Source organism: Rhizobium sp. YAF28, from assembly GCF_052113285.1.
GTDB lineage: Bacteria > Pseudomonadota > Alphaproteobacteria > Rhizobiales > Rhizobiaceae > Rhizobium.
In genome coordinates this window covers 167,254-221,346 of sequence record NZ_JBFRCX010000001.1, presented here as the reverse complement: position 1 = coordinate 221,346, position 54,093 = coordinate 167,254, and the positions used below count along the sequence as shown (strand labels likewise).

57 protein-coding genes and 6 pseudogenes (2 of these 63 cut by a window edge) are annotated in these 54,093 nt (G+C 61.0%); 30 read left to right on the top strand and 33 right to left on the bottom strand.

Features of this window, described 5'->3' with window-relative positions:
* Both AB4Z13_RS01175 and AB4Z13_RS01170 read right to left on the bottom strand, forming a co-directional pair.
* On the bottom strand, positions 1–1,441 hold the 5' portion of the coding sequence (locus tag AB4Z13_RS01175; protein ID WP_442205541.1) for an arylsulfatase. 1,019 nt of this gene lie to the left of the window's left edge; only the first 1,441 of its 2,460 coding nucleotides appear in the window; it begins with the start codon at positions 1,439–1,441; the stop codon falls past the left edge of the window.
* A 374-nt stretch (positions 1,442–1,815) separates the two neighbouring features.
* Positions 1,816–2,211, bottom strand: coding sequence for a nuclear transport factor 2 family protein (locus AB4Z13_RS01170; protein ID WP_442205540.1), 396 nt, complete (start codon positions 2,209–2,211; stop codon positions 1,816–1,818).
* Positions 2,212–2,323: 112 nt separating this feature from the next.
* Here AB4Z13_RS01170 and AB4Z13_RS01165 point away from each other — a divergent pair, with 112 nt between their 5' ends.
* From AB4Z13_RS01165 to AB4Z13_RS01155, 3 genes and pseudogenes are all read left to right on the top strand, one after another.
* Positions 2,324–3,301 carry a LysR family transcriptional regulator gene (locus tag AB4Z13_RS01165; protein ID WP_442205539.1) on the top strand — a complete coding sequence of 326 codons (978 nt, stop codon included), beginning with the start codon at positions 2,324–2,326 and terminating at the stop codon, positions 3,299–3,301.
* Between the two features lie 533 nt (positions 3,302–3,834).
* Positions 3,835–5,301 carry a DUF1254 domain-containing protein gene (locus AB4Z13_RS01160; RefSeq protein WP_442205538.1) on the top strand — a complete coding sequence of 489 codons (1,467 nt, stop codon included), beginning with the start codon at positions 3,835–3,837 and terminating at the stop codon, positions 5,299–5,301.
* 38 nt (positions 5,302–5,339) lie between these two features.
* Positions 5,340–6,877 (top strand): annotated as a pseudogene (locus tag AB4Z13_RS01155) (DUF1254 domain-containing protein).
* Between the two features lie 295 nt (positions 6,878–7,172).
* On the opposite strand, the gene AB4Z13_RS01150 reads toward AB4Z13_RS01155, so the two are convergent.
* A complete protein-coding gene (locus AB4Z13_RS01150; protein ID WP_442205898.1) occupies positions 7,173–7,748 on the bottom strand; it encodes a TetR/AcrR family transcriptional regulator in 576 nt (191 codons plus the stop codon).
* A gap of 247 nt (positions 7,749–7,995) precedes the next feature.
* On the opposite strand from AB4Z13_RS01150, the gene AB4Z13_RS01145 reads away from it, so the two are divergent.
* The 4 genes and pseudogenes from AB4Z13_RS01145 to AB4Z13_RS01130 form a co-directional block, all read left to right on the top strand.
* Entirely contained in the window at positions 7,996–8,922 is a 927-nt protein-coding gene (locus AB4Z13_RS01145) for a zinc-binding dehydrogenase (protein ID WP_442205537.1), read from the top strand.
* Positions 8,923–9,050: 128 nt separating this feature from the next.
* Complete coding sequence (locus AB4Z13_RS01140; protein WP_442205536.1) at positions 9,051–9,785, top strand: phosphotransferase enzyme family protein; 735 nt, start codon at positions 9,051–9,053, stop codon at positions 9,783–9,785.
* 195 nt (positions 9,786–9,980) lie between these two features.
* Positions 9,981–10,556 carry an AAA family ATPase gene (locus tag AB4Z13_RS01135; RefSeq protein ID WP_442205535.1) on the top strand — a complete coding sequence of 192 codons (576 nt, stop codon included), beginning with the start codon at positions 9,981–9,983 and terminating at the stop codon, positions 10,554–10,556.
* A gap of 31 nt (positions 10,557–10,587) precedes the next feature.
* Positions 10,588–11,166, top strand: a pseudogene (locus AB4Z13_RS01130) (LysR substrate-binding domain-containing protein); the annotation flags it as partial.
* 9 nt (positions 11,167–11,175) lie between these two features.
* On the opposite strand, the gene AB4Z13_RS01125 reads toward AB4Z13_RS01130, so the two are convergent.
* A complete protein-coding gene (locus tag AB4Z13_RS01125; protein WP_442205534.1) occupies positions 11,176–11,985 on the bottom strand; it encodes an AraC family transcriptional regulator in 810 nt (269 codons plus the stop codon).
* A 73-nt stretch (positions 11,986–12,058) separates the two neighbouring features.
* Here AB4Z13_RS01125 and AB4Z13_RS01120 point away from each other — a divergent pair, with 73 nt between their 5' ends.
* Together AB4Z13_RS01120 and AB4Z13_RS01115 are read left to right on the top strand one after the other, a co-directional pair.
* Positions 12,059–13,000: an NmrA family NAD(P)-binding protein gene (locus AB4Z13_RS01120; protein WP_442205897.1), complete on the top strand. Its 942-nt coding sequence runs from the start codon at positions 12,059–12,061 to the stop codon at positions 12,998–13,000.
* 692 nt (positions 13,001–13,692) lie between these two features.
* Positions 13,693–14,337, top strand: a complete 645-nt coding sequence (locus AB4Z13_RS01115; RefSeq protein WP_442205533.1) for a VOC family protein — start codon at positions 13,693–13,695, stop codon at positions 14,335–14,337.
* Between the two features lie 332 nt (positions 14,338–14,669).
* Here AB4Z13_RS01115 and AB4Z13_RS01110 read toward each other — a convergent pair whose 3' ends face one another.
* A complete protein-coding gene (locus AB4Z13_RS01110; RefSeq protein ID WP_442205532.1) occupies positions 14,670–15,074 on the bottom strand; it encodes a PAS domain-containing protein in 405 nt (134 codons plus the stop codon).
* 242 nt (positions 15,075–15,316) lie between these two features.
* Complete coding sequence (locus AB4Z13_RS01105; RefSeq protein WP_442205531.1) at positions 15,317–16,036, bottom strand: helix-turn-helix transcriptional regulator; 720 nt, start codon at positions 16,034–16,036, stop codon at positions 15,317–15,319.
* Between the two features lie 84 nt (positions 16,037–16,120).
* On the opposite strand from AB4Z13_RS01105, the gene AB4Z13_RS01100 reads away from it, so the two are divergent.
* Entirely contained in the window at positions 16,121–16,552 is a 432-nt protein-coding gene (locus AB4Z13_RS01100) for a RidA family protein (RefSeq protein ID WP_442205530.1), read from the top strand.
* Between the two features lie 200 nt (positions 16,553–16,752).
* Here AB4Z13_RS01100 and AB4Z13_RS01095 read toward each other — a convergent pair.
* The 3 genes and pseudogenes from AB4Z13_RS01095 to AB4Z13_RS01085 form a co-directional block, all read right to left on the bottom strand.
* Positions 16,753–17,037, bottom strand: a pseudogene (locus AB4Z13_RS01095) (helix-turn-helix domain-containing protein); the annotation flags it as partial.
* A 91-nt stretch (positions 17,038–17,128) separates the two neighbouring features.
* A complete protein-coding gene (locus tag AB4Z13_RS01090) occupies positions 17,129–17,992 on the bottom strand; it encodes a class I SAM-dependent methyltransferase (RefSeq protein WP_439015464.1) in 864 nt (287 codons plus the stop codon).
* A gap of 35 nt (positions 17,993–18,027) precedes the next feature.
* Entirely contained in the window at positions 18,028–18,675 is a 648-nt protein-coding gene (locus AB4Z13_RS01085) for a TetR/AcrR family transcriptional regulator (protein ID WP_113325720.1), read from the bottom strand.
* A 73-nt stretch (positions 18,676–18,748) separates the two neighbouring features.
* Here AB4Z13_RS01085 and AB4Z13_RS01080 point away from each other — a divergent pair, with 73 nt between their 5' ends.
* The 3 genes and pseudogenes from AB4Z13_RS01080 to AB4Z13_RS01070 all read left to right on the top strand — a co-directional run bounded on the left by AB4Z13_RS01080 (position 18,749) and on the right by AB4Z13_RS01070 (position 20,297).
* Positions 18,749–18,964, top strand: coding sequence for a hypothetical protein (locus AB4Z13_RS01080; RefSeq protein ID WP_442205529.1), 216 nt, complete (start codon positions 18,749–18,751; stop codon positions 18,962–18,964).
* On the top strand, positions 18,957–19,850 hold the full coding sequence (locus AB4Z13_RS01075; RefSeq protein WP_442205528.1) for an NAD(P)/FAD-dependent oxidoreductase: 894 nt from the start codon (positions 18,957–18,959) through the stop codon (positions 19,848–19,850). The genes AB4Z13_RS01080 and AB4Z13_RS01075 overlap by 8 nt, the downstream gene beginning before the upstream one ends.
* A gap of 61 nt (positions 19,851–19,911) precedes the next feature.
* Positions 19,912–20,297 (top strand): annotated as a pseudogene (locus AB4Z13_RS01070) (RidA family protein).
* 87 nt (positions 20,298–20,384) lie between these two features.
* Here AB4Z13_RS01070 and AB4Z13_RS01065 read toward each other — a convergent pair.
* Entirely contained in the window at positions 20,385–20,969 is a 585-nt protein-coding gene (locus AB4Z13_RS01065; RefSeq protein WP_442205527.1) for a glutathione binding-like protein, read from the bottom strand.
* Between the two features lie 125 nt (positions 20,970–21,094).
* On the opposite strand from AB4Z13_RS01065, the gene AB4Z13_RS01060 reads away from it, so the two are divergent.
* A complete protein-coding gene (locus AB4Z13_RS01060; protein ID WP_310388622.1) occupies positions 21,095–21,472 on the top strand; it encodes a winged helix-turn-helix transcriptional regulator in 378 nt (125 codons plus the stop codon).
* On the opposite strand, the gene AB4Z13_RS01055 is transcribed toward AB4Z13_RS01060, so the two are convergent.
* Positions 21,469–22,674, bottom strand: coding sequence for an MFS transporter (locus tag AB4Z13_RS01055; protein ID WP_442205526.1), 1,206 nt, complete (start codon positions 22,672–22,674; stop codon positions 21,469–21,471). The two genes, AB4Z13_RS01060 and AB4Z13_RS01055, sit on opposite strands and share 4 nt — an antisense overlap.
* A 189-nt stretch (positions 22,675–22,863) precedes the next feature.
* Here AB4Z13_RS01055 and AB4Z13_RS01050 point away from each other — a divergent pair, with 189 nt between their 5' ends.
* Entirely contained in the window at positions 22,864–23,250 is a 387-nt protein-coding gene (locus AB4Z13_RS01050) for a hypothetical protein (RefSeq protein ID WP_442205525.1), read from the top strand.
* 149 nt (positions 23,251–23,399) lie between these two features.
* A complete protein-coding gene (locus tag AB4Z13_RS01045) occupies positions 23,400–23,591 on the top strand; it encodes a DUF6494 family protein (protein ID WP_113321300.1) in 192 nt (63 codons plus the stop codon).
* A gap of 61 nt (positions 23,592–23,652) precedes the next feature.
* Here AB4Z13_RS01045 and AB4Z13_RS01040 read toward each other — a convergent pair whose 3' ends face one another.
* A complete protein-coding gene (locus AB4Z13_RS01040) occupies positions 23,653–24,147 on the bottom strand; it encodes a BA14K family protein (RefSeq protein WP_442205524.1) in 495 nt (164 codons plus the stop codon).
* A gap of 428 nt (positions 24,148–24,575) precedes the next feature.
* Between AB4Z13_RS01040 and AB4Z13_RS01035 the strand changes: the two genes are divergently transcribed.
* Positions 24,576–25,637, top strand: coding sequence for a class I SAM-dependent methyltransferase (locus tag AB4Z13_RS01035; RefSeq protein WP_442205896.1), 1,062 nt, complete (start codon positions 24,576–24,578; stop codon positions 25,635–25,637).
* A gap of 219 nt (positions 25,638–25,856) precedes the next feature.
* On the opposite strand, the gene AB4Z13_RS01030 is transcribed toward AB4Z13_RS01035, so the two are convergent.
* Complete coding sequence (locus AB4Z13_RS01030) at positions 25,857–26,252, bottom strand: hypothetical protein (RefSeq protein WP_442205523.1); 396 nt, start codon at positions 26,250–26,252, stop codon at positions 25,857–25,859.
* Positions 26,253–26,661: 409 nt separating this feature from the next.
* On the opposite strand from AB4Z13_RS01030, the gene AB4Z13_RS01025 reads away from it, so the two are divergent.
* A complete protein-coding gene (locus AB4Z13_RS01025; protein ID WP_442205522.1) occupies positions 26,662–27,183 on the top strand; it encodes a hypothetical protein in 522 nt (173 codons plus the stop codon).
* Positions 27,184–27,314: 131 nt separating this feature from the next.
* Here the strand turns inward: AB4Z13_RS01025 and AB4Z13_RS01020 are convergent, their stop codons facing one another.
* From AB4Z13_RS01020 to AB4Z13_RS01005, 4 genes are all read right to left on the bottom strand, one after another.
* Positions 27,315–27,521: a hypothetical protein gene (locus AB4Z13_RS01020; RefSeq protein ID WP_113321299.1), complete on the bottom strand. Its 207-nt coding sequence runs from the start codon at positions 27,519–27,521 to the stop codon at positions 27,315–27,317.
* 39 nt (positions 27,522–27,560) lie between these two features.
* Positions 27,561–27,809, bottom strand: coding sequence for a 30S ribosomal protein S21 (gene rpsU / locus AB4Z13_RS01015; protein WP_007819039.1), 249 nt, complete (start codon positions 27,807–27,809; stop codon positions 27,561–27,563).
* A gap of 28 nt (positions 27,810–27,837) precedes the next feature.
* Entirely contained in the window at positions 27,838–28,128 is a 291-nt protein-coding gene (locus tag AB4Z13_RS01010) for a cold-shock protein (RefSeq protein ID WP_113321298.1), read from the bottom strand.
* Between the two features lie 128 nt (positions 28,129–28,256).
* Positions 28,257–28,466, bottom strand: coding sequence for a cold-shock protein (locus tag AB4Z13_RS01005; protein WP_007819041.1), 210 nt, complete (start codon positions 28,464–28,466; stop codon positions 28,257–28,259).
* A gap of 420 nt (positions 28,467–28,886) precedes the next feature.
* On the opposite strand from AB4Z13_RS01005, the gene AB4Z13_RS01000 reads away from it, so the two are divergent.
* Together AB4Z13_RS01000 and AB4Z13_RS00995 are read left to right on the top strand one after the other, a co-directional pair.
* Positions 28,887–29,372 carry a GNAT family N-acetyltransferase gene (locus AB4Z13_RS01000; RefSeq protein ID WP_442205521.1) on the top strand — a complete coding sequence of 162 codons (486 nt, stop codon included), beginning with the start codon at positions 28,887–28,889 and terminating at the stop codon, positions 29,370–29,372.
* Between the two features lie 122 nt (positions 29,373–29,494).
* Positions 29,495–30,007 (top strand): GNAT family N-acetyltransferase, encoded by a 513-nt coding sequence (locus AB4Z13_RS00995; protein WP_442205520.1) that lies wholly within the window; start codon positions 29,495–29,497, stop codon positions 30,005–30,007.
* A 13-nt stretch (positions 30,008–30,020) separates the two neighbouring features.
* Here the strand turns inward: AB4Z13_RS00995 and AB4Z13_RS00990 are convergent, their stop codons facing one another.
* Positions 30,021–30,434 carry a hypothetical protein gene (locus AB4Z13_RS00990; RefSeq protein WP_442205519.1) on the bottom strand — a complete coding sequence of 138 codons (414 nt, stop codon included), beginning with the start codon at positions 30,432–30,434 and terminating at the stop codon, positions 30,021–30,023.
* Between the two features lie 357 nt (positions 30,435–30,791).
* On the opposite strand from AB4Z13_RS00990, the gene AB4Z13_RS00985 reads away from it, so the two are divergent.
* The gene (locus AB4Z13_RS00985) at positions 30,792–31,160 is read left to right on the top strand and encodes a hypothetical protein (RefSeq protein WP_442205518.1); all 369 of its coding nucleotides are present in this window, start codon (positions 30,792–30,794) and stop codon (positions 31,158–31,160) included.
* 194 nt (positions 31,161–31,354) lie between these two features.
* Entirely contained in the window at positions 31,355–31,729 is a 375-nt protein-coding gene (locus tag AB4Z13_RS00980; RefSeq protein WP_113321294.1) for a hypothetical protein, read from the top strand.
* A gap of 355 nt (positions 31,730–32,084) precedes the next feature.
* On the opposite strand, the gene AB4Z13_RS00975 is transcribed toward AB4Z13_RS00980, so the two are convergent.
* Positions 32,085–32,702, bottom strand: a complete 618-nt coding sequence (locus tag AB4Z13_RS00975) for a TetR/AcrR family transcriptional regulator (RefSeq protein ID WP_442205517.1) — start codon at positions 32,700–32,702, stop codon at positions 32,085–32,087.
* A 62-nt stretch (positions 32,703–32,764) separates the two neighbouring features.
* On the opposite strand from AB4Z13_RS00975, the gene AB4Z13_RS00970 reads away from it, so the two are divergent.
* Positions 32,765–33,949, top strand: coding sequence for a serine hydrolase domain-containing protein (locus AB4Z13_RS00970; protein ID WP_442205516.1), 1,185 nt, complete (start codon positions 32,765–32,767; stop codon positions 33,947–33,949).
* A 107-nt stretch (positions 33,950–34,056) separates the two neighbouring features.
* On the opposite strand, the gene AB4Z13_RS00965 is transcribed toward AB4Z13_RS00970, so the two are convergent.
* The gene (locus AB4Z13_RS00965) at positions 34,057–34,479 is read right to left on the bottom strand and encodes a cupin domain-containing protein (RefSeq protein ID WP_442205515.1); all 423 of its coding nucleotides are present in this window, start codon (positions 34,477–34,479) and stop codon (positions 34,057–34,059) included.
* 127 nt (positions 34,480–34,606) lie between these two features.
* Positions 34,607–34,963 carry a hypothetical protein gene (locus AB4Z13_RS00960; protein ID WP_113321290.1) on the bottom strand — a complete coding sequence of 119 codons (357 nt, stop codon included), beginning with the start codon at positions 34,961–34,963 and terminating at the stop codon, positions 34,607–34,609.
* A gap of 97 nt (positions 34,964–35,060) precedes the next feature.
* Between AB4Z13_RS00960 and AB4Z13_RS00955 the strand changes: the two genes are divergently transcribed.
* Entirely contained in the window at positions 35,061–35,864 is an 804-nt protein-coding gene (locus tag AB4Z13_RS00955) for a phosphodiester glycosidase family protein (protein WP_442205514.1), read from the top strand.
* A 200-nt stretch (positions 35,865–36,064) separates the two neighbouring features.
* Here AB4Z13_RS00955 and AB4Z13_RS00950 read toward each other — a convergent pair whose 3' ends face one another.
* A complete protein-coding gene (locus tag AB4Z13_RS00950; RefSeq protein WP_024324002.1) occupies positions 36,065–36,526 on the bottom strand; it encodes an Lrp/AsnC family transcriptional regulator in 462 nt (153 codons plus the stop codon).
* Between the two features lie 137 nt (positions 36,527–36,663).
* Here AB4Z13_RS00950 and AB4Z13_RS00945 point away from each other — a divergent pair, with 137 nt between their 5' ends.
* A complete protein-coding gene (locus tag AB4Z13_RS00945; RefSeq protein ID WP_442205513.1) occupies positions 36,664–37,656 on the top strand; it encodes an ornithine cyclodeaminase family protein in 993 nt (330 codons plus the stop codon).
* Positions 37,657–37,685: 29 nt separating this feature from the next.
* Here the strand turns inward: AB4Z13_RS00945 and AB4Z13_RS00940 are convergent.
* Positions 37,686–37,805: pseudogene (locus tag AB4Z13_RS00940) on the bottom strand (IS5/IS1182 family transposase); the annotation flags it as partial.
* 94 nt (positions 37,806–37,899) lie between these two features.
* Positions 37,900–38,448 carry an isochorismatase family protein gene (locus tag AB4Z13_RS00935; RefSeq protein ID WP_442205512.1) on the bottom strand — a complete coding sequence of 183 codons (549 nt, stop codon included), beginning with the start codon at positions 38,446–38,448 and terminating at the stop codon, positions 37,900–37,902.
* 399 nt (positions 38,449–38,847) lie between these two features.
* Between AB4Z13_RS00935 and AB4Z13_RS00930 the strand changes: the two genes are divergently transcribed.
* Entirely contained in the window at positions 38,848–40,446 is a 1,599-nt protein-coding gene (locus AB4Z13_RS00930) for a GMC oxidoreductase (RefSeq protein WP_442205511.1), read from the top strand.
* Positions 40,447–40,480: 34 nt separating this feature from the next.
* Here AB4Z13_RS00930 and AB4Z13_RS00925 read toward each other — a convergent pair whose 3' ends face one another.
* Positions 40,481–41,092 (bottom strand): TetR/AcrR family transcriptional regulator, encoded by a 612-nt coding sequence (locus AB4Z13_RS00925; protein ID WP_442205510.1) that lies wholly within the window; start codon positions 41,090–41,092, stop codon positions 40,481–40,483.
* Between the two features lie 119 nt (positions 41,093–41,211).
* Here AB4Z13_RS00925 and AB4Z13_RS00920 point away from each other — a divergent pair, with 119 nt between their 5' ends.
* From AB4Z13_RS00920 to AB4Z13_RS00910, 3 genes are all read left to right on the top strand, one after another.
* Positions 41,212–41,592: a DUF4267 domain-containing protein gene (locus AB4Z13_RS00920; RefSeq protein WP_442205509.1), complete on the top strand. Its 381-nt coding sequence runs from the start codon at positions 41,212–41,214 to the stop codon at positions 41,590–41,592.
* Between the two features lies 1 nt (position 41,593).
* Positions 41,594–41,914, top strand: coding sequence for a DoxX family protein (locus tag AB4Z13_RS00915; RefSeq protein WP_442205508.1), 321 nt, complete (start codon positions 41,594–41,596; stop codon positions 41,912–41,914).
* A 211-nt stretch (positions 41,915–42,125) separates the two neighbouring features.
* Positions 42,126–42,503 (top strand): hypothetical protein, encoded by a 378-nt coding sequence (locus AB4Z13_RS00910; protein WP_442205507.1) that lies wholly within the window; start codon positions 42,126–42,128, stop codon positions 42,501–42,503.
* A gap of 12 nt (positions 42,504–42,515) precedes the next feature.
* On the opposite strand, the gene AB4Z13_RS00905 is transcribed toward AB4Z13_RS00910, so the two are convergent.
* Together AB4Z13_RS00905 and AB4Z13_RS00900 are read right to left on the bottom strand one after the other, a co-directional pair.
* Positions 42,516–43,433: a DUF1003 domain-containing protein gene (locus tag AB4Z13_RS00905; protein WP_113321279.1), complete on the bottom strand. Its 918-nt coding sequence runs from the start codon at positions 43,431–43,433 to the stop codon at positions 42,516–42,518.
* Between the two features lie 292 nt (positions 43,434–43,725).
* A pseudogene (locus AB4Z13_RS00900) lies at positions 43,726–44,004 on the bottom strand (TetR-like C-terminal domain-containing protein); the annotation flags it as partial.
* Between the two features lie 192 nt (positions 44,005–44,196).
* Between AB4Z13_RS00900 and AB4Z13_RS00895 the strand changes: the two are divergent.
* Complete coding sequence (locus tag AB4Z13_RS00895; RefSeq protein WP_442205506.1) at positions 44,197–44,889, top strand: hypothetical protein; 693 nt, start codon at positions 44,197–44,199, stop codon at positions 44,887–44,889.
* A gap of 179 nt (positions 44,890–45,068) precedes the next feature.
* Here the strand turns inward: AB4Z13_RS00895 and AB4Z13_RS00890 are convergent, their stop codons facing one another.
* The 6 genes from AB4Z13_RS00890 to AB4Z13_RS00865 all read right to left on the bottom strand — a co-directional run.
* Positions 45,069–45,428: a hypothetical protein gene (locus AB4Z13_RS00890; protein WP_442205505.1), complete on the bottom strand. Its 360-nt coding sequence runs from the start codon at positions 45,426–45,428 to the stop codon at positions 45,069–45,071.
* Between the two features lie 228 nt (positions 45,429–45,656).
* Positions 45,657–47,099: an HlyD family type I secretion periplasmic adaptor subunit gene (locus AB4Z13_RS00885; protein WP_442205504.1), complete on the bottom strand. Its 1,443-nt coding sequence runs from the start codon at positions 47,097–47,099 to the stop codon at positions 45,657–45,659.
* Positions 47,096–49,240, bottom strand: a complete 2,145-nt coding sequence (locus AB4Z13_RS00880; RefSeq protein WP_310386245.1) for a peptidase domain-containing ABC transporter — start codon at positions 49,238–49,240, stop codon at positions 47,096–47,098. Before AB4Z13_RS00880 ends, AB4Z13_RS00885 begins: the two co-directional genes overlap by 4 nt.
* Positions 49,241–49,337: 97 nt before the next feature.
* On the bottom strand, positions 49,338–49,646 hold the full coding sequence (locus AB4Z13_RS00875) for a hypothetical protein (RefSeq protein ID WP_220336956.1): 309 nt from the start codon (positions 49,644–49,646) through the stop codon (positions 49,338–49,340).
* Between the two features lie 67 nt (positions 49,647–49,713).
* Positions 49,714–50,946, bottom strand: coding sequence for a GTP-binding protein (locus tag AB4Z13_RS00870; RefSeq protein ID WP_442205503.1), 1,233 nt, complete (start codon positions 50,944–50,946; stop codon positions 49,714–49,716).
* Between the two features lie 47 nt (positions 50,947–50,993).
* On the bottom strand, positions 50,994–54,093 hold the 3' portion of the coding sequence (locus AB4Z13_RS00865) for a DUF4082 domain-containing protein (protein WP_442205502.1). 2,240 nt of this gene lie beyond the right edge of the window; only the last 3,100 of its 5,340 coding nucleotides appear in the window; the start codon falls outside the window, past its right edge; the stop codon is at positions 50,994–50,996.

Genomic DNA, 54,093 nt, shown 5'->3' with positions numbered 1-54,093 from the left:
CATCAGTGATGTGGCCGGGCCAGGACATCGCCACCCCTTGCGAGGTTCCGCCGAAATGCGACGGCACCTGCTTCACCCACTTGAACGGCGTGTCCATCGCCCAGGCCCAGGCCGCGGCGAAGTGCGGGAATGTCCGTTCCGATCCCCAGAACGGATACCAGAGCAACTGGTCCTTCACCGGCACCGGGATGCCGTTGAAGGTGGTGAACTCGTTCGGCGTGCCGTTGAGCATGCCTTCGGCGCTCGCGCCGTTGTCGCCGCCGATATAGATGATCAGCGTATTGTCGAGTTCGCCGAGATCGTCGACGGCCTGAATGACCCGGCCGATCTCATTGTCAGCGTAAGCAAGGTAGGCGCCGTAGATATCCGCCTGCTTGATGAAGAGTTTTCTCTCTTCCAGGCTCAGCGTATCCCATTGCGGCAGTTCCTTCGGCCACGGCGTCAGTTGCGCATTCTCGGGCATGATGCCGAGCCGTTTCTGGTTGGCGAAGATCGTCTCGCGCAGCTTGTTCCAGCCGTCGTCGAAGAGATGCATGTCGCTGATCTTCTTGATCCATTCCGGTGTGGGATGATGCGGCGCATGCGTGGCGCCCGGCACGTAATAGACGAGCCAGGGCTTGTCCGGCGCGATCTCCTTCAACTGCTTCATATATTGGATGGCCTCGTCGGCCATCGCCGTTTCCATGTTCCATCCGGGATTGCCTTCGAACGGGTAGATGGCCGTCGTGTTGCGGTAGAGGTTCGGCTGCCACTGGCTGGCGTCGCCGCCGACGAAGCCGTAGAAATATTCAAAGCCCATTCCCGTCGGCCATTGATTGAACGGCCCTGCCTGGCTCGACTGATAAGACGGGGTATTGTGGTTCTTGCCGAACCACGATGTCGCATAGCCGTTCTCCTTGAGGATCGTGCCTATGGTGCCTTTCTCGACCGGGATGATCGAATCGTAGCCCGGATAGCCCGTCGCAATTTCGCCGACCACCCCGGAACCGACCGAATGATGGTTTCGGCCGGTAATCAACGCGGCCCGCGTCGGCGAACAGAGCGACGTCGAGTGGAAATTGGTAAAGCGCAGCCCCTGGTTTGCAATGCGATCCATGGCCGGGGTGGGAATGACGCCGCCGAAGGTGCTTGGGGCACCAAATCCCTGGTCATCGGTCATGATCAGCAGCACGTTCGGCGCACCCTTTGGCGGCGTGACACGCGGAGCCCACCAGGGCTGTGATTCAGACGCTTTTTCCTTGATCACCCCGCCGAAATTCGGCGTGGGTGGCGGAAGCTGCTTGCCGTCGAGGGTAATTGTGGCCCCCGGAGCCCCCGTTGCCGCCTGTGCGCCCGATGCCGCCTGTGCGAATGCCGCCGGACAGCCAAACCCGGTCAACGCTGTAAAACCCAGCGCTGCGAGCACGCCGCGAGAGATGTGCAGTACACTGTAGCGACGCATGGAACCCCTCCTCTTGGCTAAGCGGAGCAGCGTCTACCAAGAAGTACAGAACCAATATTCGCTCGTAGGAGCACAGAGGTCGGAACCTGGATCGGTCTGGCCAGAATCAACAGGAGCAATCGTTGGCAGCGCTTCCATCCCAAGACGCATGCAACCCTAGATAAGAATGCATGATTGCCGGCCCAGTGTACAGCAAAAACACCGGTTGACGCCGCGTGCCCCGCAGGAGCACTAAGTCCGCTTCGAACCGAACCCGGACGAACATGTCGGCCGACTGTGGTCTTTGGGCCCGCGCTATGTCACCGCACAATTCCACGGTAAGAGTTTCCCAATCTGGCTCTGCTTGTGACCGTTGAGGATCGATGGCAGATCCTTCAGGCCAGGATCTCGGCGGCGAACACCTTCTGGACGATCTGCCAGCGCCCGTTGAGGTAAAAGCACGACAGCAGGTCGGTCACCTCGCGGGGCGGGATCCGCAGGCGGAGCTTGAGCAGCGCCATGTCACGGGCAATGGCGATGGAGAGGATCTGGTCGGCGCGCACGCTGCCGGCATCCTGCGGTGAGGTCTGGCTCCGGACCGCATCGAGCCAGGCGGCAACAGGCGTAACCACCACGCTGTCGCCATCGCCGCGCCTGGTGACCAAGGCCGCTGGGTCGAAGATGGTCGCGAACGTGTCGGCGTCCATCGCGTAGGCGGCATCGAAGTAGGTTTTCGCCAAGGCGACCAATTCATCTATGTTTCCCGTCGGGGGCGTGTTCTGCAACGTCATGGTGGTTCCCTTCAACTCTCGTGTCCAGCTGAGTATAAGGACGGGCGCGGCAAGGTTTAGTCCGCGCGCACTAATCAGCCTTGTAAGCTGAGCTAAGCAATTGAGGGCGATCATGAAACCTTCCCTTCCGTCCGCCGGAGACTTCAACCAGCTCCGCGCCTTCGTGGCCGTTGCCGGTTCGCTGAACTTCAGCCGGGCGGCCGAGAACCTCGGCGTGTCATCCTCGGCGCTCAGCCAGATGGTCCGAGGGCTCGAGGAGCAGCTCGGGGTCAGCTTGTTCAACCGCACCACCCGCAGCGTCTCCCTGACCGAGGCGGGGGCCAAGCTGTTCGAGCGGGTACAGCCCGCCGTCGAGGAGTTGGCGGAGGCGCTGGGCGAGACCCGCGAGCGCCGCGCCCATCCCGCCGGGACCGTGCGGGTGCACTGCTTCCGGGCAGCCGCGGACCTCTACCTGACACCGATCCTCCGTGACTTCAGCGATGCCTATCCGCAGGTCGTGCTCGACGTCACGCTCGACGACGCCGTCGTCAACATCGTGGCCGAAGGCTATGACGTCGCCATCCGTCTCGGGGAGGTGATCGACAAGGACCTGATTGCGGTGAAACTCGGCCCGGACCTGCGCCAGACCGTGGTCGCCTCGCCCGACTATCTCGCCCGGCACGGAACGCCGGCTCATCCGCGCGACCTTCTTGCCCATCGCTGCATCGCCTGGCGATGGCCGGGGCAGAAGACGCCCTACAAATGGGAGTTCATGGAAAACGGCAAGTGGTTCGAAGTCGCAATCGACGGCCCGCTGATCTCCAACATGAAGGACTTCGGGGTGCAGGCGGCGGTCGACGGAGTGGGTGTTGCATTCGCCAGCCAGCAGCTGATCGCGCACCACATCGCTGAAGGCCGCCTTGTCGCGCTGCTCGAGACCTGGTCCGCCCCCTTCCCCGGCTACTACCTCTGCTATCCGGCCCAACGGCAAATGGCGCCGCCGCTTCGCGCCGTGATCGACGCCATCCGCGCCGGCCCGCGCCAGAGTAACGGCGTCGAGGCGGCGGCGATCGGCGCGGCTGTTCCTCGAGGTCTGCGTCTGCACCAGTGACGCCGGGCCTCCCGACGCCAAGCGCATCAACAAGAGTTTTCCGAAACCGCGCCGGGACGAATATCTTTTCCCGGTAGCGTGACCGCCGGGGGGTGTCATGCCGCTGACGGTTGGAGCGCCTTTCCGAGAAGGCTTGTGGTGGTTAACCGCTACATCCGCTTAGGGGCCGCAAGCCGACCGTCAGCTTCGGGCTGCGAATCTTCATCAGCGGGCGTTCAGGTTGACGTGCGCATCGTCGCGGTGTGACCCAACTGAGATGTTGCCGGCATCGCACCTCGACGTCCTCAGATGACGCGCAAAACGGTCATCGGCGTTGGTCAGATTTTCTACCTCCCATCCGGGCTCAACCCTTCCTCGCAACGACATTTACTGCGCTGGAACTGGCTAACGGCGTAGGCGTCTTCTAACTTCCACGTGTGGCTGGCGTCTGGGTCAAGATCACCGTTCCCCAAAGGGCAATATCGCCAGGGTCCAGTTGGGACTACCATCACGGGCTAGGAGAGACCATCACGAGCCCGCTGGGAGAGACCATCATGAGCCGCATGAAATCATCCGTCGTCGCTTCCGCGCTCGCATTGAGCTTTTCGATGGTGCCAATCTTGGCCTATGCGCAGCAGGTCCCGATCCCCACTACAGCCGCCGAAGTGCCCGGTCCGCCGAGCGGCACAGCCATGACCACGGCCTACGTGCAATCGGTGGGGCGGATGGCCTACCTGTGGGGCTGGCCACTGGTCAATTCGGTCAACCGCTCCATCGCCTTTTCCAAGGCGCCCGAACCAGGCTTGATAGGCGGAGTGGTTCCGATCGCGTTCAACGGGAACTCAATGCTGACCGGGTACATCAGCCCGGACCAGACGATCATCGCCTGTCCAAACCAGGATGTCGCGTATGGTGCCGGCTGGATGACACTGGACAAGGAGCCCATCGTCTTCCAGGTACCGGATTTTGGCGATCGTTTCTGGGTCTATGCGCACTATGACGCGCGCACCGACGAGTTTTCCGAGATCGGCAAGCAATACGGCACCAAGCCCGGCTTCTACCTGATGGTCGGCCCAGAATGGAGGGGCGAAACGCCAGCCGGCATCACGGCGGTGGTGCGCTCCTCCACGTCGCTTGCCTTTGTCATTCCGCGCATCTTCATTGATGACAGCGCGGAGGATCAAAAAGCCGTCCAGCCATTGCTCAGCCAGGTCGTCTACTACCCGTTGTCGGAGTTCGACGGGAAGATGAAGATCAAGGATTGGAGCAAGCTTCCGCATTTCCCGGCACCGAAATCCACCGGCAAAGGTGAGACCAAGTGGGTAAACCCGAACACCTTCTTCGACGAGTTACCTGAGGTGATGAAACAAGTGCCGCCGATGCCGGGCGAGGAAGCCCTCTACACCTGGATCGGTAGCGTGCTGGACGCAGCCGCCAAGGATCCTGCGATAAAGAAGACGCTTGTGGAAACTGCTGTCGCCGCCGAGGGTGAACTGATCTCACCGTTCTTTAAGTGGGCCAATAACGGCCGCCCTGCCGGCAATGGTTGGAATTCGCCGGTGAACAACGCGGAGTGGGGGACCGACTACGTCAATCGCACGGGCACCTCCAAGTCGAACATGTACGACAACCGGCCTGAGGAAACCAAATACATCTACACGGACAACGACAACAAGGGTGCACAACTCAACGGACAGAACAATTATACGATCACATTTGCCAAGGGTCAGACGCCACCGGTCAAGGGGTTCTGGTCGTTGACCTTGTACAACGATGTCCACTTCTTCAACCCAAATCCACTAAGGCGCTATTCATTGGGCACGAAGAACAAGACCATCAGATACAACGCGGACGGCTCGCTGACGCTTTACGCCAGCGCCAAGTCGCCGGGCGCGGACAAGGAAAGCAACTGGCTGCCCGCGCCCGAAGGGACGTTCTCGCTCTACATCCGCGCCTATTGGGCCGAGCAGGCGATTCTCGACGGCACCTGGCAGCCCCCGACCGTCACGGTGGCGAACTGAAACCCCAAACAACGCGGAGGGTCATGACAGTGACAAAGATTCGCCCACTCAACCTTCTCGTCGCCGCGCTGGTTGGCGGTATGGCGATGAACGGCCTCGCTACGCAGGCTTTCGCCCAGGAGACCTCCTTCGATAAGTTGGCCAACCTCCCGTTCGCGGAAGGCCGGCCCACAAAAGAGACAGCGCAGACCTTGCGCGACGAACTGCTCTTCCAACGGGCGACGCAGACCTATCTCTGGGCGCTCCCGTTGATCAACACCCTCGGCATGCAGGTCGGGTCGGAAAAGACATTCGGCGCCGGCTACAACGTCCTGCCGATCTGGAAAAAGCGGCTCGACGCCAAGACCCTGGTGACTACCCCCAACTCCGACGTCCTCTACGCCATGAGCTACGTTGACCTGGGCAAGGATGGTCCGCTGGTGATGGAAGCGCCGTCTGAGTTGCAAGGCATCCTGCTGGATTACTGGCAGCGCCCCATTCCGGTGGATGGCGGCAAGTTCTTTGGTGACGTCGGTCTGTTTGGACCGGATGGCGGCAAGGGGGCAAGTTCCTCCTGTTGCCACCCGGCTACACGGGAGCGGTGCCGGACGGTTATTACGCTTACCGGTCAGGCACCAACAGCGTCTTTATCTTCCTGCGTGGGTTCTACAAGGATCCGAAGGATCTGACACCCGCCGTCGCGCACCTGGAGAAGACAAGGATCTATCCGCTTAACGGCGAGGCTGGCGCCAAGCCGATGGAATTCCCCGATGGCTCCGGCGTCCCGGTCAACATGCTGCCGATCAGCGACGGCAGCGCCTTCGATCAACTCAAGCTGCTGGTGGACAGGGAGGGTGACAATCTCGCCGGCCCTGATTGGCTCGGCATGCTGGCGGCCATCGGCATCGCCAAGGGCCAGCCGTTCGATCCTGATGCGCACACACGCGAGATCCTCGATCGGGCCGCGAAGACCGGCTACAAAATGAGCCGTGTCATCGGCTTTGCCGACAAGGTAGGTGGTCTCTCGTTGCTCGTCTATCCAGACCGCCGCTGGCTTAATCCTTTCGCCGACGGGACTCCTGCGAATCCGGGTGGGTCGATGAACCCGGCCTGGGAGAATGTCGCCGGAGCGTATCCATATCTGGCCCTCGATGCCCGAATCTGGATGTTCACCGACTACTACACGATTAGCCCGGGGATGATGTCCCAAACCCCGGGCAAGGGTGCGAAGTACATGATAGGCTTCACCGATAGCGAAGGCGTGCCCTTGTCGGGCGATAGCAACTACCGCCTGAACCTGCCCGCCAACATCCCCGCCGCCAACTTCTGGTCGGTGACGCTCTACGAGGCTGAGAATGCTTCAGGTCTCGCCAATGGGCAGCCTTTCCCATCGTTGGGTTCAAAGGACAAGACGGCGCAAAACGCTGACGGCAGCACGGAGCTTTACCTCGCCCCCAAAGCACCCGAGGGCAAGGCCGGCAACTGGCTCGCGACCGTGCCGGGCAAGGGGTACTTCGCCATCCTCAGGCTCTACGGCCCGACCGAAGCGGCCATCAACAAGAGCTGGGTCCCGGGGGACATCGAGAAGGTGGAGTGACCCCGCTGCGCTCAGCGGCTTAAGGCCCGGAAAGGGGTCCGAGATGCAACCTTCGTCGCATCGTGAGCAAGGTCCGGATATGGCGCGACCATGACCTCCAGCATTGTCACCCCCGATGTCCGCTTCCGGGCGGAGGCAAAGGTCGCCTCTATGGCGGAGATGAGGCGCAAAGCAGCCGAATCTTTCGACGATGAGCTATGACCGCTTAGGGCCGACACCAGACGAATATATCGGCCAGGAACGCGCCAAAAGCGGGCCTGTCTACCCTCCCCGGTGCCCTTGCTGTGCCCGCGGCCTAATTCGGTTGTTGACGTTCCAGAGCATCCGTCGCCAGCGTCTTCCAGGCGGCCATTGCCATGGTGATGACTGTCTCAAGTTCGGCACGGCTTGCGCCGTCGCGCGCCTGCACCGAGAGACCGTGCATCACGGTGGTATAGTAGCGAGCGATGGCCGTCAGGCTGTCAGTCGAGACAGCGAGGTCGCCATCGTGGACCCCTCTGACCAGCCGCTCCCTGATCTCCTCGAATTGCGCCCTGCGAATGTCGGCGAGGAATTCGCGTACCGGGTGGTTTTCTATCGCGCCGGTCGGCGCCGCAAGGACCAGCATGCATCCACGCGGCGAGCCGGGAATGGTGATTGTATCGGCCACGGCGCGCAGCATCGCGTGTATCGCCTTGTAGGCCGTGGTCTGCTCGCGAAGCGCTACCCTCGGGGGCTGCCCCTGGGTCGCGGCATTGAGGGCCACGGCTTCGCGGAACAAGGCTTCCTTGCTTCCGAAGGACGCATAGATGCTGGCCGAAGCAATTCCCATGGCCTCGCTCAGGTCCTTCATGGAGGTTCCTTCGTAGCCGCGCTCCCAAAACAGATCCATTGCGCTGCGCAAAGCGACGTCCCGGTCAAATGTCAGTGGCCTGCCACGCGTCGCCATCTCTTCTCCGATTTGTTTGTCGATCGACAAACTATAACTTGACGGATGTCGAACCGCCATGCATTTTATTTATTTGTCGATCGACAAAAAATTCTCGCTATAGCCTTGAACAAGGACCAGTCCCATGACCGTCCCCGCCTTCATGCGTGCGTTACAGCAGACATCCCTAAATGGCCCGCGGGATCTGCGGATGATCACCGATGCGCCGGTGCCGGTTGCCGGTCGAGGCGAAATCCTCATCCGCGTCGCCGCCGGTGGTGTCAACATGGCCGACATCTCCCAGGCCTACGGCAAGTTTCGCGCAGGCCCGCAGCCTCCATACATTGCGGGTTTCGAGGGGGTGGGTGAAGTCGTGGCTCTGGGTGAAGGCGTGACGACAGTGGCGCCTGGCGCTCATGTCATCGGGGTCGGATATGGTGCCTTTGCCGACTACATGGTGCTTCCGGCGATTGCCGCAGTACCAGTACCCAAGGGATGGTCGGACGAGCAGGCGCTTGGCCTGGTCGTGAACTTGCCAACGGCAGTGGCAGCGCTAAAGCTGCTCGGGCAGATCGAGAAGGGTGAGACCGTGCTGATCCATGCAGCGGCAGGCGCTACCGGCCAAGCTGCAGTCAAGATCGCCAAGCACTACGGCGCAACGGTGATTGCGGCGGCCTCATCGGAGAAGCACGAGATCGTGCAATCCCTAGGTGCCGATCACATCCTCGACTCCCGTACCGCCGATATCGCCGCCGAAGTGCTTCGTCTGACCGGCAACGCCGGCGCCGATCTGGTCATCGAGTCGGTCGGCGGTAAGACCTTCGAGGCCAGCCTGGCATCCGCGCGACGCGTCACCGGCCGCGTCGTGGTGACAGGGCTGCCCGCCGGCGAAGCACCGCTCACCAATTGGGACCTCGTCTATAAACATCAGGTCCACATTATCGGCTTTAACATGGGGGTGCTGATCCGGGCCGCGCCGCAGATGTTCGGTGCAGTCATGGGCGAACTGTTCGCGCTTATCGGCGCAGGCGTATTGGCCCCCGTCCAGCCAACCGTCTACGAACTTACCGACGGGCCAAAGGCGCTCGCGGCATTGGAGAGCCGCTCCAGCGTCGGCAAGTTGGCGCTGCGGCTCTGAACCCACTAACGTGGGCCATAGTGGTCCCTCAAGCCTCGACCGCATTGCGCCACCAGAGGACATCGTGGCGTCGCAAACCTTCCCTATTTCTTCCGTCAATTTCATTGTGGCCGCCAAGGATACCGCCAATGGGATGGGAAGCACTCGGGCAATGGGGTGAAGATGCGGTTCGCATCGAACCACTTACGGGTGGAGTTGCCAACGACGTGTGGAGCGTTCGTGTCCACGGGCAGATCGCTGTCGGTCGCCTCGGCTCCAGGACCGATGCTGATCTCGCGTGGGAAACCGAGCTACTCCGACACCTCGACCGTGAAGGCATGACCGTTCCAGTGCCGATCCCGACGGCTGACGGCCGGCTGTTCGTGAACGGTCTGGTGGTGATGAAATACATGGAGGGCGGACCGCCCGAGACGCAGTCCGACTGGCGTCGCGTGGCCGACACGCTCCGCGAGCTGCATCGCTTGACGCGGGGCTGGCCACAGCGCCCAGGCTGGCGATCGTCGACTGACCTCCTGCATGCCGAAACCGGAACGAGGATCAACCTTTCCGCGATGCCGCCCGAGGGCGTCATTCGATGCCGAGCAGCGTGGGCGCGGCTAATCGGGCGTCAGACATGCGTCGTCCACGGCAACCCCAACAACCCTGGCAACGTCCGCATGACCGCGGATCGGGTCGCGTTGATCGACTGGGATGAGTCACATGTCGACGTCCCTGACCTTGACCTGGTACTGCCCGGCAACGCTGCCGATCTCGACGACGGCGCGCATGACATCGCCGCGCAAGCGTCAGCCGCATGGGAAGCCGCCATCTGCTGGCAGGACGAGTACGCAGTCAAGCGGCTTGCCGAAGTTCGACCGGTCTGAGCAGTTTCGGCGGATCGACGGGTCGTATCCATGCCGGAACCTCGCGGGCTACGGCATTGCACCACAAGCAGCCTTTACGCCGGGCTCAGCGGAGTGCAACCTTTGCGCTTGCACCACTGCGATTCTGCGGGTTTACGTCGCTGGGATACTGGCATCCCCAACATATTGGTCCAAGTTCGACAAGATGACGCTTCGATGCCTCGATATGTTTCTCTGATGAATGCGGCCAGCCTTTTGGCGACAGTCGAGCGTGTTCTCGTTATTGGATGTTCGGGAGGCGGCAAGACAACCTTCTCTGCAAAGATCGCGGATTTGCACCGCCTGGAATTCCAGTCACTCGACCGGGATGTGCGCTGGCTTCCAGGCTGGGTGGAGCGTGATCGTACCGAGCAAAGAGCAATCATATCGGATATGGTCCAACGTGACCGATGGGTCATGGACGGCAGTGGAGCGTCTTCCTTCGACCTGAGATTGCCGCGAACTGATCTGGTTCTGTGGGTTCGAGTGCCGAGATGGGTTGCACTGATTGGTCTGTTGAAGCGCGTATCTCGTTTCTATGGTTCAGTTCGCCCGGCGATGGCTGAGGGGTGCCCTGAGCCACTGCCGGATCGAGAGTTCCTGTCATACATCTGGAATTTCGAGAAAAAATACGCCCCGCTTTTTGTGAAGCAAATCGAGCGTTATGGGCCGGACGTTCCGGTAGCCGTGCTCAACTCTCATCGCGAGATGGACCGGCTCCTTCAACTCTCGGGCAGACCTATCGCTCGATAACGCAATGCCCGCGATGGGCCGAGAGCTGTCGTTTCTGGCACCTCGGCTGGCGCGCTATCCTTCGGCAGGCGGATCGCCGATCGAGGTCGACGTCTCCGCCGATATTCGCGACCCCAGCGCGTTTGACGTCGCCATCAGGACGGGTCGTGGCGGTTGGGAAGGACTTGACGAATACCGGCTCGCGCCGGTCGAAGTGACGCCCATGCTGGCGCCCTCTCTGCTCGGAACGCGGACCCTGGACAGGCCGGAGGCGCTCGCCGATTTCGAGCTGTTGCCGCATCCGGATTGGCAGGCATGGTTCGGGGCCGCTCAATGCGAGATGCCGCAGGCTCTGCGGTTTGTGGCAGTCGATTACCCCACGCATGAGTTGGACGCCAATGCAGCGGTGGCAGGCGCAGGTGTCGCGCTTCTGTCGCCCTTGTTGTTTCGCCCGCTCCTGGAAAAGGGCCTCCTCATCGCCCCTTTCCCCTATGTCCTGAGCGGGCCGGCCTGGCATTTTGCGTTGATGCGTGCCGACGACCCCCGTCTCGCGCCTCGCCAGCTCTGCGCCTGGCTTCACGAGCAGGCTCGCGAGCCGCTCCTGAGCCAGACTGACCGCCTGCCGAGCTAGGCCCGTCGGTCACGTCGAGAAATAGCGCGTTGGTGTTGTCCCGAGTGCCTTCTTGAACATCACGATGAAGGCGGTGACGGACTCGTAGCCGAGGTCGCTCGACACCCTCTGGACCGTCGCGCCGCTGGCGAGTTCGCGCAGCGCGATGACCAGGTGCAGCTGCCGCCGCCACCGGCCGAAGGTCAGCCCCGTTTCCTGAACCATCAGCCGCTTCAGGGATCGCTCGCTCATGGCGACATGGGCGGCCCATTCCCCGAGGGTGCGGCGGTCGCTTGGCTCCGCCGTCAGGGCAGCGGCGATCACGGCGATCTTGGGGTGGCTGGACACGGGCAGCTCCAGCCCCTCTTTCGGCATCAGCGCCAGTTCCTCCAGCAAGACCCGCACGAGACGGCCGACATGGTCATCAGGAGCATAGCTGCCCTGTACATCCGCCAGGCGCAGGATCATCTCGCGCAGCATCGGCGAAACGGACAGCGTGCAGCATTCCTGCGGCAGGGCCGCAGCATCCGGTTCGACAAACAGGTAGGACAGGCGAGCGTTGGACGTGACCTGATTGCTGTGCGGCACGCCGCCCGGGATCCAGATCCCGCAGTCCGGCGGGACAATCCAAAGGCCGTTTGCGGCCCTGCAGGTGACGGCCCCGTGCAAGGCAAGGATGAGCTGCCCCTGCCGGTGCTGGTGCTGCGGCACCTCGGCTTGGTAGTCGCTGAAGTCGACATGCAGGGCGACCGCCGGGCGACCCAACCGGTCGGGGTCGGGATCGAAGTCCACGCTGCAGGGGCGCAGCGTCCTAGCGGATTGGCCTGATTTGGAGATCATATGGCATTATCTCCAAATTCGCGTGCAGTGCAATTCGCTACAAGCGGACATCAACAACGCGATGGAGACTATCATGCGAATTGCTGTCGTCGGCGCAACCGGCAGAGTCGGCGCCCAACTCACCCGAAAGCTGCTGAGCGCAGGACATCAGGTAAAGGCCCTGTCGAGGGGCGGTTCAGCCCTAGAGGCACTGGCCGAAATAGGCGCGGAGCCATTCCTCGGAAGTTTTGACACGGGTGCGGGAGAGCTCGACAAATTCTTTCAGGATGCCGATGCCGCCTTCCTGATGGTCAAGACCGACTGGAACAAGCTGCAAGGCCACTATCCCGTGGTTGCCCAACGCTTCGTCGATGCGCTTGGCAATTCCCCCGTCAAACTGGCGGTGAGCCTGTCGGCCATGGGATCGGACGTGAAAGGCGAGACCGGCCATTTTGAATGTTTCTACCATCTTGATGAGAAGCTGAACGAACTTACCAATATCGACCTGGTCCATCTGCGCGCCGCCTGGTTCATGGAGGATGTGCTGGCGTGGACGGCGCCAGTCGCCAGATATGGTCGGATCGCCTGGTCCTGTAAGCCCGATCTGAAGATGCCCTGGGTGGCGACGGATGACATCGCATGGCTTGCGGCCAGGGAACTGACAAATCCGACGGGCAAGCACCGGGTGATCCGCGAGGTCGGCTCGGAAGATATTTCGATGAATGAATTGGCCGCGATCATCGGCAGGGAGATCGGCCGGCCGGTGGAGTACCGGTACATCGAAAGAACGCGCAAGGATGTGGAAGCGGAATTCCTGAAGCGCTTCGGGACATCGGAGAGATGGCACGATGACACCCTGACCGCCGACGCCTTGAACAATGGCCTGGTGCGGTTCCAGGGTGAGCGTGAGGTTCGCCCTTCTCTGCCCACCAAGATGGAAACGTTCATCAGAGACGTCTGGAAGCCGCGTTACCTGGAGTCGGTTGCGGACGGACACGAACCCGAGACATTTCATATGTGGAGCGCAAAGGAATAGTTGGATCGCGGCCGAACGCTGAGAACCTCCTTCCCGGGAAGGAGAAACTCAGCATCGGCCCATCAGTAACGTTTCCCTGGCCAGGCGGACCCGCCTGTCGAGCGACGCTTGGCCAGCGAATGCGCGGTCAATTTACGCTGGCCGCCTGATCAGCCCAGTCCTTCCTCGGCAAGTGCCCGGATCAAGGAGGGCAGCGCCGCATGTGATCGAAAGACTTGCGCAGCGCTCCGGCAACTCGACGCCAATTTCGTTGCTCGTTTTGAGGCAGGCCGTCTGATATGTGGTAGTAGTCACCTTTGTCGGCGCCGAAGACATGTTTGGCCAACCGGACATTCGTCTAACCAATCGCGACTGCCATCCAGTCCCGGCATCGAGGATCCCGATGGCTGCTCACGGCGGCAGAAAGTCTCGACCGCTTGCGCCAAAAGCAGTCATTGCGGTTGTCATGAACAGGGATGTCGCAGGAATCAGGAAAACAGGTGTCGCTCTAATCGAGCCTGAGTTTCGCGACAGGCGGGCTCGCATTTGCCGAAATTTCGAGTTTTTAAGAACTCTCCCTGTTCTGTGGCGCGGTCGGTCTGGTTCTTGACGATCCCCGCCTAATTTAGTTATTCTCAAATCGCGCTACGCAGGGTGCATCGGCATTGGACCGGCTGGGCAATGCCCGCCTGCGAATTTCATAGGTAGCGCCAATGCCGAACCTCGAAAACCTCAAGGAGCAGGCCAAGCAGTATTTGCGTTGGCATCGCGAACGGTATTATCCGGTCGCGGCCGAGATCAGGGCTGTATTGCCACGCTTTCAGCACCTCGACGACAATCAGATACTGGAAGCGAGTTTCAAGCTCAGTGACGCGCAAGAACTGGTCGCTCGTCAAAACGGGATCGAAGGCTGGCAGGCGCTCAAATCAGGAGCCGATGCCATGACCACTCAAATTAAACCTACCCCTCACCCCGTTCTCAGCTCGATCTCTGCACAACTGTTCGTCACCGACATCAAAACGTCGTGCGATTTCTTCACCAGCAAACTCGGCTTTGCCATCGACTTTGTCTATGGTGATCCACCATTCTATGGGCAGGTCATTCGTGATAAGGCACGACTCGCATTGCGGGTGATCTGCGAACCTGTGTTCGTTGGCGATATACGGACGCGTGAACACCTGCTCTCCGCCTCAATCGCCGTCGACACCGCAGCCGAGATCAAGCAGCTCTTTTTGGATTTCCAGGCCGCTGGAGTGCATTTTCATCAGACGCTCAAGAAAGAGCCTTGGGGTGCACGAAATTTTATTGCCCTAGATCCAGACGGAAATCTCATATTGTTTGCGGGACCAGCTGGCTGAAGGGAGGCGGCATGGCGGATGCCAATATTGATCTCGGGCCGCTCCATGTGTCGCAAAAATCCTGCAGACCGTCCTAAAACCTGGGCGCAGCCTAACCTTCGGAATCCCCGCTAGGGTTTTCGGACGGTCTGCCTGATGATTGCGACGATCGGCAAGGCTGTCGGTTCAGCCAACTTCCAACTGCCGCAAATATCGCAAAAGTTGGCGCCTCGCGAACGACTTTGGTGACACGCAAAAAGGGCCGAGCACACGCCGCATGAAACGATCTGCTTCGTCCGCGACCCGTGACAAAACCGCGGGATCGGTCGAGCGCGGATTGACGGCAAAGCCGCCTAATGCGCCAGCGATCCGTCATGCTCGCGCTCGGCCACCGGCACGACGATGCCGGAATAGAGAATGGGTGATCCGCTCTGATCGCGAAAGGCTCGGCCGAAGGCGGCGACCATCCGGTACCGCCCGTCCCTGCCCCAGACACGGTAGGTATTCTGCTGTGCGATATCGGCAACGAGCACTTCTGAGATCTTCTTTGCCAGTTCCGGCCGGTCATCGGGATGGACGCGTGCAAGGTAGTCTTCCAGCGGCAGGCCGCGCACGGTGGCGGCAGCATCGAGGCCGAAAAGTTCGGCGAGCGCGCTGTCTGCAAAGACGAGGTTCTTGACGATATCCCAGGTATAGATCCCCGCGTCGCAAGCTACTTCCTCGAATATCCCGAACGAGTGAACGGATTGCCCAGTCATTGCCTGATGTTCCCGCGACTATTTTAGTTAAAACTAAAGGTTTGCCGGACAACTTCAAGGCAGGATTGACCGCAATACGGCGCAGGCCGCAGGCGCATTCAGGCCGGCGACCTTGAGATGATGCCCGTGCCGCCGAGACTGCACGGATGGCCTGCTGGATGACTATGTTTTTCTCTGCGCCCTTAGAACCTCGGAGAAGGTCCTTTGCGCTCCACTATAGAATGTTTCGACCGCGCTGATACTCAGCGTGCCATTTCGCCGAAAGGGCAAACATCATCTTCGAAAGGTACGTGCCTTCGACGAAAATGCGTGCCCTCCACAATCTCCGGCTTGCTGATCCGGTCCATGCGAAAGTGGCGGAAATCCGCACGCGCTGCATCCCAGGCGACGAGATACCAAAGTGGCGGCAGGATGAGCATGGCCTGCGGTTCGACCTCGCGCAGTGTTTCCATCCCCTTGGCATCACGGTAGCGGAACCGAAGATGCAGCCGCTGGAGAAATGTCGTCTCGAAGGCCGGCAGCAGCCCGGAGTCGATCGAACCTATGTCCGAAATGTCCTGCCTGGGCGACAATTGCCCGACATACAGGCAGTCCAGAAGCCGACGCAGGTCTCGCACCTTGTCTGCCGAAAGCGCCCTTTCGATCTTCGCGAGCCCCGCATCGGCGAGATCGGAAAATGGAAGGGACCGGGCCGCGCGCACGGCCGCTACGCTGATCAGGAGCGCGAACACCTCGGTCACAAAGAGCCGAGTCGTGGTCTGCACCGACTCCGGGTCAAGCTGCAGCCCGCCACCTCGGCCGGATTCGGAATGAATGACGAAGCCCTGGTCACGCAGCGCTCCGATGTCGCGCAGCACCGTTCGCCTGGAAGCACCAACTTCCTCCGCCAGATCATTGACCGTCGAGGTTCCGTTGCGCCGGAGGATGCGCACGATGGCGTCGTGTCTGAGGCGGATGTTCATTTGCGCACCCTAGCATATTTGGTGCCAAAATTTGGCACCGATTCACTTTAGGCAGGTCATGGCAACCCCACAAGGAGACAGACCATGACCTCCCCAGATCAAACACGCGCGACCGCTGCAAAGCCAATCATTGTGAACCCTTCCCACCTGCACGACCCGACATCGAATGGCTACAGCACAGCGGTCATCACCCCTGCGGCTGGTCGGCTGGCCTTTATCTCAGGGCAAGGCGGGCAGGACCAAACCGGCGCTCTCTCGCCGGACTTCGCCAAACAGGTGGGACAGGCCTACGCGAACCTCGCCGCCGTGCTCGACGCGCTTGGCGCCCGCCTGGACCAGGTGGTGAAACTGACGGTTTACGTGGTCGACCACGATATGTCGAAGTTGGGCGTACTGACGGAGAATGTAACGCGGATGTTCGGCGATACGCTTCCGGCACAGACGCTGGTTCCAGTGCCGAAGCTCGCCATCGATCCCATGCTCTTCGAGGTTGAGGCTGTGGTTTTCCTGGATTGAGCGCCCGCCCGTGCGAATAATGGCTGGCCGGCCGCGCCTTTCCAGGCCAGCCGGACCGCCTGTCGAGCGACGCGCGGCCGGGGAGCGTTAGCCGAGCCCCCTCCGCAAACGCCCGGATCACCGAAGGCAGCGCCCGCATGTGATCGAAGGACCTGCTGAGCGCCTCCGGCAGTTCGACGCCGCTCCTGGGCGCGACCATCAGCACCCAGAGCCGTCCGCTGCGCATCGTTCAAGCGTGACTTGGGTCCGGGAACCTTGCCATCGATCAGCCCGTCGGGGCCATTCGCATTGAACCGCAAGACCCAGTCACGCACGATCTGAAGGGTGACATTGCCAAGACGCGCTGCATCCGAGCGCGAGCCTCCGCCATAGATCAAGGCAAGCGCCAAAAGACAACGCGCCTGCGCCGCATGCTTGCTCTTGCGGGCCAGACGCCGAAGACCTTCCGCGTCAAAATCCGCCCGTAATGAAATCGCTGCTCCCATCGCAAACCTCCCGTTTGCGACAGAGATTCTGATTCATCGTCATTTGGGAAGCTCAAGTGTCTAACTCAGCAAGAGGGCGTATTAATCCCTGTCAGCTTGCCGGATTGCGCGCCGTGACGATCCACGCCGCACCGTCGATCATCACCGACCGCTCACCGGGGCAGCCCGCGAAGACGGCACGAACCGCAGCCGAGGCGCGGGCGCGGATATCGTCGGGCTGATCAGCGAGAGAGCGCGCCAGCGGGCCGACCTCGAGTGTCATCTTCACCGCGTCGTCGAGCGCCGCGTCCCGCGTCTCCCCCTTGCCGAACGGGATGGAGGCATCGAATGGCGCGATAGCGACATCGGTGAAGCCAGCCACCGTTAGAATACGCGCCACCCGCCCCTGGTCGCCAAACGAGAACGGGCCGGGGGCTTCGGGACCGGGCGGCGTCATCGGCGGGAGGATGCCCTTCATCGCGCCCATCGGCAAGCGCACCCAATCGTTCTCGGCCATGCCGCGCCAGCAGACGAAAGCGACCCGCGCGCCCGGCTTGAGCGCACGGCGCATATGAGTGAAGGCCGCCGTAGGATCGTCAAAGAACATCACTCCGAAGCGCGAGAACAGGATGTCGAACGCGCCCTGGGGCAATTCGGTGCTGCTGGCGTCGGCCACCTGGAACACGGCCGGCGTATCCTGCGGCGCTCGCGCGCGCGCTCTGCCGATCAGCGGTTCGGATATGTCCACGCCTAGCACATGGCCCCCCGCGCCGACGCGGGCGGCCAGATCCAGACTAGACGCCCCCGCGCCGCAGCCGACGTCCAGCACGCGTTCGCCCATGGCGGGCGCGGCGGCTTCTATCGCGGCCTGGCCGAACACCGCCATCATGGCATCGAGCCGGGCCTGGTAAGTGACCCAGCGCTCCCCGCTTTGGCCTTTCCAGTCGGCCACCTGATAAACATTTTTCTCCGTCATGCCATATCCTTTGTTCTGGTCCGTTCTTAACCAGGCTATCCGCCCGCGTGGTCGTTCCCGCCGTGTGCGGCGACGAACATGGCGACGGCGGACCGGCAATAGGATTCGATTTCGTTGTCGTCCTCTGCTCTCGCCTGATCGAAGCGTGCGATAATCAAGAGATCGGATCCTTTGATAAGCGCGGCAAACAAGCGGGCGGACCGGAGAGGATCGGGCACGTTCAGAACCGCCTTCGCGTGCAACTGACGCAACAGGGCCTCGATTTGGGCGATGACATAGGCGGGGCCGGCTTCGTAATGGAGCTTGCTTAACGACTTTTGATTCGTCTTGTCGGCCATGATCATGGCTTCGACACTGCGGACGTCCGGGCTCAACAGCGTGCGAAGCAGGGATGTTCCCACCGCCATCAGCTGATCTTCTGCCGAACCGTCGACGCCTTCAATAAGAGCCTGTGGTGCAAACTGATGGCAGTGGGCCGCGATGGCCGCACTGAACAGCGCCTCCTTGTTCTCGAAGTGCCGATAGATGCTGAGCTTGGATATCCTCGCTCGCTGGGCGACCTTGTCCAATGTCGTCGCTTGGAAACCCAATTCCACAAAGAGTTCGCACGCGGCGTCGACTATCGTTTGGCCAAGCGCCTCGTTGGCGGGCCGGCCGCGCCGGCCCTGGCTGTTTTCGGTCACGACAAATCCAGTCCTTGACAGTATCCTAATTCTTGACTTACGATACCATACAGTATCTAAAAGGTGCAAGCCAATGCGTAGGTGCCCTCCAAATCAAGCTTCCCTTGGGCCGCCCGGCGATATCGAATGCGGCATCGTCCGGCCGGTCAACACAGTGATGGGCGACTTTCTCGTCGATGCCGAAGCCCTGCTCGCTGCCCGTCTCGAGCGCGTATCGCTGGACGATATTTCGCGCCAGGCCCAGCCCAACCCCTTCCATCCACACCACGGAGCTCATTACCATGGATGACGTCATCATCATCGGCGGCAGCTTTGCCGGTCTCGCCGCCGCCCTGCAGCTCGGCCGCGCCCGCCGCAAGGTCACCGTTCTCGATACCGGCCTGCCGCGCAACCGCTTCGCCGGCCACTCGCATGGCTTGCTCGGCCACGATCACAAGCCGCCGCTGGACATCCTGGCCCAGGCGCGGCAGCAACTGGCGCGTTATCCCACGGTCAAGCTGGTCAATGCGCGGGCCGACAGCATCTCCGGCGCCATCGACGATTTCTCCGTCCTCACTGGCGATGGCGAAAGCCTTGGGGCGCGCCGCCTGATCCTGAGCTATGGCGTTGCCGACCAGATGCCTGATGTTCCGGGCTTTGCCGAAAGCTGGGGCACATCCATCGTGCCCTGCCCCTATTGCGATGGCTTTGAAGTCGCCGGCCAGCATTGGGGCCTCGTCTGGTCCGGCCCGCCGTCGCACAATTATGTCAGGCTGTACCACGATTGGACCGACACGTTGACGGTCTTCGCCGATGGTCACGACATTGCACCCGATATCCGGGCCGATCTCGCGCGCCGCAACATACCTGTCGTTGATGGCCGGATCACCGAAATCGCCCGTCACGGGGGCCATAATGCCACCGTCAAGCTCGATACCGCCCCCAATGTCGCAGTCGATATTTTGTTCGCGCATCCGCGCAACAAGCCGTCCGCAAGCCTGCATGAATCACTGGGACTCGCCACGGTCGATACGCTCCTTGGCATCGCCCTCAAGGTCGACGAGCGCCGCGAAACCAGCACGCCCGGCATCTACGCCGCCGGCGACCTCGCCAACCCAGCCATGGCCTCGGTCACCACGGCAACATCGTACGGCGCGACGGCGGGTATCTCCGCCCAGCAGTCGATGCTGGTTTGAGAAGACACACGTGGAGTTCGAACACGTCACTTTCGACCTACCACACGGCACCTTTCACGCGCTGCAGGGTGGTGATCCCGATGGTCAACCGACGATCGTCTTGCACGGCTTCCCGGACCATCCGCCGACCGCGAAGCCCTTCCTTGCCGAGCTCGGCCGCCGTGGCGGGCAGGACCAAACCGGCGCTCTCTCGCCGGACTTCGCCACATGGGACAGGCCTACGCGAACCTCGCCGCCGTGCTCGACGCCCTTGGCGCCCGCCTGGACCAGGTGGTGAAACTGACGGTTTACGTGGTCGACCACGATATGTCGAAGTTGGGCGTACTGACGGAGAACGTAACGCGGATGTTCGGCGATACGCTTCCGGCACAGACGCTGGTTCCAGTGCCGAAGCTCGCCATCGACCCCATGCTCTTCGAGGTTGAGGCTGTGGTTCTCCTGGATTGAGCGCCCGCCCGTGCGAATAATGGCTGGCCGGCTGCGCCTTTCCCGGCCAGCCGGACCGCCTGTCGAGCGACGCGCGGCCGGGGAACGTCAGCCCAGCCCCTCCTCCGCAAACGCCCGGATCACCGAAGGCAGCGCCCGCATGTGATCGAAGGACCTGCTGAGCGCCTCCGGCAGTTCGACGCCGCTCCTGGGCGCGACCATCAGCACCCAGAACAGGTAGCAATCGGCAACCGTCATCTCGCCGCTGACAAGGAACGTCTTGTCGCCCATCTGCTCGGCCAGGATCGCGAAGGCCTGCGCGAGCTTTTCGCGAGCACGCTCCTTTTCCAGCTCGGGGAAATTCCTGAAGAAGGGCTGGTACCTTGAATGGATCTCGGAGGACATGAAGGCGAGCGCCTCGAGCGCCCGCCACCGAAGGATGGGATCTCCCGGCAGGAGCTTGCCGCTCTTCTCGGCGATATAGTTCAGGATGACCTGGTTCTCGGTCAGGATCGTTCCGTTCTCGAGTTCGAGCGTGGGAATATAGCCCTTCGGATTGATCGAAAGGAAATCGCGGCCGTCCTCCGTCTTCTTGTCATGCTTGATGCTGATGAGCCTGTAGGAAAGCCCGGTCTCGATGAGCGCGATATGATCGGCCAGGCTGCAGGCGCCGGGATAATAGAAGAGGTTCATGATGGTCTCCTGGTGGTGGACCCATCCCGGCATTTCCGCTTGGAGATAAGGTCTACAATGTTGACCACGGCCATTTATGAGACCTAAAATTATCCGTCAAAAGCATATCTTTGGGAGTTGGTCAGATGGATGTGACTGCCAGGCCGGCAGGAGCCGACTGCAGGGGTGTCAGCGAGATCCTGAGCCGGGTCGGCGACAAATGGACGATCCAGGTCGTCGTCGCACTTCGGCTGGGCGCGCTGCGCTTCAACGGGCTCAAGCGCGAGGTCGGCGGCATTTCGCAGCAGATGCTGACGCGGACACTAAAGACGCTGGAACGCGACGGCATGATCAAAAGAACCGTTCACCCCAGCACGCCGCCGCAGGTCGAATACACGCTGACACCACTCGGGCACTCCCTGTCGGAAACCGTGCGGCAGCTCGCCGACTGGGCGGCCGAAAACAGGCAAAATATCGAGGATAACCGCCTGAGCTACGACACCAGTCGGGAGGAGAAATTCTAGGATGCGCCGGCGACCGCTTCGCTTATCGGGCGGCGGCCCCTGAGCAGAAGCAGGACGAGGATAGCGCTGCAGGAGCAAACCAGGCACAGGATCAACACCGCCCTGCTCCCGAGATTGGTCATCAGGGAAATCAACAGGGGTGGAGAGATGGCGGAGATCCAGTTCAATGGCAGGGCGATCCGCGAGAGCGCCTTTGCAAACTCACCCTTGTCATAGAAAACGAGCGGAATGGTCGACCTTGCGACGGCGAGCGCCCCGCTGCCCATTCCATAGAGCACAAGGAAAACGGCGATGGCCACCGGCGAGCCCTGAGCGATCGAAAGGATGACCAGCGATACGCACAGAATTGCCGATGAGGCGACCCCCGTCGTCACGCCGTCCCACCGTTTTTCGCCGATGATATTAAGCCCCCGGGCACAGATCTGCACGATGCCGAGCGCGGAGCCGTAAGTGAGCGCCTGTGCAGGGCTCAGGCCCTCGGCCTTCAAGAGCTCGATCAGAATCGAGCTGAAGCCGAACGTGATGAATGCATTGAACGCGATGGCAGCGACGATGAGATAGAATGTCCTGTTATAAGATCCTGCCGAACCCTGAGATCTCGTCGCCTTGATAGCCGCTGCAGCTTTGCTCCGGCGCGGCAGGCCGAAAATGTAGAGCGGTAGGCAGGCCGTGATCATGACCACGGCATAGGCTTCGCACGTGCCGCGCCATCCGATCTCTTCCGACAGGAACGACGTGAGAGGCCAGAACACTGTGCCGGACAAGCCGGAAACCAGCGCCATGCTCGCAATCGCCCGCGCGGCATTCCGGCCCGCGATCTCGTTGAGAAGGATGTGTGCCGGCGTGGTGAGACTGGCGCTTCCTGCGGCTCCGAGAACCAGCCAGCCGAGGAAATAGGTGATGGGCGAATGCGACAATGACACGAGCGCCAGGCCAAAGGCTGACATGATCGTTCCGCCGATCATGACCGGCCGCGCTCCAACGCTCGTAAAAAGCCGCGAGAGGAAAGGAGCGCAGGCACCCATCGTGACATAGAAAACGGTGGTCCCCGCAAAGACCGTCGACATATCGACATTGAGATCCGCCGCCATGTCCCGGCTGACGACCGCCGGGAAACTGACCGCGCCCCACCCTATCAACTGGGCGACCGACAGCACGATCAAGGGCAGCAGTATCTTCGTCTCTGATCCGGACTCGGTCATACATCATTCCTGATTTGCAATTGCAAATCACTAGCAACTGAACTGCTCCAGTTTTATGACAGCGGGTCCCTCGTGCGGTGATGGCTATCGGTTTGGGGAGGTTCGTTCTACGCCGCCAAGATCAAAATTGCCGGTTGCAGAAACAGCAGAGGACCATATGATCGGGTCAACTATTGGGGGCAAATTGCAATGAATCGCAGATATTTAAAACCTATTGCACTGTTGGGATTTCTGGTCATAGCAGCAGGACCGGCGGCTTCCGCCGGCGCCGCAGATCGCGGAACGAAAGAGATCAGCGGCTCGGAATTCAATTATCAGGTCATTGCCCGCGGTTCCCACGACCGACGGATCGAAGTCACCCATCGCGGGGAAAAATATGATGGCCCGCTGGCGAAGATGTCGTTTCGGGGCCGGCACCTGAAGGTGTTCGAGATGGTCGCGAAATTGATCAAGAACAGCTGCCAGAACGGCGTTTCTGCACTCGGGGATATATATCTGAGCAAAGATCCGGAACAGGACCAGGATCCAGAGGCCAAGCATCCCCAATACTTCATCTGGGATTATACCTGCAAATAAACATTTCCGATTTGTTCGGCTGGAAAGCCCGGCCGGAGGTCGCCTGAAGGGGTTCCCGGCTCGGGTTGATTATTGCCACCGCACCTCCCCCGGCTTTCCTGATCGCTCGCCTTCCCTTACAATCCCTTCCAGATGCAGAGGACTCCATCATGAGCGAAGACGCCTTCAACATGTCGATCCGCAAGTTCCTGAAGGAAGTCGGCGTGACCTCACAGCGCAAGATCGAGGAGACGGTGCGTGATGGGCAGATCGGCGGCAAAAAGCTGAAGGTCCGCATGACGCTGACGGCGGAAGGCACCGCCCTCAACCACGTGGTAGCAGGCGAAATCGAACTTCCGTAGGCAGGCGAACGACGCGATCAAGGCAAGGCGATGAGTGTGAGCCGGCCGCTCTACGCGCCCATCAATAGTAAGGCGAGACGCACGCCTGTCGTGGACCGTGATAGGGCTGGAACGTGTTGTCGTAAGCTCTGTAGGACCGGTAACGTGCAAAGCACCAGCGCACATGTCCATTGCCGCCATAATAGGTCTGGCGATAATAATAGCGTGGCGCGTAATATCGCGTCGAGCCGTAGTAGTACGGACCTTCATAGGTCGAGCCGTAATAGCCCTGATCGTAGTAGCTGGGGCCATAATATCTAGGCTGCGCCAGCATTCCGCCGATGATCGCGCCTGCGGCCAGGCCGCCGAGCGCCCAACCCCAATCGTTGCCACCATGGTGGCGATAGTATCCGCCGTGATAGCCGCCGTAGTAGCCGCCATAGCCGCCACGGTAGCGCACCGGTTGCGCCTGCAGCGCCTCGGCATCAGGGGCGACAATGGTGGGAAACGCCTCGGCCGGCAGGGCGCTCGTCAGCGCCGCCGTAAGCGACAGGGCAATGATTGCGAGCCTCTTCATTGGCTTCACCTTTCCGTCTAAATCGCAGCCGATCATTATAACGCGGAAAGGACGGCGTGGCACTTAATTTCCAAGCCGGGACGGTGTTCCCGGGCTGACTTCAGTCGCCGTTTCCCCCGCGGCGGTCGATCCGTCTTGCGCCGCCGCTGGTGGCATCTGCGCCGAATTCCGCAAAACCGCTCGCTCCCCAGACACGATCAGGTCGCCTCTAAGCTTCCCACCTCACCCGCCCCCTCAACCGCCCTGTCACCCGCCCTTGTCACCCGAATGCAGCATTGACTGCCCCGCGCCCCGACCTAGAATCCCCACAAGGTCGATCCATCGGGCTGGGGTTAACGCATCTTGAGGAGGATGCCATGCCTAATACTGATCTGCCGAAAGCTGAGAAATCGAAACAGGCCAAGCCAAAAGCCGATATGCCGAACGGCATGAAGCAACCTGACATGCAGAAAGTCGACGCACTCGTCGGTCGCCTCGTCGGCGATCTCGGGGCTGGGGTGTCAGGCGTTCTCGTCGTGCTCGGCGATCATCTTGGCCTGTTCAAGGCGATGATGGATGGGCGGCCGCGCTCCTCGATGGAGCTTGCGGAAACGACCAGCCTCACGGAGCGCAATGTGCGCGAATGGCTGGCCGCCATGGCGGCCTCCGATTACATCACCTATCACGAAGCCTCCAACAAGTTTGCCATGACGCCCGAACAGGCGTTGGTCTTTGCCAATGAGGACAGTCCCGCCTTCTTCGGCGGCGCCTTCGAGATCGTACAATCCATGTGGATGGACGAGCCGAAGGTGGAGGAAGCCTTCAAAACGGGGCGCGGTCTTGGCTGGCATGAACACAGCACCTGCCTCTTCCGCGGTACCGAGCGCTTCTTCCGGCCCGGCTATAACAGCCATCTCGTGACGGAGTGGATTCCGGCGCTGAAGGGCATGAAGGAAAAGCTGGAACGCGGGGCCGAAGTCGCCGATGTCGGCTGCGGCCACGGCGCCTCGACCATCCTGATGGCCCAGGCATTCCCGAAATCGCATTTCCACGGCTTCGATTATCACGGTCCGTCGATCGAGCGGGCAAAGCGCGCTGCGAAGGAAGCAGGTGTGGCCGACCGGGTGACCTTCAGCAAGGCATCGGCCAAGGATTTTCCGGCCGGCGACTATGATCTGGTGGCCATGTTCGACTGCCTGCACGACATGGGCGACCCTGTCGGCGCCGGCCGCCATATCCGCGAGACGATGAAAAAGGACGGCACCTGGATGATCGTCGAACCCTTCGCCCATGACGGCCTGAAGGACAACCTCAACCCCGTCGGCCGCGTCTATTATGGCGCCTCGACGATGATCTGCACGCCAGCCTCCATGGCCCAGGAAGTCGGCCTCGGGCTTGGCGCGCAGGCGGGCGAGATGAAACTGCGCAAGGTGGCGATGGATGCGGGATATCACCACTTCCGCCGCTCGAGTGAAACGCCGTTCAACATGATCTTCGAGGTGCGGAATTGAGTGGGGTTGGGTTGAGCTAGTACGGCGCGGCCACCCCACCGCCCCTCGTTCCCTCCTCGTGCCGGCACGAGGGATGTCACAGGAATCCAGCCTGCCCAAGTCCTTGGGCAGGAGAGACTTTTCTTCTCAATCCATGAGTCATTCACCGCGCCGACGCGCGGTGGCTGGATTTCTGTGACAGGCACAGGAATGAGGGAAGTTGGGTGCCGACAGCTACAATTAGCGCCGGCCTGCCGCCTCTCCCCGCGAACAACGCAACATGGCGAGCCACTGGAAATAGCCGAGCGTAGCAATGAGCAAGAGTACCGCTCCAAGGCCCATCCACATCAATGATAGGGTTGCGGAGTCGTCGTGGGATGTCGAGATGCCCCAAAGAGTCCACAGCGGCCGGACGACGCGATAGGCGATGTAGGCTGCATAGATCTTGGAAAAGGTGCTCCAATATCGACGGTCTATTATCTCAAGGTCGAACCCATAGCTGAGTACGGCCGCAACGCCAAAAAGCTGCATGACGCCGTCGACAAACATCTCGAACGTGGGCTCATTGCTATAGAGAATATAGACGCAATCCAGGAGCCAGAGGCAAAGCGCTCCCGCAAATAGTTTCCACAGCATAAGGTGCCCCGAAGTTCGCTTGTTGTCTTGATAGTATCGCCTGGAGATATCAATTTATGCGAGCATCGAGCCGCGAAGTTGATGCCGTGGTAAATGAACTGTTAGGGCAGTAGCGCGGTTGGCTTTGGGCGCTGCGTTGCCTGCCCTGCCGAAGTCCGGGCCGGTCCGAAAGTCTCGGCCAGTCCTTCTATTCCCCATTATTGGCGAGATAGGCTGGGCGCCGACTCCTCCCCACCCTCATTCCCTCCTCGTGCCGTCACGAGGGATGTCACAGGAATCCAGCGCGCCCCAGTCTTGGGGGGCGAGAGGCTTTTTGCGAAAGCGGCCGCAAACAACCGTTCCCAGCCTTGAACAACCCGAAGATGCAGTCGATATTGCCGACGCTAGAATGCATCGGCAGGTACCTTGGATGTCCCCAAATAAATTTGTAGCCGCTTTCTGCGCCGTCATTACGTTGCCGGCGTCCACGTTTGCTATGGAATCGGCACAACTGATATCTGCACTCGAACGGTTTAATGACGGCAACGGCGCTCAGCAGTTAGCAATCAAACTGGCTGGGCTGGTTGAGAAGGCCGATAAGGTTGGCCTGGAAAGACTCGGTGAGCGGATCGAAGCCGAAGACGGGCCTCTGCTTTCAGAAATAGCGGGCGTGGCTCAACGTGAAGGAGATGAACGGACGAAGTTTGCAGCGGCCATGCGGCCATGCCAATACGCGAATATGTTCATCAGGATAATCGCCCTCGATATTGCAAACGGGACAGTCCGGCCCGTCATCAGGGGCGGAACGGTCATGATTGACGGGACGGACATGGATACCGATTTTGCGCAACACATGTGGAGATGCGAGATCCTCAGCCAATTGCCACATAAAACATCAATCGGCTCCAAATGTGCGATGACTGGAGTTTGCAAGGACGACCCCGACCTTTAAAGCCTCTTGCCCTCCTGACGGCGAGCCGAATCGATGTAGCGCCATCACCAAACACAAAAAGCGGCGCCCAAAGAGCACCGCTTCAAAATCATCAATCATACCAAGCCGTAGCAAGGCGAGGCTCGAAAGCCCTAGCCCTTCTTCGGCGCCCTGGTCTTCTTTGCCGGTGCCTCGGGGGCTGGCTGGGCGAGCCTCAGCGCGCGCAGCTTTTCCGTTTTCTTCTGCCGGGCGGCAGCTTCGCTTTCAAGGATGTCCCTGGCGACAGACGTCGTCTGCTCGGCCTTCGCCTGCGGCGAAAGCTTTTCGGGCTTGAAGAACGTGTCCTTCGTCTCGGTCATGCTTCCTCCTTCTCGATGGATCGGGAGACCGGGAAAAGATCAGCGACCGCCGCGGGCGGGCATCACCTTCTTCTTCGGTGCCGGCAGCAGGCCTTCGCGCTGCGCCTGCTTGCGGGCGAGCTTGCGGGCGCGGCGGATCGCTTCGCCCTTTTCGCGGGCGCGCTTTTCCGACGGCTTTTCATAGGCGCTGCGTTCCTTCATTTCACGGAACACACCTTCGCGCTGCAGCTTCTTCTTGAGCACACGGAGGGCCTGATCGACATTGTTGTCTCGGACGAGTACCTGCAAGATTTCTCCTTAATCAGCTTTGCTGCTGTTATTTCCTGATGCGGATCGAATTCGAATTGATCCAGCTCGATTTAGAACTTTCGGAAGCCGCCCGCACTTCGGTAGGCAGGGGCGCCGAGGGCGATGCCGCGACGTCTATATCATCCTGGCGGATGCTGCGCTCGAAATTCTCACTCTGGAACCGGACGCGATAATGGACGAAGCCCTGCGCGGCCGGCAGGACGGATAGAATGTTGCCCGAGCCCGAGGGCTGGACGCTGCCGAGAACGCCATGCTTGAGCATGATGGTGTCACCCGGCCGGTAACGACGGCTTACCATATCGTTCTCCACATGAAATCAAAATAAAAGGCCGGGACTACTCCCGACCTTCCCCGGCCAGTTTCTGGCCTCTGTCTTCGTCTCCGCGCGCCAGTACATCCGTGGTCGCGCGAAGTCGTGACAAATTCTTAGGCAGCGCGGAGGTTGTCTGCAGAGCTCTTGCCCGAGCGACGGTCCTGCACGATGTCGTAGGTGACCTTCTGTCCATCTGCGAGCGAGCGCAGACCTGCGCGTTCAACTGCAGAAATGTGGACGAAAACGTCGGTGCCGCCGTTGTCCGGCTGGATAAAACCGAAACCCTTGGTGGCGTTGAACCACTTGACTGTACCTGTATTCATAACGATCTCCTTTCAAAGCAACCGTTGAAGTTCCCCGCGATACCCTGCGGGATTGGGTCGATTATTTGGAAGGAAATCTGACGAGAGCGCATAGGCTCTTCAACGACGTCACAAGCAATGGTCGATGAAGGCAATATAAGGTCAAATTTAAATTTGGCAACAGAAATCAGCAGAAAAACTTAAAATCGCTGGCAAGTTCCGGCTGTAAACGGCTGATTTAACGCCGGAATATTTGCTCGCGTTCTTGCTGCTGGAGGGCTGCGGAACGTCGAAAAAGCTGACCGTATGCCGTGTGGCCATCCCTCTGTCCTGCCGGCCACCTCCCCCACAGGTGGTGGAGATTCGCTGGGAACACCGGCTCCGCTCTGGACGACGACACCGATCGGATGCAGTCTGACGACAGTGACAAGGGGGCGTGTCATGTCCGGGGACATCATCATCCGCGAGCTTTTCGGCATGGATGAGATCGCAACGATCTTTCCGCTCAACAGCCAGGTCGGCCACTTGAGCGAGGCCGTCTTCCGCGATCGCATGTCGGCGATGATCGCGCAGGGCAATTACCGCTGCATCGCCGCCTATATGGGCGAGCGCATGGTGGGCATTTCCGGCTTCTGGATCGGCACGCAGCTCTGGTGCGGCAAATATATGGAGGTGGACAATTTCTCCGTCGACGAGGAACTGCGCAGCCGCGGCATCGGTGCGGCGATGATGGCCTGGATGGAGGCGGAAGCAGAGCGCACGGAATGCGCCGTCATCCGCATCGCCATGATCCTCGGCCGCGAGCGCACGCATCAGTTCTATCAGAGAAACGGATATTTCGACGACGGGCTGTTGATGGTGAAGGCGCTGAGCCGGGGCGCGGCCGAGTTTCCGGAATATGTGCCCGGCCCACCCATCGCCGGATAGCCGGCGTCTGGCAGCCTAAGGCTTGATCACGCGTGGAAGATATGGCCTTGGAACCAGCCGCGATGTAGGAAGGATCTGCGCGCACCCCCAGCGCCTCGACCCAAAGCCCACTGGAATCACATATGGCGACGAAGCCGGTTGAACATGCTGTAAGGATCCGCCTTGCCAGGCCCGCCGACATGGAAACCCTCGGCGGCTTCGGAGCCCTGCTCGTCACGCTGCATCACGAACTGGACGCCAAGCGCTTCATCGAAGCGGCAAAAAGCACGCCGGCGCGCTATGCGCAGTTCCTCGAAAGCGAGCTCGCTCTGCCGGAGACGGTGCTCCTCGTCGCCGAAGATGAGGGCGCGCTGGTCGGCTATGCCTATGCCGCGCTCGAAGGCTTCGACTATATGTCCCTGCGTGGGCCGGCAGGCGTCATCCACGATCTCTTCGTCGATCCGGCGCGGCGGCGCGAAGGCGTTGGCCGCATGCTGCTGGAAGCGACGATGGCCGGCCTGAAATCCCTCGGCGCCGAACGCTTCGTGCTGTCGACCGCCTACCGCAACAAGACCGCGCGCAGCCTGTTCGCCGCCATGGGCTTTCGCCCGACGATGGTCGAGATGACGCGCGAAGCGGATCAGGACGTCGGCTGACCGGCGTAGAAGCCTAGTTCAGCACCAGTACATTGAACGTGGTGTCCCTGATCAACCCGTCGCCGTGGGGAGCGCGCAGGACGAACTTGTCTTTGCCCGTATATCCGCTCCTGGCGGTATAATAGAGAACGAGACCCGGTACCTCGACATTCCGGCAGCGGGCATACTGTCCGCTCGCATCGGGAAAGACCCGCTCACGCGCAATCTCGACACGTCCGTGCTTAGGAGCCTCGACGATACGGGTGACCGGCACATCTGCCAGCCTGCAGTTATTCTTGATGTGCCAGTGCTGACCGAGCTTCGACCGCACGCCCGTCATCACTGTTCTGGATACGGATTGCCGCTGATAGCTGTCGGCAGCTTCCGTCGGGCCGGACACGCTTGCCGCCAAAGAAACGAGAGCCAGAGTTGCAATGAATTTTTTCACAATATCCCCTCCGGCATGCAGCTGCAGGCCTATCCGAACCCTATGGAAAGTCAATTTTGAATTGCGAATTTATGCCGTGCCGTAACACCGCAGATTCGACCACAGCAAACGAAGATAAACAGCTGTTACAGCAATGCAACGACCCGTAGCCCAGCCCCTTCAGAAAGATCAGACGGGCATACTGTTCTGCCATCGGTCCGCCATTTTCTGCAATCATGCCTAGAAGCGGCCGGGGTGGATGATGCGTTCTTTCAAATGGGGATTTCGATGAAGTCATGTCGTGTCGCGGCCGCAATCCTTGCGTCGCTTTTTCTGGGGCTGACAGCCTCGCAGGCTGCCGCCTGCAGTTGCAAGAAAATGTCCGATAAGCAGAGATTTTCCAGTTCCGACCTCGTGGTGAGAGGCCGCATGAAGCTGGTGACCTACGGCGTCGGTCTTCCGGCTTCGCTGACCGATGGGCAGCCGACCCGCATGACACGCGGCGATTTCGAGATCGACAAGGTGCTGAAGGGCAAGATCGAAGGCAAGACGCTTTCGATCTATACGGGCACCGGCATGGGCGATTGCGGCCGGCTCGACGCTTTCCTGGGTGCCGCCATCTATTACGATTCCGATAAATTCGCCGTCTGGGAATTTGGCCTGTCGAAAGCCGAACAGGGCGGGCAGACCTTCTATTTCACTGGGATCTGCGACTACATGAAAACCCCGACACCACAGCCGGAGTGAGCTTTGGCACCCTCCACCGGTATCCGGCTACCGGATATCCTGTGCCCTATATGCGCCATCGCGAATAAAATTGTGCAGTGCGGCTCTCCTGTCTTGCGCCTGCCTCCGGTTGGCGGTTTTTGGGAACTTCTGGCTGCAGGGAGAATTCATAGAATGAAGCCCCCTCGCCCTTCTTCGCATGGCAGGAGTGGACCATGGCAAAGGCAACTGAGTTCAAGACCATCAGGGCGCTCGCCGTAGCACTCAGCGCCGCCCTGCTTTTCAGCGGCGCCGCCAAGTGGCCGGCCTTGCCGAACTCGGGCTTTTTGATCGGCCGCGGTGCTGCACCCGAAGATGTCGATAACGGAACGGCGATCTTCGCAGCCGGGCATGATGGCAGCAGCGATGGAAAGCCGCTCGATATCGAAATCCCGCAATACGGCTATTTCCGCGAACAGGACAAATACGTCATCATCCTGCAGGCCGAGAAATATGACGGGCAAAGCATCATCGGCGCCGAGACATTCGATGGCGAGAAGGTGGTTGGCCTGATCGACGAGTTCGAGCTGCTGGGCGTTCACGCCCGGTAGTTTTGTGCGCCCGCGCACGGCCGGGGATGGCACATAAAAAAGGAGGCTCGTCGGGAAGGACGGCCTCCAATTTGCGTCAAGTCGGCCCAGCTCCACAAGGCCGATCTCACCCTACCCGTTAGCCGGGCAATCGCCACCCCCAATCGGGTGATGTTTTGCGGGATTGCGAAGATTTTCGAGAAAACTGAACGGATTCAAAGGTGTATTCCGTTACGTGAGGCTCGTCTGGGTGGAATTCGTCCTACCGCTCTCCTTAGGTAAGCTGCGGTCGACGATAGCGGGACGGCAGCACCGCCCACGCGGCACGCCCCTCCTCACTCTTCATACAGGTGCCAACCCGCCGCCTCCTCCACCATCACACCCGCCAGCGCTCCAGCTGCGCAATCGCCATGTCGGCAATGTCTCGCAAGGTCGCCGTATCCGCGCCATCGCGCGCCTGCACCGCCATGCCCTGGATGATCGCGCCGAGGAAGCGGGCGAGCGCGGTCACATCGGCATCCGGGCGCAATTGCCCTTCACTGATGGCGCGCCGCAAACGCTCCACGAAGCGGCCGACATTGGCCTCGCGCAGCTGGCTCATATGGGCGGCGACATCGATATTCTCGACGGCGGCCGTCAGCACCGCAGTCGAGATCATGCAGCCAGGCGGATAGCCGGGTCGGGTGAAATTGACGGCCGTGTCCTCGAGCAGCGCGCGGAAGGCATCGACCACGTCTTCCGCCTCCTGCCAGCCGCTTTCGCCGACATTGTGCAGATACCAGCTCACCGCATCGCGGTAGAGCTCGGCCTTGGAGCCGAAGGCGGCATAGAGGCTTTGCGGCGTGATGCCCATGGCCTCCGTCAGGTCCGAAATCGAGGTGCCCTCATAACCGCGCTGCCAGAAGAGGATGGCCGCCCTGCTAAGCACCTCGGCGCGGTCGAAAGCCGGTGGACGGCCGCGGCGGCGCTTTTCTTCATTTATCACAGTGATCACTCTTGAATTCCTCTGACGCTCCGTTATTCTGGAGTGGTCATTGTGATAATAGGAGGATCGTGATGTCTATTCCAGAGCAAATATCGGGTCCAGAGCAAAGATCGGGGCCAGAAAAAACATCGCCGGCGCTTGATCGGGCGATCGACAGCGCCATCGCCGAGCGGCGCATCGTCGGCACCGTCGTGACCGTGCTGAAGGACGGCGAGATGGTCTATCGCCGCGCCGCCGGCCTTGCCGATCGCGAAGCCGGCCGCCCGATGGAAGCCTCGCTGGTCTTCCGGCTCGCTTCGCTCACCAAGCCGGTCGTCACCGCTGCCGCCATGCATTTCGTCGAGACGGGCGCGATCAAGCTCTCCGATCCCGTCACCGCCACCCTGCCGGATTTCCGCCCGGCACTTGCCGATGGCAGCCGGCCGGTCATCACGCTGGAACATCTGCTGACCCACACATCCGGCCTCGGCTACGGCTTCATCGAGGGGCCGGAGGGCGCCTATCGCAGGCTCGGCATTTCCGACGGTCTCGACCTCGTGGATTTCGACCTGGACGAGAATATCCGCCGGCTGGGTGAAGCCCCGCTCGCCTTTGCACCCGGCAGCGCCTGGCGCTATTCGCTCGGCATCGATGTGATCGGCGCGGTTCTGGAGCGCGTGGCGGGTGCGCCGCTGCAGGAGATCGTCGCAAGGCATGTCACCGGCCCGCTCGGCATGGCCGATACCGGCTTTCTGGCCCGCGCGCCGGAACGTCTGGTCAAACCCTATCTGGATGGCACGCCGGAGCCGGAGGCCATGCGTGATGGCAGCACCACGGGCAACGCCATCTTCTCGCCGTCGCGCGCGCTTGCGCCTTCCGCCTATCCCTCGGGTGGTGCGGGCATGGTCGGCACGGCAGACGACATGCTGCGCTTCTTCGAGGCGATGCGCACCGATGGCGGCGGCATCCTGAAACCGGAGACACTTGCCGAAATGCGGCGCGACCGCATCGGCGCATCCGCCCAGTCCGATGGCCCCGGCTGGGGTTTCGGCCTCGGCTGGGCAGTGCTCGCAGATCCCGCCGCCGATGCCTCGCCACAGGCGCCGGGCACGCTGCAATGGGGCGGCGCCTATGGCCACAACTGGTTCATCGACCCCGTGAATGGACTGACCGTGCTGACGCTGACCAACACGGCGCTGGAGGGCATGTGGGGCCAGTTCAAGACCGATATCCGCAAGGCAGCCTATGCGGATTTCGCGGGAACGCTCGCAGCATGACGGACTGCGGTGGCCATCCTCACTGGAGGACGCTCTTACCTTTGAACCGACGCATCAGGCTTTCCGAAAATCGATTCCGATTTTCGGGCCGATGCTGTGGCCGCCGCCTACCCCGCTACCGGCACCAGCCCATAACGGCTCATGATCGCCTTCACCTTCTCCAGATCGGGCGGCCCGCCGGCGGCCACGAGATCGGCAATTTCGCGGAAATAGGCAGGGCCGAGCACGCCGGGGGTCAATACATTCAAGACGGTTGCCGGCTCTTGGCTGTCATTGCGGAAGGAATGCACCACGCCGCGGCCAACGAAGGCCGATCCGCCCGGACCGATCACATGATCGGCGCCGTCGATGCGAAAGGTGAGCGTGCCCGAGAGACCATAGACCACCTCATCCCAGCTCTCATGATAATGCGGCGCCGGCACTTTGGCCTGCGGCGCGACCGTCATGCGGAAAAGATCGAGGCTGCCGGCCGTATCATCCTTGCTGTGCAGGAATTCCAGCGCCAAACCGCCGATCCTGATCGTCTCCATGAGCGCACCCTTTGTGGTTATGTTACTGGCTGGTGGGCAGGATATACCACGGGTGCGGCTGGTCAAATGGGGCTTGAATTGACCGCTGGGTTTGGCGCTGACCAACCGGCCTCTCCCGCACTGCTGCTCAGACGCCCTCCACGGCAAGCCAGATGACGCTCGTGACGAAGAGGAGGCAAAAGCCCGCGGCGATGCCTGCGAAAATGCCGGCGGCAAGGCTCGACTTCCGCCCGACCCACCAGGTGACCGCCGGCGGTGCGACCAGCAGGCAGAGCGCCTGCAGCACCACGACAGGACCCAACCGCATATCGAGGTCGGAGATGACCAATGCCAGTGCCACCACCCAGAGGAAAATACCGCCGAAGACGATGATACCGGCAACTGCGCCGAGCGCTGCGCCGTAGGTCTTCCGGACCCGTCCGGTCTCCCAAAGGGCGGGCGGCAGGGCCAATATCCATGGCAGCAGGTCGGTCAGAGTGTGCATGCGGCCAGCTTCGCAGGCAGACGTTAATTTGGTCCTCGCTCTCGCCTTCTTTCCCCGTCATCAGCTACGAGTCACGGGTTACGAGTCAGGAGATGCCATGCTTCGCACCATGTTCGCCTTTGCCCTGCTTCTTGCCGGCGCGTTTGCCGCCAGGGCCGAGACCTCCGATGCGGGCGGCTCGCCGGCGCCCGCAGACCCCTGCACGCGCCAAAGCTTCGAGGGCGCCGCCTATATCGTCTGCGATGTCGATCCCGCAAAGGCGGATCTGCGCCTGTTCTGGAAGGATGCCGGGGGCAAGCCCTATCGCAGGTTTTCGGGCGTTGCCGATACTGTCACCAGTGAAGGACATCAGCTCCTCTTTGCCATGAATGCCGGCATGTACCGCGAGGATTTCACGCCCATGGGGCTTTATGTCGAGGATGGCAAGGAGCTGATATCGGCCAATACGGAAGCGCCGCCCAAGGTTTCCGGCCCGGTGCCGAACTTCTTCAAGCAGCCGAACGGCATCTTCTATCTCGATGAGACCGGCGCCCACATCATCCCTACCGGGGATTTCCTGAAGCAGCGGCTGAAAACACGCCTCGCCACGCAATCCGGCCCGATGCTCGTCATCGTGGGCAAGATCAATCCGATCTTCATACCAGGCTCGAGCGACCGCACGCGCCGCAACGGTGTCGGGCTCTCAGCCGACGGCACGCTCCGCTTCGTCATCAGCGAAGGCGACGTGAATTTCCACGATTTCGCAAGCTTCTTCCGCGACGAACTCAAATGCCCCGACGCGCTCTTCCTCGACGGCGGAAACGGCACCGGGCTCTATAATCCGGCGCTCGGCCGCAACGATACATCCTGGCACGGCGGCTACGGGCCGATCCTCGGGCTTGTGGGCGAGAAGCAGGGCTAGGTGGCGTGGACACTTGTCTGATCGATAAGACGATGGCGGCGACGCGCGACTACCGACAGACCACGGGAACCGGCGTTCGCTCCCCGGTTTGCCGTAGAATGAAAGCGATCTGCACCTCCGTGAGCTTCGACTTTTTTCATGCCGAAAACTCGGTCTGGACTGGAATTTCCAGTCTCAACCGGTCCGGAAAATCGGAGGTGTCAAAGCGGCAACAATGCGTCAGGCTTCACATCACCGATTGATGCGTAACTGTGGGTTTCTCTGACGCCAGGAAGCGGCAGAATGACCCGCTGCAGGAATTCCTGAAACGTCGCCATATCAGCTATTCGTGCTTTGACCAGGTAGTCGAAGCCACCAATCACCATATGACATTCGATGATTTCGGGTGCCTTCGCAACAGCCTCTGCAAAGCGGTCGAAGACGTGCGGCGCGGTGTGATCGAGCCTTACCTCGATAAAGACGAGCGTGCCGCGTCCGATCTTTGAAGGCTCGAGCACAGCCCGCACAGCGCGGATAAAGCCTTCACTGAAAAGCCGCTTGATGCGCTGCGATGCGCCGGTGGGTGACAATCCAACGCGTTCGGCGAGGTCAAGAACAGTCCGGCGACCATCTTCTTGCAATAGCCCGAGCAGCATCCGATCGACACGGTCCAAGTCACTCATCTCTGATTCACACTTTCTTGGGTTAGAATGCGCGACAATCACGCAAAGAAGTCGAAATTACTATATTTCGTCGCGCTGTTTGCCGCAATACGGTTGGAAAGTAACCAAACCCCAACCAGACGAAGGCAAGCAACATCATGGACAGAACCCAACCTGCCTTAAGCACTCACACCAAAGGTGAGATCAAGATTCTCTCGCTGAGCGAAGCGGAGGTCAAAACATGCATCGACCTGCGCAAGCTGCTCGACGCGCTAGCGGACGGGTTCAAAGCGCTCTCCGACAGTCGTGTCGTCAATCCAGCGCGGCCACAACTCGATATTCCGAATGCGGGCTATTCGTTGGCGATGCCGGCCTGGATGAAGGGAATGCATTTGACCGTAAAACTGGTCAACGTGTTCGAAGGCAATATCGCCCGGGGCATCCCCAGTCACCTCGCAACAATACATCTCTTCGATCCAGAAACAGGAATGCCTGTTTGCATTATGGATGGTACCTACATCACGGCCGTACGCACGTCTGGCTCAGCGGTCCTCTCGGTGCGAGAGCTCGCCAGGCGCAATGCCAAGGTCGCAACCGTCGTGGGCGCGGGCGTTCAAGCTAGCCAGCACCTTCACCTGTTGCCGCTCGTTCGCGATTTCCAGGAAATTCGAGTGTTCTCTAAAGATTTTGCTGATGCGCAGGCGCTGGCTTCACGTCATCAAGGCATCACTGCCGTCGAGGACCTCGAGGCGGCGATACGCTCTTCAGATGTTGTGTGCCTCGCGACGCACTCCTATGTCCCCGCAATATCCGCAGAATGGGTTCGACCAGGAACGCACGTGTCCTCGGTTGGTGTCGCGCCGCCCGGCGGCGAACTTCCGATCGATTTGATCGCTCGCGGCACCCTCTTTGTTGAGACGCGGGATTCGTTCGCGCCGACACCCGTGGGCTGCTGCGAACTCGCAAATATTGATCCCGAGGCAGGCACCGATCTTGGTGCGATGTTGCTGGGGCAGCGATCAGGCCGGACGTCTGATCAGCAGATCACGATCTACAAGGCCATGGGCGTCGCCATGGAGGATATGGTGGCAGCCGACCTCGCTTACCGCGAGGCCAAACGCCTGGGTGTGGGCCAAGCTATTTCTCTCTAGACGGCCTGGACTGTTATCTGATCCATGGGACGATTGCTGCGATGGTGACGACGGCGAGGTAGTTTCTCGCCGTTTTCTCGAGGCGCGTTATGCGGCGATATCCGCTCCCATTGCTCATCACGCAAAATCAGACGATCCAAAAAACCCATGACTGTCTCCAGAAGACAGTCTTGAATCTGATTTGCTCAGCCTTGGGGATCCCAAGAGTCCACACGACCTAGGCGTTGAACTCAGGCCGCCCCATCAAGCCGGCTGCATGGCCGTCAGCTGCCGCGTCTCGACGATCTCGGCGAAATCGGATTTCAGATGCGCCATCGTCACGTCGAAGATCGCGCGGGCCGACAGATGCGCATCCGGCAGGTCGAAGCCGAGCACGGCGTCGCTGACGACGCTCATCTTGAAGCCGAGATCCGAGCCAGCCCGCACGGTGGTATTGACGCAGAAGCCGGCGACCGCCCCTGTCACGACGAGATGCGTGATGCCGACCTCTTGCAGATAGCCTTCGAGCTCGGTCGACGCGAAGCCGGACGAGGTGCACTTGATGAAAACAGGTTCGTTCTCCCGCGCCACGGCGCAGGGCATCGGCTGGTAGCCGGGCGCCGTCTCATGCAGCGCCGAACTCTCGTCGGCGTCGCGATGGCGGATATGGATGACCGGCTTGCGGGCGGCGCGGAAGGTGGCGGCGAGCTCTGCGATCTTTTCTCCCGCTTCGCCGTTCACACGCTCGCGCCCGGCATTGAGCCGCTCCTGCATGACCATCTGCATATCGATAATGAGGAGTGCGGTGGTCATGGTTCCCTGGTCCTTTTCCGCGCTTGAAGGGCTCTGGGGAAGCTCTAGCATCTGCGGCTGGCCAAGTCGCTCGCAAAACAGGGCAACGGGGTCAACAGGTCATCACTTCTGCGCCAGCGAGAAGTAGGAAGAGGCCGAAGCCTCGTGGACTTGGGCTGCAACGGCGGCTGACGGCGTGCGCCTCCCACCTCGCATTCCCCGCCTCCCCTCGATCGAAACGGCAACAGCGACGTGACCCGATCGAAGTTTGCTCCAAAGGACGAAGCTGCAATCCGCATTGTCGATGCCGCGAGCCTTCATGGTTCCCCGCAACAACCAAAGGCTGAATTCTCCAAAATTACATTACACCACACCGCAAAATACCGCTATGATCCCGCCATCATAGCCAGGGGTGGTGAAATGATTTCGTCGCTTCAAAACCTGCTCGCGGGGCGCGTCGATGTTTGCGTCGTCGGCTCCGGGCCTGTCGGTCTGGCGCTGGGCATCGCGCTTGCCCGGTCGGGGCTTTCGGTCGCGCTCCTGGAATCCGGCGGCAAGGCGATCTCGGAAAAGACGAACCGGCTGGCGGCTGCGGCCTCCATCAGCACCGCCCACCATGCCGAAGCGAGCCTGACGATCCGCCGTGCAGTCGGCGGCACCTCGAAAGCCTGGGGTGGCCGGTGCGTGGAGTTCGACGACAGCGACTTCGATGGCAGGCCGGCGCGCGGCGATGCCCGCTGGCCGATCGAGCACAGCGCCTTCAGGGCCTATTATGACGATGCCCGCACCTTTCTCGGCGCCGAACTACCTGACGTCGAGATGCCTGACATGGAAGGTGAGTTCGAACCCTCGATCGAAAGTTGGGCCCGCGAGCCGGATATGGCCAAGGCGCATGGAGCGCTGATCGAAAGCCTGCCGAACCTGCACCTCGTCACCCAGGCAACCGTGATCGGGCTCGATCTCGATCGCGAAGGCGCTCGCACGAAACGGCTCATGGTGTGGCATCGCGGCAAGCTGCATTCCGTGGGGGCGACGATCTTCGTGCTGGCCTGTGGCGGGCGCGAAAATGCCCGCCTGCTGCTGGCAGCGCAGGAAATCGCGCCCCGGCTTTTCGGCGGCGTCGATGGCCCGCTCGGACGCTATTACATGGGGCATCTGGCCGGCGAGCTCGCCCGCATCCGCTTCACCGATCGCAGCTTCATGGAAAAGATGTTCTTCCGGCGCAACGGCGCCGGCGCCTGGTTCCGCTCGCGGCTGATACCGAGCATCGCCCTGCAGAACGAGCGCGATCTTTTAAACAGCGTCTTCTGGCTGCGCAGCCCGCCGCTGGAAGAGGTCTACGCGACGGCAGGCGCGCGCGCCACGCTGAACATGTTCAGGGCGATCACCGGCAGGCGCAAGATGCGCCGGCTGTCCTTCAAGGCGAGCGTATCCGACACTGCTTCGCTTTCCGACATGGTCGCAAACCCCATGCAAAGCTTCAACGCCGCCCTGCAGCTGACGACGGCAGCGCTCAAATCCGAACGGCAGCCAAATTTCTTCGTGAAGAACGGCGAGCATCTCTACTGGCTCGCCTATCACGGCGAACAGCGACCGGTCGCTTCCAACCGCGTGCGGCTGAGCTCCGAGGTCGATGAAACCGGCCTGAAGCGCCTGGCCGTCAGTTTCGACTTCGACGAGGAGGATCTCGCCTCGCTGATCAGGTGCCATCACGCGCTGGCGGAATGGATCGGCAAACGGCGGATCGGCACCTTCGAATGGCTCCACCCCGAAGACGGCCTGCAAACCGCCGTCCGCCGCCAGGCGCTCGACGGCTACCACCAGATCGGGCTCACCAGAATGGGCGCCTCGCCCCGCTCGAGCGTTGTCGATGGCAACTGCCGCTGCCACGACCTCGAAAACCTCTATGTCGCCGGCAGCTCGGTCTTCCCGGTCTCCGGACAGGCCAACCCGACATTGCCTGCTGTGGCGCTGGCGCTGAGGCTGGCGGACCATCTGAAGGGGGAGTTGCGGGGGTAGTTCAAGCTTCCTCCGCCCTGCCCGGCACCAGCAGTCATTCGCCCTGATGATGTGGGCCACGGCTCGGCGGGTTGCCTCCCCCATCCACGATCGCCCGGACGATGAGCGCGATACGTTCGTCACGCATGCCGGGCCGAATGCGGCCCGACCGTTCGAGTTCGGCAAGTCCGTGAAGGGCCGCCCAGAAGGTCTCGGTCACGATCTCCGCATCGGCGCAAAACGGAGAGACCGCTGCTGCCAGCACCTCGAAACCGGCCCGAAGTTCCGCTCGCGTGTCGGCTTCGGCGAACCGCAATTGGGTCGGGAGGATAAACATCGCCTGATAGAGCGACGGGCGGCTATGCGCGAAGGCAAAATAGGCCATGGCGACATCCGTGAGCGCATCTCGTCGGCTGTTCGCCCCGTCCACTGCTATCAGAAGAACGGCCGCGAGTTCCCTGAAGCCCTCGATTGCGACTGCCGCTACGATCGCGTCCCTGTTCTCGAAATGTGAATAGAGAACCGGCTGGCTGTATTCGATTTCCTTGGCCAGACGGCGGATCGTGACGGCATCCCATCCCTCGCTCTCCGCAATTGCACGGGCTGCCGCGACGATACGATCTTCGCGATCGGCGCGTTCCCGGCTTTTTCGCTCTGCGATACCCATTCCCAACCTCCCATGCCCTGCCCGCTGACATCAGGATCATATCACGGCTTGAATATCTAGCAACGCTAGCTTACATCTAGCACCGCTAGATTATTTCAAACCGCTAGAAGGATGGCGTGATGGATTGGCTTCTGAATGGGATCGGCCTGCTTGTGGCCCTCGCAATTATCGCGATCGGCACCGGCTATATCGCGACCCCAACGACCATGGTGCGCAGTTTTGGCCTGCCGCTTCCTGGAAATGACCCCGATATCCCCTCGTGGCTTCGCCTCAAGGGCGTTCGCGACATCGTGGCGGGATTGCTGGTGCTTGCCTTCATGCTGTGGGGGGTCCAACGGGAGATCGGCATCGTCCTGCTGATCGAGGCAATGATCCCTGTCGGCGACATGCTGGTCATTCTCGCGGCGAAAGGCTCCACGAAGAGCGCCTTCGGCATTCATGGCCTCACGGCTGTGATCATGCTCCTGGTGGCCGTTCCCATGATCACAGGTGCGCACTGAGATGGTTCATGTTCTCTCACTCTGGTTCCTGGCTGTCGCATTCTCAGGCGCGGGGATCGTCAATGCAATCGGCACATCAGGCACGCGAAGCGATTTTGCCCGGTGGGGCTATCCGCGCTGGTGGGGTATTTTGACGGGCGGACTTGAAATATCGAGCGCCGCCCTGATTGCGCTTCCCGCCAGCCGCATTCCCGGCCTGGCGCTCGGGGCGGTCGTCATCGCAGCCGCGATTTTGACTGTTCTGCGCCACCGCGACACTCAGCACCTTCCGCCGCTGAGCGTCTTCGTCAGCCTGATCGCTCTTGCCACGATCTCATCCTGAGCACCGTGAGCATATACCCTGACGGGATTCACGAGGTTGCACAATTCAGGATAGCACAACATCTGTTAGAACATTTTCCGGGCGCCAATGATCTTTCCTACCGTAATCAGCAATGGCTAATTGTTGTTATCGGCACCTGGAGTGCATCATTTCCCCGGCAGGTTGGGAAGACGCAGTCGAAGATCATCGACATCCAGGTGGAGGAAGAAACATGAAGCGCATCGCAGCTCTCGCAACGATCCTTGTTTTCGGCGCATTCCCCGCAATCGCCGCGACCGCGATGACCGGCAAGGAACTGACGGCCCTGTTGTCAAACGGCAAGGAACTCACCCTTGGTGGGCCGAAGGAAGGATATAGCGGCACGCTGTCCATATCGAAGGACGGGACCGCCAAGGGTCAGGTCAAGCTCGACAACGGTGACGTGATCCCGATCGAAGGCAAATGGCACATCGCCGGCAACAAGTTTTGCCGAACCTGGAAAGACGGCCGGGACGCCGGAAAGGAAATCTGCGAGACCTGGAACAAGACCGGCCCGAACTCCGTGCGCGTCATGAACGGCAAGCGCGATCTCGGCCCCAATTCATGGTGATCGCCCGACCGGCTATTCCCCCTTTTCGTCGGTCTCGTCCGCCGTGGGCTTGGTGCTGAAGAGGCTCTTGAGCGCATTGGTCTTGGATTTTTGCGCCTTGCTCAACTTCAGCGCCCGATTGGCGGCCTTGGCCTGTTCCAGCATCATTTCGATCTGGATCTGCTGGATCTCCGTCAGCCGTTCCCACTGCCGGTTCAACAGGTGATCGACCTTTTCATGCAGGTGGCGGATTTCCAGCTCGGCCTTGAGATTGACCTTGTAGTCGTTGAGCGCCCGCAACCGATCCTTTGCTTCCTGGCGGCGCTGGCTCATCATGATGATCGGCGCCTGCAGAGCGGCGATGGTCGAAAGGATGAGGTTCAGCAGGATGAAGGGATAGACGTCGAAGGCAGCCTTCTCGCCAAGCACCAGGTTGATCCCCATCCAGACGGCGAGGAAGAAGCAGAAGGAGATGATGAAGGTCCAGCTTCCGCCGAAGGTCGCGACGACATCGGCGACACGATCGCCGAGCGAACGGTGTTCCTCGTAGTCCTCTTCGATGTTTTCGGCGAGCGTGTCATGGGTCTTCAGGCTCTCGACGACCTCGTCCTCGAGGTTGGAGAGCTCGCCGCGTTCGTCGCGCAGCAATTCGGCAATGTACTGGCCGCGATAGTCATCGACCATCTTGCGACTGATATAGTCGTCCGAGCGGATGCCGGGGTGTTTCTGCCGCACGAAATCGGCGAGCGCGGGACGCAGATCGTCAAAATGGAAGGCGTCCTTCTTCTTCAGTGTGTGGCCCGTGATCGCGTCCACCAGCTTGACCGACTTTGCCTTCGCCTGCGCCAGGCTCTTGGAATAGTCGTCCATCTCGACGGTGGCGGCCTCCCCGTGCCCGGCATCGAAGTCGACGATTTCGCCCGTTAAATCCAGGGGCTTCTCTTCTGCCATCTGCTGATCCTCGCTCGCAATTTTCGCCCGTCTAGCGATCAATTCGAACAGGATTGTGACATGAATTTCATCGTAAATTGAGGGGACTGAGCGTTTCAGGCAGTGACGCATTTGAGAATGCAGAGACGGCGCGGTATTTCCCTTCTCCCCCGCGGGGGTCCGAAGGACGGGTCGAGACACGCGGCTCGACCCTGGTCAGGTGGCCCGAAGGGTCGGATGAGGGGCCGTAGGGTGAGGTTTTTGCCTCTGAGGCTCGCACAAGGGACGAGCGGTTCGCGACCGGATAATGCGAGCCACGGCCCTGCGGATTGCGCCCCGCCTCCACGATCGCCCGAACGACGAGCGCGATCCGCTGGTCACGCATGCCGGGCCTGATGCGGCCGGAACGTTCGAACTCGACAAGCCCGTGAAGCGCTGCCCAGAAAGTCTCGGTCACGATGTCAGCATCGGCGCAGAACGGGGATACCGCTGCCGCCAGCGCCTCGAAACCGGCCCGAAGCTCCGGTCTCGTATCAGCCTGCGCGAACCGCAACTGGGTCGGCAGGATGAATATGGCCGCCACGCGCGCAGGAACAAGCTGGCCACCCGGGCGCTTCCTCCTGTCTGTGAACCGCTCTCCTGTCGCCTGGACCGACCCGCATGGAGCTTCGCTCGCATGGATCGCGGACGAGACTTAAGACCCTCAATTGCAGAGCATCGCCAGGCATGCAAAATATTGATGTCTGCGCGTTTGGAAAATTCCATTCATCTCCGATAGGTCCGTATGAACTTCGTCGTTTTCATGCTGTGCGTGTTCGCCATTTTGATTCTGTTTTTCGTCGCCACAATTGCAATTTTCTTTCTTTGGCTACGCCGTCTCTGGCGACGAACGCGACCCGACCAGTCCGTCCGAAGAAGTCTGATTGTCGCTTTTGGTCTGGGGGCGATCGTATCGCTCTTCGTTGGGATGAAAATCTGGGAGCGAAACTTTGTTCTCGCACGCGTTCCCGAACCACTTGAAGTAGCAGAGATCGAGTATCGCCTGGAGGAATCCTGGGGCGTCGGTTTCATGCCCGGCGACAATGAGACCGGGTTCGTTGTCTATCGGCTGACCGATACGAGCGCAGACTGGGCACGAAAACAGGGAAGCCACCTGAAGGACATGCTTTCAGGAGGACAGGGAGTCTGGCACGCAACACCGGTCGACGACCGTAGCGACGAAGCAGCCTTGGACAGGTGGCATCCTTACGACGACGATCCAGATATGATGTCCGTGGAGCTTCCAGAGGGCCATCCGCCGACGATCTCTGAATACCTGGGAAAGTTCGGCTTCGATATCTCGATTAAAGACGGGCGCGACGGTGAAGCGGACAAAGCGATCCAGTCAACCGGATCATTCTACTCATACGGAACAGGCGGCAGCGTCACGATAGTCGATCCAGGTCGCGGCAAAGTTTTTTTCGCTTATGCGGGATGATTAGCGGCATTGATGGCCGCCCCTCCTCCCTTCGGAAACACAACCGCACGGAAATTCAGGAAGCTAATTTCGTGAAGTTGGGTGTGCCCCGTTTGATCATCTCGCTTCCGCCGATCCAATCCACGTTCAAGCCAAGCGGCGTGCCGTATGGTCGTGAGATTGGCGAAGACCGGCGCCAATTACGGATCGCGGCCAGCGACACTGTAATACCGGTCGATCGGCTTCACGGCCGCAATGCAACTTCCGCCTTTGTTGCGTAACAACCACTTATAGGAATCAAACGTGCTATAGGCGACCGATTTTCCGGGGGCAACCTCCCCGTACATTACTTCGTAGCCTTCCGGTGCCATCCAAGAGATCAGAACCGGCGCTGTTCCACGATTGTAGAAAGCAGCGATCGCGGGCTTTCCTCCTAACGCTGAGCGTGGAGCGATATCGTTTGGGCATGGCGCGGGACGCTTCATGGGCATGATATAACCAGTCGCCGCTCCAGTTAAAATCGCCGCGACTGTCACGACAGCGGTAGAACTGAATGTCATTGGGCGCTCCCTGAAAGCCAACCAGGTAAGGTCGACTGGTCTGCTTTTTTACCTCTGAACGAGAATCCGTTGCGGATTACAAAGCAAGACACGAGCGCCCAGGTCCACCAGAACAGAATCCCCCCGGCGATTCCGACAGGTCTGGGGGCAGCGCCATCAGCGACAGCGCCGCCCCCATTCCCTGGCTCGTGTAGGTGGCCCCTCGCCTACACCTCGCCGGCGGACCCCTCAATTCGGTTCGCGTATCGCATCATCCAGCCCGCGCAGCAGCGGATAGAGGAAATAGGAGATCACCGTCCGTTGGCCGACCTTGATCTCCGTCGACACTGTCATGCCCGGCAGCAATCTTACCGGCGCTCCGGCAGCATTCAGCCTTGTATCGGCCAGCAGGATGCGCGCCTTGAAGAAGGGGGCGGATGGCTGGCTCGGGGTGGCGGTCTGTTCCGGTTGGCCGGTGAGGAAAGTGTCCTCGCTGATCGTTCGCACTTCGCCCGTTGCCGTGCCGTATTTCTGGAAGGGATAGGCGTCGAGCTTGATGCGGGCTTCCTTGCCGACGGCGATGCGGCCGATGTCGCGGGTGTTGATCGAGACTTCGGCTTCGAGCGGCACGTTGATCGGCACCAGCGTCACCACAGGCTCGGCCTCGCGCACGACGGAACCGACCGAGCGCTGGGCGAGATCGAGCACGACGGCGTCTGCCGGTGCGGTCAGCGCCACCATGTTGCGGCGCAGCTCCATCTTCTTCTGCTCTTCGCCCGCCATGTCACGCTGGCCGCGCAGGTCCACCAGTTGCTCCATCGCGGCGCGGCGGAAATCCTCGATGAAGGCCTGGCGGTCGGCGCGCAATTTCGCATAGGCGTGGACTGCCTCGTCGGCCTTGCCGCGCACGGCGGTGATATCGGCCTCGACATCGAGACGGGCGTCGCGCGAGCCGAGCATGGTGAGCAGCGAGCCGCTTTCCTTGTCATAGAGCTTCTTTCGCGTCGCCTCTATCTGCGAAAGGTTGTCGCGCCGGTCGTTCAGCACGGCCTCCTGATTGCGGTTTGCCGCCAGTACGGACGACTGGCCGGCGATCTGCTGTTCGAAATTCTGCAGCTGCGCCATGTAGAAGGCCCGCCGCTGGCCGAAGAGCTGCACTTGCAGCTGCTCATCCTTCGTGTTGCCGGCAATCTTCGAATAATCCTCGCCGGCAAGCTCGGCCTCCAGGCGCTTCACCTGGGCGTCGAGGGCGGAAAATTTCGCCCTCAGCTGCCCGACATCGGCCTGGCTGAAGGTGGCGTCGAGCGTCGCCAGCGTCTGGCCGGCACGCACCACCTCGCCGGCCTTCACGTCGATCGTGCGGATGATCGAGGTTTCGAGCGGCTGGACGACGATGGTCGGCTGGGTGGTGACGAGCTTGCCCGGCGCAATCACCACCTCGTCAATGGAGGAGACCGAGGCCCAGGTGATCGCCGCGGCAAGCAACGCCGTGATGCAGTATAGCGTCATGCGGGCGACGCGCGGCGGCGCGCGTTCTTCGAGTTCGACGGCGTCGGACTGGAACTCGGCAATTGCCGGCGGCAGCGGCGGGCGGGCGGTGAGTTCCCTGCCCTTCTCCGGGCCCTTGTCTGATGGCCGCTTGTCTGAAGGAACTGGCATGTTTTCGTCGGATTTTCTGACGTGCGCGTTCATGCGACCTGCCTCATCTGCTGTGCCCAGAGGTGGCGGTAGGTCATGCAGCGCGACACGAGCTGATCGTGCCGGCCGATATCGGCGACCTTGCCGCGATCGATGACGAGAATGGCATCGGCATCGACCAGCGTCGAAAGCCGGTGCGAGACGATGATAACAGTGCGGCCGGCAGCGATGCGGCTGAGATTGTCGCGGATGATCGCCTCGCTGTCAGGGTCGAGCGCGCTTGTGGCCTCATCGAAGATCAGCAGCCTCGGATCGGTGATCAGCGCACGCGCAATGGCAAGCCGCTGTTTCTGGCCGCCCGAGAGGTTTGAGCCATTTTCCTCCAGCATCGTGTCGAAGCCGCGCGGCAGGCGCTCGATGAACTCTTCGGCGCCGGCGATGCGGGCGACCTCCATGATCTCCTCGATGCTGGCATCGGGCTTGGCGGCGGCAATATTGTCGCGCACCGAGCCGCGGAACAGGAAATTATCCTGCAGCACGACGCCGATGCTGGTTCGAAGATGCACGAGGTCGATCTCGCGGCTGTCATAGCCGTCCATGCGCACCAGCCCCTCCTGGCTCTGGTAGAGCCCCTGGATGAGCCTTGTGATCGTCGTCTTGCCCGAGCCGCTCTTGCCGACCACGCCGAAGACGCAGCCTGCCGGAATGGCGAAGGAGACATTGTCGAGCGCCGGCGCCGCATCAGGCGCATAGCGGAAGCTGACCCTGTCGAATTCGATGCGGCCATGCAGATGCGGCCTGACGCCACGCCCGCGGCCCGCCTGCTCCGGCCGCTGGTTCATGATCTCGCCGAGCATGCGCACGGAGAGAGCCACTTCCTGATATTCATGCACCATGGTGACGATCTGCACGAGCGGCCCCGAGACGCGGCCGGCGAGCATGTTGAAGGCAACCAGCGCACCGATCGTCATCGCGCCGCTGAAGACATCGAGCGCGCCAAGGCCGATGATCGCAACGCTCATCAGCTTTTCCAGAAGTCCCGTCAGCGACTGGGCGATGGTCGAGATCTTCTCGACGCGGAAACGCACCGAGATCGACTGGGCCGAATAATCGTCCCATACCTTGCGCTGGCGCGGCTCCAGCGCCAACGACTTGACGGTGCGCATGCCATGCACGGTTTCCACCAGTAGGGCCTGCCGGTCGCCTTCGGCCTGGTAGAGCGCCTTCAGGCGGCGCTGGAACGGCCCGACGAGCATCATCACCACGATGCCGACAAGGGCTGCGAAACCGAGCACCACGAGCGTCAGCTTGACGCTGTAGAGAAGCAGGATCGGCACGAAGACGAAGAGCGAGACACCATCGAGAAGCGTCAGGAACAGCCGGCCGGTCAGGAATTCGCGGATGCGCCCCGTCTGCTGCATATGCTTGACGAGAACGCCGGCCGAGGCCTGCTCGAAGAGCGCGATCGGCAGGTTGAGCAGATGGCCGAAAGTGCGGGTGGCGACGCGGATGTCGATCCTGTTCGTGGCGTAGAGCAGCAGGTAGCGGCGCAGGAAGCTGAAGGTCGCATCGAAGATCAGCGCGATCCCGATACCGACTGTCAGAACCGTCAGCGTCGCATAGCTCTGGTGCACGAGCACCTTGTCGATGACGAGCTGGAAGAAGATCGGCGTCATCAGCCCCAGGCCGTAGAGCACGAAGGCGGCGAGCGCGACATCGCGGAAGAAGCTGCGCTGCTTGATGATCTCAGGGACGAACCAGCGGAAGCCGAAGGGCCGGTCCTCATCGGACATGCGATAATTGCGTTTCAGCAGGATCGCCGATCCGAGCCAGGCCCTGGCGAATTGCTCTTCGCTGAGCATGATCACCTCGGCGCGAGAGGAAAGCGGGTCGAGAACCCGGATTCTCTCCTCCTCGCCCTCCCCGACAGCGCCGGCGATGACCACCCAGTTGCCGTTGTTGAGTTCGGCCAGCACCGGGAAGGCCTCGCCGAGCTGGAACAGGCTTCGCCAGTTGAGATCGAGATGCTTGGCCCTCAAGCCCGCATCCTTTGCCATGCGCAAGAGCTGCCGCACGGCAACGGGATCGTTGCCGACAGCATAATCGTGCTGCAGCCGCTCAGGAGAAAGATCGACGCCGTGATGACGTGCGACGAGCGCAAGACAATGCAGGTTGGTATGCAGAAAACCACTCATGGCCCACCCGAAACAATACGAGACCGAGGCTTAGTTTCAAAGAATTGGAGCGTCCTTTGTGCGTCCGAATGGACGCACGGCGCTCCAGATTTGTTTATCAGTTGAAGTTCGGCGAGGCGTTCGAAGCGCCGGCCTGCGCCGCCTGGATATCGGCGGCAGCGGCAGCCGACATATCGCCGATCCGGCGAACCGCACCCGCCTCGACCAGGCCGCCCAACGCCTTCTGCATGAGATCGACCGCATTGGCGAAGGCGTCGACCGGCATGATGATGCGCTGGCGGAAGACCGGCTTCGGATTGTTGTTGGCATCGCGGTCGGTCGCCGACAGCGACATCAGGTCGATGCGCACGATCGTGCCGGTGATGGTGATTTCGCCGATACCGTCTGCATAAAGTTCGCTGCTCATTGTTCTCTCCTCTGGTTGATAATCAAAACACGTTCACCTTAGGGCGTCTTACGTCCATCAGGACGCTCTAACTCTTTGAATGCGCATGCATATGTGCGTGCTGCCATGGCGGAAACGGATCCCGAAGCCCGGTGGCAATCTCCGGATCGAAACCCGTTTCCTCCCCGGCAAGGCAATCGTCGAGCGCACTGCAGATGGCGTGCCTGTCGAAGCCGGAACCGATGAAGACGAGCTCCTGGCGGCGGTCGCCCCAGACATCGTCCCAGTGCCTGTCGATCAGCTGGCGGAACTGCGGATAACGCGGCCATTGCGCCCTCGGCACGGATGCCCACCAGAAACCCCTGGTATCGATGCGGCATTGCGTGCCGGCAATGGACAGCAGGCCGATCTCATCAGGCCTTGTCGCCAGCCAGAAATGGCCCTTTGCGCGGATGAGGCCCGGCCATTTCCTGTCGAGGAAATCGCTGAGCCGCGCGGGATCGAAAGGCCGGCGGCTGCGATAGACGAAGCTTGCAATGCCGTATTCCTCAGTCTCCGGCACATGGTCGCCCCAGCCGAAGAGCTCCTTGTGCCAGAGCGGATGGCGAGCAGCCTTCGCCTCGCTGAAGAGGCCGGTATCCATGATCGCGCCAAGCGGCACCTGGCCGAAGACCGCCTCGATGACGCGGGCATCCGGATTGAGCGCCGCCACGACCTGGCGAACCTCGGCGAGCATTGCGGGCGGCACCTCGCCTGCCTTGTTGATGATGACGACGTCGGAAAATTCGATCTGCTCGACGAGCAGTTCGACGAGCTTGCGCTCATCGTCCCCGTCACGCCTTTCGCCGCGATCGGCAAGGAACTCGGCGCTCCGGTAATCGGCGAGAAGATTGACCGCATCGACGACGCAAACCATCGTGTCGAGCCTTGCCACGTCGCAGAGTGCTGCGCCGCTCTCGTTGCGGAAGGAGAAGGTGGCTGCGACCGGCAGCGGCTCGGCAATGCCGGTGCCCTCGATCAGCAGATAATCGAAACGGCCGGCAGCGGAGAGCCGGCGTACCTCGCTCAGGAGATCGTCGCGCAGGGTGCAACAGATGCATCCATTGGTGAGCTCCACCAGCGTCTCGTCCGTGCGCGAGAGGTCTGCACCCCCCTCGCGCACGAGGTCCGCATCGATGTTGACCTCGCTCATATCGTTGACGATGACAGCAACCCGACGACCCTCACGATTACTCAGTACATGATTGAGGACAGTCGTCTTGCCGGCGCCGAGAAACCCGGCGAGAACCGTAACCGGCAATCTGTTGTCTGCACGCATCATCGATATGATCATCCTTTACGATGCTTGGCCTTACATCCTCGCAGGCTTTACGCCGCGAGCTGCGGTTTGAACGCCACGTCCACATAGTAGTTTGTGCTGTTGTAACTGCTCGTCGGGAACAGCCCGCCCGATCCGTAGGCATAGACGCCGTTATTGCCGGCAAGCGCCTTCAGGTCGCCGTTCGTCACCTCGCTGCCGAAGTAATTGCCTGTTGCCGAGTAGTTTCCGTTGGTCGAGTAGGAAACGACGTAGGTCGTATCCGCCTGGATCGCGACCTGCTGGGTAAGCTGCGCGGTCTGCCAGCCGCTGGCCGTCTCGTTGTTGAAGGTGACGCTGCCGAGCAGAGTGCCCGAAGCCGTCCACAGATAGCCGTTGTGCGGGCCTGTATTGTCGGCCCCCTTGTAGAAGCGGATGCCGGTGATCCAGCCTGCCGTATCGGCCTGGAATTTCATGCCGAGATTGACCGGCTGGTTGTCGTTGACAGAGATGACCGAGGGCGTCGCGTTGGCGGCAAAGAGGTTCTGCTCCGGTCCTGCAGCCGGGTTGTTGACAGCGAGCGAAACTTCAGCTGATGCCGTGCCGCCCTGCCCGTCGGCAATGGCATAGCTGAAGCTCGCCGGCCCCGAATATCCCGCCGTCGGCGTGAAAGTGACGGTCTGCGCCTGGCTGTCGAAGGAAACCGTGCCGTTGACCGCACCGCTGACCCCGGTGATCGAGATCGTATTGCCATCGGCATCGCTGTCATTGGCAGTGAGTGCCGATGCCTGGATGGTAACAGGCGTGCCTGTGTTTGTCGTAAAGCCGCTGTCATTGGCGGCGACCGGAGCCGTATTCTGCGCGCCCTGCTTATAGGGCACGTCGACCCAGTAATTGCTGGCATTGTAGGAAGAGGTCGGGAACAGGCTGCCCGTGCCATAGGCATAGACGCCGTTGCCGCCGCTGACCGTGCTTGCCGGCGCCGTCAGCGCACCGCTCGTATAGTCTGTCGTGAAGTAGTTCGCGGTTGCCGAATAGAAGCCGTTGGAATGATAGCTCGCCACATAAGTCGTGCCGGCGGTGATATTGATCGGCTGCGTGAAGGAAACCGTCTGCCAGCCGCTCGCCGTCTCGTTGATGAAGGTTGCCTGCCCAAGGAGTTGGCCGCTCGCCGTCCAGAGCGAGCCGACATGCGTGCCGGTATCCTGGGCGCTCTTGTAATAGGTAAGCCCGGTGATCTGGCCATTGGCGGAAGCGATGAACTTGACGCCGAGCTCGACCGAGTTGGCGTCATTGGCGGCGGTAACACCCGACGTGTCGGCGCTGGTGAACAGGCTTGATGTCGTGCCGCCGCCGGGCTGTGAATTGACCGTCAGGCTGACGGTTGCCGACGACGTGCCGCCATGCCCGTCCGCAATCGAATAGGTGAAGCTTGCGACACCCGTATAGCCCGTAACAGGTGTGAAGATGACGCTATTCGTCTGGCTATTGAACGTCACCGTTCCGTTGACCGCACCATTAGCGCCGGTGATGCTGAGCGGATCGCCATCGGCATCATGGTCGTTTGCAAGCAGGCTTGCTGCGGCAATCGAAAGCGCGGTGTTGGAATAGGTCGTATAGCCATTGTCATTGGCGGCGACCGGCGCCGTGTTGGTCGTCGACTGGTTGAAGACGACATCCACCCAGTAGTTCGACGACTGATAGCTGGACGTCGGGAATGTCGTGCCCGATCCGTAGGAATAGACGCCGTTGGCGCCTGCAAGGCCCGTGAGCGCGCCGTTGGTATGGGCCGAGTTGAAATAGCCCGATGTCGCCACATAGCTGCCGGTCGTGTGGTAGGAGGCGACATAGGTCGTGCCAGCCGTGATCTGCAGCGGGTTGGAGAATGCCGCGGTCTGCCAGCCGGAGGCCGATTCATCCGCAAAGCTGATCGTCGCAAGCAGAGTGCCGCTCGCCGACCAGATCGAGCCGGTATGCGGCCCGGTATCGCCGGCGGCCTTGTAGAACCGGATACCGGTGATTGTGCCGCTCACCGAGGCCGTGAATTTCATGCCGAGTTCGAGCGGCGAATTTTCCTGGATGCTGCCGCCCGTCGGCCCTTCATTGGCGGCAAACAGCGACTGGCCAGCAGGACCCGGATCGACGGTGAGGCTGACATTGGCCTGGTCCGTGCCGCCGCGTCCATCCGACAGCGTATAGCTGAAGCTTGCCGGACCGGAATAATTGGCAGCCGGCGTGAAGATGATCGTGCCGTTCTGCTTGTTGAGGGTAACAGTGCCGTTGAGCGCATTGCCGACGGCGCTGATCGTCAGCGCATCGCCATTGGCATCCGTATCGTTTGCCAGAAGCGTGGCGATGGAGATCGTCAGCGTGCCGTTGCGCGAAATCGTCAGGCCGCTGTCGTCGCCGGCAACTGGCACGCTGTTGGGTCCGGCATCGAAGACCACGTCCACCCAATAGTTGGACCCGCCGGGGCTGAGGCCCGGGAATGTGCCGGCATTGTCGCTATAGGCGTAGACGCCGCCGCCATCGACGGCCTTCAGCGCGCCGCTGGCATAGGTGCTGCCGCTACCGAAATAATTGTCGGTGACGGAGTAGAAGCCGTTGCTGTGATAGGAGGCCACATAGGTCGTGCCGGCCGCAATCTGGATCGGCGAGGAGAACATCACCGTCTGCCAGCCGGAAAGCGATTCATTCGTCGATACGCCCGTTGCCAGCAGCGTCCCGTCGCTGGACCAGAGGCTGACGACATGCTCGCCGATATTGTAGAAGCCCTTGTAGAAGCGGATGCCCTGCACGGAGCCTGCGGTCGTTGCCTGGAAGCGCAGGCCGAGCTCGACCGGATCGCGATCGATCGCCACTTCCGTCGCCGGCTTTTCCGCAAGCGTCCACAGGCCCTGCGTGCCGGGCAGCGTGACGGTGACCTGCTTGCCGACCGATGGCGCCTCCAGATTGACGCTGTCATCGACGGCGCGTGACATGACGGTGTAAGTGCCGCTTGCCTGGACGACCCAGTTATAGCTCCAGCTCTCCCGGCCGGTGGCCTTGAACCAGTGCTGGCCGCCATCGGTGGAGACTTCCACGCCGGCAATGATGCCGCCGCCGAAATCCTGCGCCGTGCCCGTGATCGTCACGTGCTGGCCTTCGAGGAAGGAGGCACCCACGATCGGC

Bases quoted from the DNA above. Each gene is read 5' to 3' on its own strand.
- AB4Z13_RS01170 (WP_442205540.1), bottom strand. From the start codon at position 2,211: ATGACGTTGCAGAACACGCCCCCGACGGGAAACATAGATGAATTGGTC.
- AB4Z13_RS01165 (WP_442205539.1), top strand. From the start codon at position 2,324: ATGAAACCTTCCCTTCCGTCCGCCGGAGACTTCAACCAGCTCCGCGCC.
- AB4Z13_RS01160 (WP_442205538.1), top strand. From the start codon at position 3,835: ATGAGCCGCATGAAATCATCCGTCGTCGCTTCCGCGCTCGCATTGAGC.
- AB4Z13_RS01150 (WP_442205898.1), bottom strand. From the start codon at position 7,748: ATGGATCTGTTTTGGGAGCGCGGCTACGAAGGAACCTCCATGAAGGAC.
- AB4Z13_RS01145 (WP_442205537.1), top strand. From the start codon at position 7,996: ATGATCACCGATGCGCCGGTGCCGGTTGCCGGTCGAGGCGAAATCCTC.
- AB4Z13_RS01140 (WP_442205536.1), top strand. From the start codon at position 9,051: ATGGGATGGGAAGCACTCGGGCAATGGGGTGAAGATGCGGTTCGCATC.
- AB4Z13_RS01135 (WP_442205535.1), top strand. From the start codon at position 9,981: ATGCCTCGATATGTTTCTCTGATGAATGCGGCCAGCCTTTTGGCGACA.
- AB4Z13_RS01125 (WP_442205534.1), bottom strand. From the start codon at position 11,985: ATGATCTCCAAATCAGGCCAATCCGCTAGGACGCTGCGCCCCTGCAGC.
- AB4Z13_RS01120 (WP_442205897.1), top strand. From the start codon at position 12,059: ATGCGAATTGCTGTCGTCGGCGCAACCGGCAGAGTCGGCGCCCAACTC.
- AB4Z13_RS01115 (WP_442205533.1), top strand. From the start codon at position 13,693: ATGCCGAACCTCGAAAACCTCAAGGAGCAGGCCAAGCAGTATTTGCGT.
- AB4Z13_RS01110 (WP_442205532.1), bottom strand. From the start codon at position 15,074: ATGACTGGGCAATCCGTTCACTCGTTCGGGATATTCGAGGAAGTAGCT.
- AB4Z13_RS01105 (WP_442205531.1), bottom strand. From the start codon at position 16,036: ATGAACATCCGCCTCAGACACGACGCCATCGTGCGCATCCTCCGGCGC.
- AB4Z13_RS01100 (WP_442205530.1), top strand. From the start codon at position 16,121: ATGACCTCCCCAGATCAAACACGCGCGACCGCTGCAAAGCCAATCATT.
- AB4Z13_RS01090 (WP_439015464.1), bottom strand. From the start codon at position 17,992: ATGACGGAGAAAAATGTTTATCAGGTGGCCGACTGGAAAGGCCAAAGC.
- AB4Z13_RS01080 (WP_442205529.1), top strand. From the start codon at position 18,749: ATGCGTAGGTGCCCTCCAAATCAAGCTTCCCTTGGGCCGCCCGGCGAT.
- AB4Z13_RS01075 (WP_442205528.1), top strand. From the start codon at position 18,957: ATGGATGACGTCATCATCATCGGCGGCAGCTTTGCCGGTCTCGCCGCC.
- AB4Z13_RS01065 (WP_442205527.1), bottom strand. From the start codon at position 20,969: ATGAACCTCTTCTATTATCCCGGCGCCTGCAGCCTGGCCGATCATATC.
- AB4Z13_RS01060 (WP_310388622.1), top strand. From the start codon at position 21,095: ATGGATGTGACTGCCAGGCCGGCAGGAGCCGACTGCAGGGGTGTCAGC.
- AB4Z13_RS01055 (WP_442205526.1), bottom strand. From the start codon at position 22,674: ATGACCGAGTCCGGATCAGAGACGAAGATACTGCTGCCCTTGATCGTG.
- AB4Z13_RS01050 (WP_442205525.1), top strand. From the start codon at position 22,864: ATGAATCGCAGATATTTAAAACCTATTGCACTGTTGGGATTTCTGGTC.
- AB4Z13_RS01045 (WP_113321300.1), top strand. From the start codon at position 23,400: ATGAGCGAAGACGCCTTCAACATGTCGATCCGCAAGTTCCTGAAGGAA.
- AB4Z13_RS01040 (WP_442205524.1), bottom strand. From the start codon at position 24,147: ATGAAGAGGCTCGCAATCATTGCCCTGTCGCTTACGGCGGCGCTGACG.
- AB4Z13_RS01035 (WP_442205896.1), top strand. From the start codon at position 24,576: ATGAAGCAACCTGACATGCAGAAAGTCGACGCACTCGTCGGTCGCCTC.
- AB4Z13_RS01030 (WP_442205523.1), bottom strand. From the start codon at position 26,252: ATGCTGTGGAAACTATTTGCGGGAGCGCTTTGCCTCTGGCTCCTGGAT.
- AB4Z13_RS01025 (WP_442205522.1), top strand. From the start codon at position 26,662: ATGTCCCCAAATAAATTTGTAGCCGCTTTCTGCGCCGTCATTACGTTG.
- AB4Z13_RS01020 (WP_113321299.1), bottom strand. From the start codon at position 27,521: ATGACCGAGACGAAGGACACGTTCTTCAAGCCCGAAAAGCTTTCGCCG.
- AB4Z13_RS01010 (WP_113321298.1), bottom strand. From the start codon at position 28,128: ATGGTAAGCCGTCGTTACCGGCCGGGTGACACCATCATGCTCAAGCAT.
- AB4Z13_RS01005 (WP_007819041.1), bottom strand. From the start codon at position 28,466: ATGAATACAGGTACAGTCAAGTGGTTCAACGCCACCAAGGGTTTCGGT.
- AB4Z13_RS01000 (WP_442205521.1), top strand. From the start codon at position 28,887: ATGTCCGGGGACATCATCATCCGCGAGCTTTTCGGCATGGATGAGATC.
- AB4Z13_RS00995 (WP_442205520.1), top strand. From the start codon at position 29,495: ATGGCGACGAAGCCGGTTGAACATGCTGTAAGGATCCGCCTTGCCAGG.
- AB4Z13_RS00985 (WP_442205518.1), top strand. From the start codon at position 30,792: ATGTCCGATAAGCAGAGATTTTCCAGTTCCGACCTCGTGGTGAGAGGC.
- AB4Z13_RS00980 (WP_113321294.1), top strand. From the start codon at position 31,355: ATGGCAAAGGCAACTGAGTTCAAGACCATCAGGGCGCTCGCCGTAGCA.
- AB4Z13_RS00970 (WP_442205516.1), top strand. From the start codon at position 32,765: ATGTCTATTCCAGAGCAAATATCGGGTCCAGAGCAAAGATCGGGGCCA.
- AB4Z13_RS00965 (WP_442205515.1), bottom strand. From the start codon at position 34,479: ATGGAGACGATCAGGATCGGCGGTTTGGCGCTGGAATTCCTGCACAGC.
- AB4Z13_RS00960 (WP_113321290.1), bottom strand. From the start codon at position 34,963: ATGCACACTCTGACCGACCTGCTGCCATGGATATTGGCCCTGCCGCCC.
- AB4Z13_RS00955 (WP_442205514.1), top strand. From the start codon at position 35,061: ATGCTTCGCACCATGTTCGCCTTTGCCCTGCTTCTTGCCGGCGCGTTT.
- AB4Z13_RS00950 (WP_024324002.1), bottom strand. From the start codon at position 36,526: ATGAGTGACTTGGACCGTGTCGATCGGATGCTGCTCGGGCTATTGCAA.
- AB4Z13_RS00945 (WP_442205513.1), top strand. From the start codon at position 36,664: ATGGACAGAACCCAACCTGCCTTAAGCACTCACACCAAAGGTGAGATC.
- AB4Z13_RS00935 (WP_442205512.1), bottom strand. From the start codon at position 38,448: ATGACCACCGCACTCCTCATTATCGATATGCAGATGGTCATGCAGGAG.
- AB4Z13_RS00930 (WP_442205511.1), top strand. From the start codon at position 38,848: ATGATTTCGTCGCTTCAAAACCTGCTCGCGGGGCGCGTCGATGTTTGC.
- AB4Z13_RS00925 (WP_442205510.1), bottom strand. From the start codon at position 41,092: ATGGGTATCGCAGAGCGAAAAAGCCGGGAACGCGCCGATCGCGAAGAT.
- AB4Z13_RS00920 (WP_442205509.1), top strand. From the start codon at position 41,212: ATGGATTGGCTTCTGAATGGGATCGGCCTGCTTGTGGCCCTCGCAATT.
- AB4Z13_RS00915 (WP_442205508.1), top strand. From the start codon at position 41,594: ATGGTTCATGTTCTCTCACTCTGGTTCCTGGCTGTCGCATTCTCAGGC.
- AB4Z13_RS00910 (WP_442205507.1), top strand. From the start codon at position 42,126: ATGAAGCGCATCGCAGCTCTCGCAACGATCCTTGTTTTCGGCGCATTC.
- AB4Z13_RS00905 (WP_113321279.1), bottom strand. From the start codon at position 43,433: ATGGCAGAAGAGAAGCCCCTGGATTTAACGGGCGAAATCGTCGACTTC.
- AB4Z13_RS00895 (WP_442205506.1), top strand. From the start codon at position 44,197: ATGAACTTCGTCGTTTTCATGCTGTGCGTGTTCGCCATTTTGATTCTG.
- AB4Z13_RS00890 (WP_442205505.1), bottom strand. From the start codon at position 45,428: ATGACATTCAGTTCTACCGCTGTCGTGACAGTCGCGGCGATTTTAACT.
- AB4Z13_RS00885 (WP_442205504.1), bottom strand. From the start codon at position 47,099: ATGAACGCGCACGTCAGAAAATCCGACGAAAACATGCCAGTTCCTTCA.
- AB4Z13_RS00880 (WP_310386245.1), bottom strand. From the start codon at position 49,240: ATGAGTGGTTTTCTGCATACCAACCTGCATTGTCTTGCGCTCGTCGCA.
- AB4Z13_RS00875 (WP_220336956.1), bottom strand. From the start codon at position 49,646: ATGAGCAGCGAACTTTATGCAGACGGTATCGGCGAAATCACCATCACC.
- AB4Z13_RS00870 (WP_442205503.1), bottom strand. From the start codon at position 50,946: ATGATGCGTGCAGACAACAGATTGCCGGTTACGGTTCTCGCCGGGTTT.